Here is a 57039-nt window from a genome sequence, read left to right on the forward strand (position 1 = left end):
TGCGCTGTCGTAATCATAATCGCGTTCCATGCCTGTGCCGGTCCCGGCCAACACCGACACCGAAATATGGCAGCCCGACCCGGCATAGGAATTGGCAAAGCCGTTGGTGGCTGCAAGCGTGATCTGATGGCGGCCCCAACCGGCTTCTGATCCTTCGGAATTGGTGATGCCGTCGACGGAGCGCGCGGCCTCTTCACAGGCGCTGGCCCATTCGATCAGTTTGTCCTGATCAACCTCGCCCGGCTCGCACAGTTCAAGTGCTTCGACATTGAAGGTTTCGGCAAGTTCACTTGGGTCAGCAATACCGCAATAGGGATCTTCGGGGGCATTTTTGGCCATCGCAACCGCACGTTCGACCAATTCGGCAAGGGCGGCGTCACTGGTATCCGATGACGATACAACAGCCTGTTGCTTGCCAATCAGAACCCGCAGGCCAAGATCGGCCCCCTCGGAACGTTCAAGCTTTTCCATCTTGCCCAGACGCTGGGCAACCGAAAGCGATGTGCCTTCGACATAAACGGCATCGGCATCGTCTGCACCGGCCTTTTTTGCCTGTGCGAGAAGGTCATTGATGCGATCAAGTGTCATGTCGGTCTTGGGCATGGAGGCTCCCTTGTATCGGAATGTGTTTCTTACGTTATAGGGGGCACGAACGTTTTCGCATAGACCCGAAACAAAAAGCTGGTTTTGGTCTAAAATTCCTGCCTTGTTTCAGAGGTGGCAGGACGAGGGACGAATGGCAAGGCCCGGTCAATGACAGATTTCAAACGGCTTTCTGTTATAGTCAAACAAACAAGTGCTACTGGCGCCAGATAAACGGGAACGCAATGAACAAGCAGAAAATTCTTTCCGGGCTTAGTGTGGCTTGCCTGATCGGATTGCTCAGCCCTGCATTCGCAGATGACAGCAAGACTGTGATGAAAGGCTGGGATGAAAATGGTGTATGGGAGCTGAATGCGAATGGCGAAACCGATCCGGTTTCAAGCGCACAGTTCTATTCCGAAATGCGCAGGCAGGGCGGACAATATGCCCGAAATTACCGCCATCAGATGCTTGCCGGTGATTTTACCTGTGACGGCGTGCTTGATCGCATCGCCGGATGGGTTGACCTTGATAACCCTGATGGCCCGTTTTTCGCACTGTTGTTTGTGACCAACCATGGTGCCAAAGATCACAGTGAAATCCGTTACATTCCGTTCAAGCAGTCCGAGCAGTTTGCCCTTTGTGTCTTTGATGAAACGGCACCACCAGTGCTGAGCTGGCAGGAAAACAGCACTGAATACATGGCCGAAGTTATGGGGGATGCGGATATGTGCAATTTCGCCATCCGCGTTGATGATTTCATGTGTGATGCGCCGCAGTTTTTCTATTCCGAGAAGCCGGATGAAAATGGCGATCACTGGAAGTTTTTCAGAAATTGAGCTTGGTGTGGTTTCCTGATAAAGTATGCGCATAAATATGCACATGGAGCTTGCGTAAATGACCGCAGATGTCAAAGCCAAGCAGCGCAAGCCGACAAATGTCAGTCTTGATGCTGAATTGTTGCAAGAGGCCAAAAAACTCGGGATCAATATTTCGCGCTCAGCCGAGTCAGGTTTGCGTGATGCGATTTCGATGAAACGGGCTGAACTTTGGAAAGAGCAAAACAAGACAGCCCTTGAAGCCAGCAACAGCTATGTCGCGAAAAACGGCATACCTTTGGCCAAACATCGGAAGTTCTGATGGCCAAGGGGGATATTTGCCGTTTCGAGGATGGCTATATCGTCGATGTGCAGTCGGATCTGCTTTCTGATTTGCAGACACGGGTTGTCGTGCCCCTGAAACCAATTGCCGAATATGCCTTGCCAGCCGAGCGGCTAAATCCTGTAGTTCGGATAAGCGGCGATAACTGGGTTTTGCTGCCGCAGTTTATCGCGACGGTTGGTCTGGCAGAAATTGGTGAGAAAGTTGGTGAGTTCGAAGATAGTTTCGTCCTCACCAACGCACTCGATATGGTCTTTCACGGCTTTTAGCGATCAGTCCCGCCAGATTTTCTTGCCTGTTCCGGGCAGGCCATAGCGTTCCCATTTCTGATCGACACGGTCGATGATGTCATCATCCATATAGATCTTTTCGCCCCATTCACGGTTGGTCTCGCCGGGCAGCTTGTTGGTGGCATCAAGGCCAAGCTTGCCACCAAGGCCCGAAACCGGGGATGCGAAATCAAGGTAGTCAATCGGGGTTTCGGTGACGGTTGTGATGTCACGCACCGGGTCCATCCGCGTCGAGATCGCCCACATGACATCCTTCCAGTCACGGACATCAATGTCGTCATCCACGACAATGACGAATTTGGTGTACATGAACTGCCGCAGGAATGACCAGACGCCCATCATCACGCGCTTGGCGTGACCGGCATAGGCCTTCTTCATCGAGACAACCGCGATGCGATAGCTGCATCCCTCTGGCGGCAACCAGAAATCAACAATTTCCGGGAATTGTTGCTGCAAAAGCGGCACGAACACGTCATTCAGTGCTTCGCCCAGAACCGATGGTTCATCTGGCGGACGGCCGGTGAAGGTCGACAGATAAATCGGCTTTTTGCGCATGGTGATGGCAGTCACGGTAAAGACCGGGAAATCTTCGACCGAGTTATAATAACCGGTGTGGTCGCCATACGGTCCCTCGGGCGCATATTCATCAAGCGATACATAGCCTTCCAGCACGATCTCGGCCGTGGCCGGAACCTTGAGCGGGACGGTTTTACAATCGACCAGTTCGACCTTTTCACCGCGCAGAAGGCCAGCAAACTGATATTCAGACAGGGTATCAGGCACCGGGGTGACAGCGGCAAGGATCGTGCCCGGATCAGCGCCAAGAACGATGGCGGCAGGCAGCGGTTCACGCTTTTCCTGTTTCCAGCGCGCATGATGCTGCGCGCCGCCGCGATGTTTAAGCCAGCGCATGATGGTTTTGTTTTTGCCCAACACCTGCATGCGATAGATGCCAAGGTTAAACACATCGCGCTTGTCACCACCCTTGGTGCCCGCACTTGGCCCCTGGGTCACGACCAGCGGCCAGGTGATCAGCGGGCCGGGCTCGCCGGGCCAGCAGGATTGCACCGGAATTTTCGAAAGATCGATGTCATCACCCTGAAGGACCACTTCCTGACACGGGGCCTTCGAAACCGTTTTGGGTTTCATCGCCATTACGGTTTTGGCCAGGGGCCACATGGAGAAAGCTTCGCGGATGCTGGCTGGTGGCTCGGGCTGTTTGAGGAATGCCAGCGTTTCGCCGACTTCGCGCAGTTCTTCGGGTTTACGGTTCATGCCCGCCGCAACACGATCAACCGTGCCAAAGAGGTTGACCAGAACCGGCATGTCATATTTTTTGCCGTCATCACCGACAACATTTTCAAACAGAACAGCAGGACCACCTTCGGCGAGAAGGCGCGTCTGAATTTCTGTCATTTCAAGGTTAGGGGAAACCGGTTCTGTCACGCGGACAAGACGACCGGTTTTTTCCAGCGCATCCATGAAATCGCGAAGGGAGTTGTAAGGCATGGCCACCGCAATCTGTCAAAAAGGTTGCCTCACGGATTAATACGGAGCTTGCCCGATGTCCAGCATCCACTGCCATCTGCCTTGTCAAATGGCTGTGGATGCTGGTCCGGGAAGGTGCCTAGCTTTGGGTGTAATATGCAACAACGCCATCGTTATCTACGGTGGCAAGCTGGCCCGACTTGGTCAGTACCCTAGTGCAATCGTCATCAACGTTGTCATTTTTGTTCCAAAGGCACAGATACTGGCCTTCTTCGATGGTCCACAGTTTCTCTGTCATACCGCGTTCAGCATCCTCATCCACCCATGTGATCGAGGCGACACCATTGTCAAAATAGGTCACGCTGACATTGGTTTCTTCTTCGTGATCACGATAAGAAAAGGTCTGCCCGCTAAGTGCCTGGATTAATGATGTTCCCGCAAGTGGTACATATCCCTCGGCGACCACAGAAGTCGCTGCTTCAGCCATTTCTTCGCTTTCAATGTCGATATTCGAGGCGGTGCCATTTGTTCCGCATGCCGAAAGCGACAGGGCTGCAACCATTGATGCCATGGTTACCAAAGCAATACGGCCAGGCTGTTTGAAGTTCTTCATTTCGCGTTCCTTTTCCTGAGTTCTCCTTGAAATTACTATCGCCACTCACGACCTGACGACAGAAGAGCGAAAGACAAGCATGAAAGGGGAAAAGGCCTGTCCCTGACGCTTATGCGGCAACCAAAAGGCAAGTTTGACAAAATTGAAGCTGTCAGAACGTGTCATGTTTCGCTATACAATTGCCGCAGACAGGAGTCGTTCAGAACCACCCTGAACGATAGATCGCACAACCTATCACAAGCATGAAGGACGCACAGATGGCCAAGTACTGGGTTATCGGGGGCACCTATCAGGATACCGGTTTTGATGCGCCAATTGGCGAAGAAACCAAAGTTGGTCCGTTTGGCAGCTTCGAAGACGCCGAAAAGGAATGGTCGAAAATGGCCTGGCAGTCGGTTGATGACGCGAATTCGCGGTATCGGATCGAACGCCTTGAAGAATACTGGGTTGTCGGTGGCGAATATGAAAGCACCGACTTTGAAACCCCGGTTGGCGGTGAAGAAGAACGTCATGGCCCGTTTGCCACGTTTGGCGATGCAGAAAAGGCATGGTCGAAACTGGCATGGCAGCATGTTGACGACTGCAATTATCGCTATCGTGTCGTCGAAGGCTAAGCCGGACGACCAATATGTTTTCGATATCTGATGCGCATATGATCACGGATCCCGTGTTGCGCGACCAGATCGAACAGCATCCACGCGCGCAGGACCTCCTGCCCTATTCTGCGCCGGACCACGACTTTCTGTTTCGTGGTCGTGACGTGGTTGCGATCGAGCCATCAGACGTCGCGACTGCGACAAGGGGCAGGACACCGGTTCTGGCCGTCGGGTCCAATCGTGCGCCGGTTCAACTGACCCGAAAATTCACCCATCAGAACCTGTCAGATGAAATTCCGGTGACCCATGGCTGGTTGGCACATCATGATATTGTCTATTCAACGCACATAACCGGATACGGCGCGGTTCCGGCAACGCTGGCACCATCACCGGGTACGCGCGTGCGTGTTTCGATCACCTGGCTGACGCCGACACAACTTGCCCATATGCATGTCACGGAATCCGTTCCGGCGCACTACACCTATCAGCAACTGCATGGCGGTGATCTTGATCTCGATTGCGGGGTCACACCCGATCACATCGGCATGTATCAATCCGCGCGTGGGCATGTTTTTGATCAGGGCGCGGTGTTTGCCTTGTCTGCGATTGAGGCCAGAGATCGCCGGTTCACATCCCTTGATCAATGGGAAATGATGGCACTTTTCGCCAAGCGTGCCGGGCAAGTCTTTAGCCCCGCATTTGTCCTGCGTGTCATTGACGATCCGGCTTTTCGCCGTCTTGTTGTCGAACAGGATTAATCACGGTCCGGCAAAAGCTGCCAGATGCGGGTGAACTTGGTGTCGGTGTCCTCGACCGCGACATCGACCGGCACGTCATAGGTTTCAAGTTCGTCGATGTTATGTGTCGGCGCATAGGTCCGGCCGGGGTCGGCCAGGATGACCTTGGTGCCAAGGCGGGCCTCAGTCATCAGCCACTGCAAAACGGCATTTGCCATGTCCTGCTGATAACAGACGTCGCCGGCAAAAATCACATCCCAACGCTTTTGCGGGGCCGACGTGCCAACCAGATTTTCGGTCGTCGTCGGGATTTCAACACCATTATGTTTGGCGTTCAGCCTTGTGGCGGTAATCGCCACCGGGTCGATGTCGTTGGCAAGGATTTCTGCGGCATCAGAACGGACGCAGGCAATGGCCTGCATGCCGCCACCACAGGCGAAATCAAGCACCCGCTTGCCGCGCACCAGTTCCGGGTGGTCAAGGATATAGCGCGTGATTGCCTGCCCACCGGGCCAGGCAAAGGCCCAATAGGGTGGCGGGATATCAAGCACACCCAGAATATCCTCGGTCGCCTGCCAAAGCGGGGTGATGTGGGTTGCCAGATACATCTCGATTTCCGGTGCCAAAGGCACGCGGGCCGGTACGGTGAATGTTTCGATCAGATCGGCAAATTGCGGATCGTCGACATCGGGCACCAGTGCATCGGCGAAGACATTTACGCTCATTGGCGGTTTACCTTGAAAAGGGGGTATCGGGTTATGCGTTCGCAATCAGATGCGAAAGCACGATGGCAGCAAGTACCAGTAATCCGTAATCGCGGTTGGATCTAAACCGCTTCAGACAATTGGCCGCGTCGTCAAGCTTGACGGTGGCAACCTGCCAGCCAAGGTGAATGCCCGCCAACCCCAGCAAGACAAAATAGGACCAGTGCAAACCGGCCAGCATCCCCGAAACGCCCAGCAAAAGCGTGGTCATGGTATAGAACCCCTTGGCCCATTTCGGCGTCGCATCGCCCAAACGCAGTGCCAGGGATTTCAGGCCGATCTTGGCATCATCATCCTTGTCCTGATGGGCATAGATGGTGTCATAGCCAAGCGTCCAGAAAAATCCCGCCGCATACATGGCAATGGCGGCTGGCTCCACCGTGCCGGTCACAGCCGCCCACCCGACCAGCGCGCCCCAGTTAAAGGCAAGGCCAAGGCAGGCCTGCGGCCAATAGGTGATCCGCTTCATGAACGGATAGGTGATGATGATCGGGATCGAACAGATGCCGACAATGATCGCCTCGATCCGGAATTGCACCAGAATGCCAAGTCCCAGCAACATCATGAAGCCAAGGAACAGCAAAGCCTGCCACACCTTGACCTGACCACTGGGGAGCGGGCGGGTGGTGGTGCGTTCGACCTGACCATCAAAATTGCGGTCGGCCAGATCGTTGATCACGCAACCGGCACCCCGCATGATCACGGCGCCCACCCCGAACAGCGCCATCATGATGACGATCTGTTTGGTGGTGATGGCATCGGTTAACCCGCCTGCCATGGCGGTGGACCACCAGCAGGGCAAAAGCAAAAGCCAGGTGCCAATCGGGCGATCAAGGCGCAGAAGTTTCAGATAGGGCCGCACAGCTTCGGGCATGAAACGATCGATCCAGCCATCCTTTGGCATATCGTTCTTGCTGGTCTGTATTGGCTGGTTGACCTGTGTCATAATTGGCCTATCTGATAAAAAACCATTTCAAGATGCCGTAAAACGGCTTTGGGGACCTCTATGACTGCTGATGCCACGCGCGCCCGCCAACGCCTTTTCGTTCGGGATCCTATCACGGCTGATAGTGAAATCGAACTTGCTCCCGAACAGTCTCATTACCTCGAACATGTCATGCGCCTCAAGCCCGGAACACCGGTAAAAATTTTTAACGGCCTTGATGGTGAATGGCTTGGCACGATCAGCGAGCTTCGCAAAAAGAAGGGGCGGGTTACGGCCGAGCAGCAATTACGCGAGCAAGGTCAGGAGCTTGGACCGACTCTTGTCTTTGCGCCGATCAAAAAGCAGCGGCTGGATTTCCTGATCGAAAAGGCGGTCGAGCTTGGCGTTGAAAAACTTCAACCCGTCATCACCCAGCATGGCATCACCGATAAGGTGCGCCTTGATCGTTTGCAGGCACAGGTTGTTGAGGCGGCCGAACAGTGTGAACGCCTGACTGTGCCTGAGGTTTGCGAGCCTGTGCGTCTTTTGGATTGGGTCGCAAATCTGCCGGAAAATCACCGTCTGCTATTTTGTGATGAAACAGGATCGGGGTCACCAATTGGTGAAGTGCTAAGTCAGCTATTGGCAAAGGGCGCTGGCTCGTTTATCGACAATACCAATGTTGTTAACCATGCAATCGTGATTGGACCCGAGGGCGGCTTTAGCGCCGACGAACTTGAACGTATCCGCAAACAGCCTTTTGCAACGCCTGTTAGTCTTGGCCCGCGCATCCTGCGTGCGGAGACGGCAGCGATTGCTGCATTGACTGTGTTTCAGGATCGCATCGGCGATTGGTCTGCCCGACCAGTTACGAGAGATTAGGGGAAGCCCTTATGACTGTCAGCGCCTCCACTGGTGACAGCCCGGTAATTGAAAGCCGGCGCCAGCTTGTCGAATGGTTCGAGTCCGGCTGTACGCCAAAAAAAGACTGGGCCATCGGCACCGAACACGAAAAATTCGCCTTCACCCGCGATGATCTTCGCCCCATCCCCTATGAAGGGGAACGCGGGGTCAAAATGCTGCTCAATGCCCTGGCCGAACATTATGACTGGGAACCGATCATTGAGAACGGCAATGTCATTGCACTGACCAAGGACAAATGTTCTGTCTCGCTCGAACCGGGCGGACAGATTGAACTTTCAGGTGCGCCGCTTAAAAACATTCACCAGACCTGTGGTGAAGTGCACACCCACCTGCACGAAGTCCGCGAGATTTGCGACGGGCTTGGCATCGATATGCTGGGTGTCGGCCATAATCCGAAATGGAAACGTGAAGATATCCCGTGGATGCCCAAGGGCCGCTACGAGATCATGAAAAATTACATGCCCAAGGTCGGAAACCTTGGGCTGGACATGATGCTCAGGACCTCGACCATTCAGGTCAATCTGGATTTCAGTTCCGAAGCCGACATGGTCAAGAAATTCAGAACGTCTCTGGCGCTTCAGCCAGTGGCGACCGCCCTGTTTGCGGCGTCCCCGTTTGTTGACGGCAAGCCAAGCGGCTTCTTGTCGGCACGGTCGAACGTCTGGACCGATACCGACCCGGATCGTTGTGGCATGTTGCCATTCGTGTTCGAGGACGGTTTTGGCTTTGAACGCTATGTCGACTACATGCTCGATGTGCCGATGTATTTCGTCTATCGCGACGGCAAGTACATTGATGCAGCAGGCAAGTCGTTCCGTGATTTCATGGATGGCAAACTTGATGTTCTGCCCGGTGAACGCCCGACCATGAATGACTGGTCTGATCACATGACGACGGCGTTTCCGGAAGTGCGGCTTAAGAAGTTTCTTGAAATGCGCGGCGCCGATGGTGGCCCGTGGAAACGCATCTGTGCGTTGCCGGCCCTTTGGGTTGGTTTGCTTTATGATGATGCGGCCCTTGATGCCGCATGGGATCTGGTCAAGGACCTGTCGGTTGCCGAGCGTGAAGCGCTTCGCAACGATGTTCCGCGCACTGCCCTTGCCACCCCGTTCAAAAAAAGCGGCACGGTTCAGGATCTGTCAAAAGACGTTCTGGCGATTTCCCGTCAGGGTCTTAAAAACCGTGGACGCATGGACAGCTACGGCGACGATGAAGGCCATTTCCTTGATAGCCTTGATGATGTCGCACAAAGCGGTCGCACCCTGGCAGAGGAATTCCTTGATAAGTACGAAACCGAATGGAACGGCTCGGTCGATCCGTTGTTCAAGGAATACGCCTACTAAGGCCAACGAATACGCAATAAAAAAGGGCAGTGAATTCACTGCCCTTTTTTGATGTTTGCAGGTTGCTCGTTTTGAAGGTTACTGCGCAGCCCGATCAAGCCGGGTTTGGGCGGCAAACCATTTTTCGATGGCATCGACCTGATCAGGCTGCATCCCGAGGCCAAGTTTGGTCCTGCGCCACAGAACATCTTCTGGGCGACACGCCCATTCATTGGCCATCAGGTAGCGGAGTTCCGCTTCATAAAGGTTCGGCGCGACTTCCGGGCCCAAATCGCCAAGCGATGTTGCTGTACCAATGATTTTGCGGATTGCCGTGCCGTAGCTTCGCACCAGCCGATACAGCAATGCGCTTGGCAACCAGTCATAGGTTGCCTTGGCCTTGGCAAGGAACGCATCAAAATCGCCGTCGGGCATGTCGCCACCGGGAAGGATGGCATTTGCCGTCCAGTCCTTCGCATCGTTGCCCAGAACCGGGGCCAGTTTTTGCATCGCATGTTCGGCAAGCTTGCGATAAGTCGTGATCTTGCCGCCATAGATGGACAGGATCGGTGCCGAACTTCCGGTATCGCCGGTATCAAGATCGAACACGTAGTCGCGGGTTACCGCCGACGCATTGTCGTTCTTGTCATCATAAAGCGGTCGCACCCCGGAATAATCCCAAACCACGTCCTTGCGGTTAAGCGGTTTGGCCAAATAGCCATTCACCAGATCCAGCAGATAGTCGATTTCCTGATCGCTGATTTTGACCTGTGCCGGATCGCCGTTATAGGCAACATCGGTGGTGCCGATCAGGGTATAGTCCTGCTGATAGGGGATGGCAAAGGCAATGCGCCCGTCGCCATTCTGGAAGATATAGCAATGATCATGGTCATGAATGCGCGCAACCACAATGTGGCTGCCCTTGACCAGTCGAAGACCGGCGGCCTTTTTGCCAAGCCCGGCATTTTCGACCATCTCGGTGACCCACGGCCCTGCGGCGTTGACCACGGATTTTGCACTGACCGATTGCGGGGCACCATCGGGCCCGATCAGTTCGGCATTCCAGTGATCGTGATGACGCACCAGTGATGCACATCTGGTGCGGGTTCGGATATCAGCCCCACGTGCCTGTGCGTCCTGTGCATTGAGGACCACAAGTCTGGCATCATCCACCCAGCAATCGGAATAGGAAAAACCGCCGGCGTAATCAGATTTCAACGGTTGGCCTTCCGGCGTGCCGTTAAAGGAAACCGCACGTGATCCGGGCAGGCGTTTGCGCTTTGCCAGATGGTCATAAAGAAACAATCCGGCACGCAGCATCCATTTCGGACGCAAGCCCCGGTGATGGGGCAAAACGAACGTCAAAGGCCAGATGATATGTGGGGCAGCAGCCAACAGAACTTCGCGTTCCTGAAGTGCTTCGCGCACCAGACGGAACTCGTAATGTTCAAGATATCGAAGACCGCCATGGATGAGTTTGGTCGAGGAAGAAGAGGTGGCCGAGGCAAGGTCGCGCTGTTCGACCAAAAGAACAGAAAGCCCGCGACCGGCGGCATCACGGGCAATACCAGCCCCGTTGATGCCGCCGCCAACGACCAGAAGGTCGTAAGTTCCGGTCACGTTAGATCACCTTTTTACGCAGGTAAGCTGAAATGGCTTCGCCAATAATGACCAGACCAATGATTGCCAGAAGGATCGTGGCAACCGTTTGCCATGCAAAAGTATCAATCGCCCCCTGAAGGATGATGCCGATACCGCCAGCACCGACCAGACCCAGAACCGTACTTTCACGCAGGTTGATGTCCCAGCGCAGGATGGATACGGCAAAGAAGGTCGGCATGACTTGCGGAATGACACCATAAACCAGAATCTTGAAGCGCGATGCGCCAACGGATTCCAGTGCCTCGATCGGGGCACGGTCGATTTCCTCGATTGCTTCGCCCAGCAATTTGCCAAGGAAGCCAAGCGACCGGAAAATGATGGCCAGAATACCGGCCAAAACACCCGGTCCGAACACAGCCACAAACAGCAGCGCCCAGATGATGGTGTTGACCGAACGCGATGACACCAGAATGAACCGGCCAAGCCAAAGTGTGAAACGGTTCGGCGTGGTGTTCTGGGCTGCGATCAGTGCAATCGGCAGGGACAGGAACACGGCAAAGAAGGTCGCAATGGTTGCGATATTGACGGTTTCCAAAAGCGTCCAGCCGATTTCCTGCCAGCCTTCAAGTGATGGCGGGAACATGCGGGCAAACAGATCGCCCATCTGTTCCGGCGCATCCCAGAGCCACGGCCAGATGATATTGATCGTCGACAAGGACCAGACAACGGCCAGCGCGACCAGTGCGGTCAGGCCATAACGCCGCCAGCGTTCCTTGGTGGTGTAGCGGGACCATTCGCGGTTGGCGATTGCTTCCGGTCCGGTAGGTTGTGTGGTGGCTACCATAGGTTCCTCCTGATCCGGCCGCTGATGGCCTCGCTGACAAGGATCACACCGATGATGCAAAGGGTAATCGCCAGCGCAAAGTCATAGTCGTAACGCCCAAAGGCATTAAGAAGGGTCGATCCGATACCGCCCGCACCAACGATGCCAACAATGGCAGAGGCGCGCAGGTTGCTATCAAGCTGATAAATCGAAAGACCGATCTGACGGGGCATGATTTGCGGGATCACAGCATAGAGAAGGGTGACGAATGTCGCCCCGCCAGCAGCACGGATCGCCTCGACCTGTCCCCAATCGATTTCCTCGATCCGTTCGGCCAGCATTTTGGCAACGAAACCGATGGAATAGACCGTCAGCGTCAGAATACCTGCCAGCGGGCCAAAGCCGACAGCTTTGACAAACAGGATGGCGACAATGACCGGGTGGAAGGAACGGGCAACGATGATCACGCCACGCCCGATGGTATAAAGCCATTTCGGTGCGATATTTGACGCCGATGCAAAGGCAATCGGAACGCTGAGTGCCAGACCAAGCAGGGTCGAGACAATGGCGATCTTGATGCTTTCCATAAAGCCGTCAAACAGCAACTCGCCACGGATAAAGCTTGGCGGGAAGGCGCCCTTGAAGATGCGGATCGCACGCGGGACACCGTCCTGGATGCGCTCCCAGTCGAATGGCAGGGTTGTGATGGCCCACCAGACATAGGCAACAACAGCAATCAGAAGACCCCAGCGCAACATCGGGTTGGCAATAAAGGGGGGCTTCTTCCATGTGCGGCCCGTTTTTTGAACGGTGCTGCTCATCGTGCGGCGACCTCACGCAGGTGGGTGCTGCTTTCGGCGTCGCCGCGTTCTTCGGCGGGCACACCGGCATAGATATCGTCCATGGCGTCATTGGTCAGGTCGACCGGCTCGCCATCGAAAATAATGCGGCCAAAGCGCATGCCAACGATCCGCTGGGTATATTCCTTGGCTTCGTTGACGTTATGAATGTTGATCAGAACCGGCAGGTGCAGCTCGGATGCGAGCGCGCGCAACAGTTCCATGATCTGACGCGATGTTTTCGGATCAAGCGATGCGGTCGGTTCATCGGCCAGCAGGATTTCAGGTTCCTGCATCAGGGCGCGGACCACACCGACACGCTGGCGTTCACCGCCGGAAAGTTCATCGGCACGTTTGTCGGCATAATGGGCGATCCCGACGCGTTCCATCAAATGAAAGGCGCGATCAATGTCTTCCTGCGGATATTTGCGCGTCACTGCGCGCCATGCCGGAAGATAGCCAAGGCGACCGGATTGGACGTTTTCCATCACCGTCAAACGATCAATCAGGTTGAAGCCCTGAAACACCATGCCGATGCGACGGCGTGCCAGACGCAGTGCCTTGCCTTCAAGCTTGGTCAGTTCCGTGCCATTGAGTTCGATGGAGCCCGAAGACGGTTCGACAAGACGGTTGATACAACGCAGCAGGGTACTTTTGCCCGCACCTGATGCGCCGATGATGGAAACAACACTTTCGCCCGGCACTTCAAGGTTCAGGTTCTTCAACACTGCCTTTTCTTCGCCATAGCGTTTTACAAGTTCTTTGATACGCAGCATTGCGTTACCCCGAATGAAATGGGTGGCACAGGGCCTGCCAAGGCAGGCCCTGCAAAGTTCGGATCGATTGGAAAATCAGGAATTACTTCAGGTTGTCCGGGGTGTATTTCACACCGTTGGCAGCCTGAATTTCGCGGATAACCGCCCAGTCTTCCTGATAGGTGATCGGCAGGAACTTCGACACACCCTTGAATTCTTCACCAAGGGCGGTGCCCTTCATGTCAAAGGTAAAGAAGGCTTCCTTGATCTTTTCGACCAGTTCCGGCTTCAGGTTGTAGGCATAGTTGAACGAAGTGGTCGGGAAAGGCTTGCTTTCATAGATGATTTTGACTTCGTTCGGATCATAGAGATCGCGCTGGGCCATACGTTCGACAACTTCGGACGCGACCGGGGCGGCGTCATAGTCACCGGCGACAACGCCCAGGATCGACTGATCGTGCGAACCGGAATAGACAACTTCGTAATCCTGTTCAGGAACGATGCCCTGACCCGGAAGCAGTGCACGCGGTGCAAGGTTGCCCGAGTTCGAGGTCGGCGAGGTATGGGCAACGCGTTTGCCCTTAAGATCAGCCGGGGTGTTAATACCGCTGTCGACACGGGTGTAGAGCTGAAGCGTGTAACCAAAGCGGCCATCATCCGCACCCATCAGGGCAAACGGAACCGCACCGGCAAGGTTGACGGCAAACGGGGTCGGGCCGGTCGAGAAGCCGGCAACGTGCAGGCGGCCTGAACGCATGGCTTCGACTTCTGCCGAGTTCGACTGAACGGCAAAGAAGTGAACGTCCTTGCCGGTGACTTCTTCAAGATGCTGCAGGAACGGGTCCCAGATGTCGGCATAAACCGCCGGGTCTTCGACCGGGGTATATGCAAAGACAAGGGTGTCCGGATCGACCTGCTGGTCTGCGGGCGGGGCATCGGCAACAAGGTCGCCGTCCATGTCGCAATACATCGGGTCAAGATCGCCGCGTGCGATGCAGTCATCTGCCGCCGCGGCCGGGGTGGATGCCATGCCGACCATGCCGATTGCGGCAAGGAGGGTGGTGAGCTTTAAGCTGTCGGTTTTTTTCGGAATTGAAAACACTGTTTTCGAACCTTTCTTCCCTGTGAATGACGGCTTTCCGCCGTTTTTGAATGTGGTTTTGTTGTTTTTATTGTTGCTTTAATCAACATTATGAATTTGAAAAAGTTGGAAAATCAACACAAAACTGTAACAAAAGGTTTCGCTCAGGATTGCTAAGATGCCTGCTATTGGCACAAAACCGGCCATAATTGAGGGGGATGTGGCTTTGCGTTTGGGAAAAAAAGAGCGGCAGCGTCGTATTCTGCAAGAGTTACAGGTTCACCCTCATGTGAGAGTTGCCACACTTGCAGAGCGATTCGATGTTGCAACCGAAACCATCCGCCGTGATCTTGACGCGCTGAGCCGCGATGGATTGATCAAACGCGAGTTCGGCGGCGCATCGGCCCGACCCATGGGCCATCAGCCCGATCTGGCAGAACGCCAGTTATCGGCGGTGGCCGGGTTTGAACGGATTGGCATGCTGGCGGCCGACATGGTGCGGTCCGGCGATGTGGCAATGATTGATGCCGGATCAACCGTGGCCCAGATTGCGCCGTTTCTGGCAGCCCGCACGACAAAACTGCCACGTACGTTTCTAACCAATTGCTATGCGGTGGTGCATGGCATGGCAGAACTTGCCGATCATGACGACGTTTTAATGTGTCCGGGCCAGTTTGATCGTCGTGAAAACGCGGTCTATGGCAATGATACCGTCGAATATCTGCGCCGTTTCCACGCCAATATTGCCTTTATCGGGGCATCGGGAATTTCGCGGCAGGGCTTTAGTGACGTCAACCGCCGGGCGGTGGCCGTTAAACGCGCAATGATGGAACGATCAGACGAAACTTGGCTGATGGTTGATCATACGAAGTTTGATCAACGCTATCTGGAAAATGTCGCCCCGCTTGAGGCCCTTACCGGCATCATCACGGATCGCCGACCCGAACCGGAATTCGCATCCCAGCTTGAACGGGCGGGAATACGGCTTTTGGCGTGGTGCGATGAAAAACATGGTCTGGCCTGAACCGACTGGCCTGAACCGATAAATAGATCCGTCAAACCGCAATTTGGTCGCGGTTGAGTTTGCGTTCGTCCTGATTCCAAACCATATTTCCCGGCACAGCGCGTTATTGTGTTGAATGCCGGGTTCCCGCCCCGGTCAGTTTGTTTCTGACACGGAGGATTATGATCGTGACCAATCCAGTGACCACCCGTACCGAACAGGACACCATGGGCGAAATTGATGTGCCTTCTGATCGGTATTGGGGGGCGCAAACCCAGCGATCCAGACAGAATTTCCGCATTGGCGGTGAACGCATGCCAGATGCGTTGATCAAGGCGTTCGGGGTCCAAAAACTGGCCGCGGCGCGCGCCAATGCCGCCCTTGATAATCTTGATCCCGAATTGGCCAAGGCGATTGAGGCCGCCGCATCCGAAGTGGCCGAAGGCAAGCTCTTGGATCACTTCCCATTGGTTGTCTGGCAGACCGGATCGGGTACCCAGACCAACATGAACACCAATGAAGTCATCGCCAACCGGGCGTGCGAGATTTTGGGCAAGCCGATGGGCAAGCGCGAACCGGTCCATCCCAATGACCACGTTAATCGCGGCCAGTCATCGAATGACAGCTTCCCGGCTGCCATGCATATCGCCGCCGTGGTCGAGATCGAGGAAAAGCTGAAACCCGCCCTTAAGCACCTGCGCACGACCCTGGATGCCAAGGTCGAAGCATTTGGCGACATTGTCAAAATCGGCCGCACCCATATGCAGGATGCGGTGCCCCTGACCCTGGGGCAGGAATTTTCCGGTTATGCCGCGCAAATCGCACTCGGGCTGGATCGGATCGACGATGCGCTTAAACGCCTGCGCAAGCTGGCGCAGGGCGGCACGGCCCTTGGTACCGGGCTGAATGCGCCGGATGGTTTTGATGTCGAGTTTGCCAAACAGGTGTCAAAGATCACCGGGCTTGAGTTTAAAACGGCGGAAAACAAGTTCGAAGCACTGGCCGCCCATGATGCCTGTGTCGAGATGTCGGGTGTCATGAATGTGCTGGCGACGTCGCTGATGAAAATCGGCAATGATATCCGTCTGCTTGGATCCGGGCCGCGTTGTGGTTTGGGTGAACTTGTCCTGCCCGCCAACGAACCCGGATCCTCGATCATGCCGGGCAAGGTCAATCCGACCCAGGCCGAGGCATTGACCATGGTCTGCGCGCAGGTGATGGGCAATCATGTTGCGGTCACGGTTGGTGGTTCGAACGGTCATCTGGACCTTAACGTGTTCAAGCCGGTTATCATTTATAACCTTCTGCAATCCATCCGCCTGATTGCCGATGCATCGGTCAGCTTTGCCGATAACTGCATTGCCGGGCTTGAGGCCGATCAGGAAAAGATCGCGCATTATGTCGAACAAAGCCTGATGCTGGTGACCGCCTTGGCACCGCATATTGGCTATGACAATGCGGCGGCGGTGGCCAAAAAGGCGCACAAGGAACGCAGTAGCCTGAAGGAAGCCTGCATCGCGCTTGGTTTCCTTGATGGTGATCGTTTTGATGAGCTGGTTCAGGCCCGCGACATGATCTGATGTGATGTTTTAAAGCATCGAAAAACAAGGCCGGGCGCGATGCCCGGCCTTGATGTTTCCGCATCATGAAAAGTGTGAAGACGTCAGGACGAAACAGACCCCCTGCAATGATCAATGTCATTGCAGGTGTGGTTTAAATCGGGCATATCCAACCCATGATCACGTGCAATCGCCATAACCGCCGTTCGGGCGGAATTTCCCTGCGCCGTGTCGTTCAGACATGGCTGGTGGCGTTTGTTGTCCTGTTTGCGGGTGTCACCCAGTCCGGGCTTGTCCCGGCATTGCTCAGCGGGCAGGCCACCGGTATTGCGACCGCATCCGCAGCGGAAATTGCGCCAGGTGGTGATTACGTTCTTATTTGCACCCCGGCGGGCATCAAGCTTGTATCTGCTGATACGCTTGATGGTGTCGTGGCATCAAATGCGTCCGGTCAGGCTGACGAAATGCCGGCCCACGCGTTTTGCCCGCTTTGTGCAAACCATCATGGGGCGATGGCGGCGATTGATTTGCCCTATGTCGCGCCAGTGCCGGTCATTCATGATGTCAGCTATGCCAAGGCGGTTGCCTTTGTCGCGGTCAATGACATCCCGCGCGGTCGCCATTCCCGGGCACCCCCGGTTTCCATCTGATTTCAAAGACTGATCAAAACACGATTACTGAAATCGCTGACCTGCGGATGCAGGCTGCTTATTGGATGGAATATCATGAAAAAGCTTTTTGCAATTGTTGCGACCGTGGCGTCGCTGTTTATCGTCACCAACGCCTTTGCCGCCGATATCGAAGTCAAGGATGCCTGGGCCAAGGCATCCAAGGGCATGGTGCGCAATGGGGCGGCCTTCTTTGATGTTGTGAATACCGGGGCTGCCGACCGCATTGTTAGCGTGCGCAGTGACCTTGCAGAACGCACCGAACTTCACACCCATATTATGGAAAACAATGTCATGAAGATGCGCCAAGTTCAGGGCGGCGTTGACGTGCCGATGCATGGCTCTGTGCAGTTCAAACCGGGCAGCTATCACGTCATGTTCATTGGTCTGAACAAGCCGCTTGAAGAAGGCGAGAAAATCGACATCACGCTGGAATTCGAGAAGGCCGGTGATGTGCCTGTGACCATTGATGTTCTTAACACCATGGCGATGGGGCCGAACGGTGGTGCCGGCATGGGGCATGGTCATGGCAAGATGAAAATGAACAGCAACTAAGGTTGCGCTGCCACTCAATATTCAAAGGGGGAAGGTTTGCGCCGACCCCCTTTTTTCGTCATGATGGGACAACCAAAACGGTCGGTTACAGGGAGCCCATTATGTCTGATGACATCACTATTGACGATCTGATCGCCAAGCTTGGCCTGCAACCCCATCCGGAGGGTGGCTATTACGCCGAGACCTTCAGGGCGTTTGAAACCTGTAATCCCGGTAATCGGTATCTGGGGGTGCGCAGCACGGGAACGGCGATCTATTACCTTCTGACGCCAGATACTTTTTCAGGCATGCACATCCTGACCAGTGACGAGATTTTCCACCACTATATTGGCGATGCCGTCGAACAGCTTCAGCTGTTTGAGGACGGCACCCACAAGCAGGTCGAGATCGGCAAGGATTTGCTGGCCGGGCAGAAACCGCAAATGGTGGTGCCGAAAAATGTCTGGCAGGGGGCGCGGCTTAAGCCCGGTGGCAAGTTTGCGCTTTTGGGCTGTACCGTTGCGCCGGGCTTCGAATTTGCTGATTTCTCCATGGGCAAACGCGCGGCACTGACGACGAAATGGCCCGCCGCGTCCGAGCTGATTGCAGCATTGACGCGCGACTGAATTTCAGGCGAAAGTACGTCGTCACCAACTTGGGGTTGTTTGGTGTGGCCACCAACCCCGGAATACAGGAATAGCCCCATGCAGCTTGACACCTGGCTTCTTTTTGCCGGGGCGGCAATCGCGTTGGCGATGGCCCCCGGTCCCAATAATCTTCTCGCGATGTTCAATGGCGCGCGGTACGGCGTATCGTCTGCTGCCGTGGGCGGGATTGGCCGTATTGTTGCCTTTGCCCTGATGATTGTGGTGACTGCGGCCGGGCTTGGTGTTGTGCTGGCCGCCAGTGAAACGGCCTTCCTTGTGATCAAATGGGGTGGCGCGGTTTATCTGGTCTGGCTTGGTCTTAAAAGCTGGTTTGCCAAGGTCAATGACAGTGATGAAACGACTGGCCCGGTCGAGCTTATGGTCAATCCGGGGCCGTTTAATCTGGCCAAGACCGAGTTCCTGACCGCGATTGGCAATCCCAAGGCGATCCTGATCTTTACGGCCTTCTTCCCGCAATTCCTTGATCCGGCGGTGGCATACGGGCCGCAATTCACCGTCATGGGCGTAACATTCATTGCCATGGAAACGAGCGTCTTGCTGGCCTATGGATTGTTGGGCGGGCAGGTCAAGGGCCTGATCAAGTCAGCCCGACATATGCGGATGCTCAACCGTGTATCGGGCACGCTTCTGGTCGGGGCGGGTGTTTTGCTTGCACTCACCGACCGGTCACGCACGACGGCGTAATTCAGGCAGATATCCTCAGAAATGCGCAGGGGCGCAGCTTTGTTAAAAGCGCGCCCCCTTGCTCCCTTGTCTACCTGGATAGCTGTTAGGCTTTCCGGGCGATCGCCTGTTGTCAGGCGATTTCTTCGACCCGATGACACGCCACTTCGCGGCCCTCGAAATTGCGCAGTTCCGGGCGAACTTTTGCGCATTCCTCGGTCGCAAACGGGCAGCGTTTATGGAACGCACAGCCCGAGGGCGGGTTGATCGGTGATGGCAACTCGCCGGTCAGCGGTTCTGCCTTCACGCGTTGTGTCGGATCGATCTTTGGTGCCGATGCCAGAAGCGCCCGTGTATAGGGGTGCAGCGGCTTGGCAAAGATCTCGTCAGTTGGTCCCTTTTCAGCGACGCGACCGAGATACATCACCATGACGTCATCTGCAATATGTCTGACGACAGAAAGATCATGCGAGATGAAAACATAGGCGACATTCATCTCTTCCTGCAGGTCCATCATCAGGTTCAGAACCTGTGCCTGCACCGATACATCAAGGGCCGATACCGGCTCGTCCGCGACGATGACTTTCGGTTCAAGGATCAGGGCACGGGCAATCGCGATACGCTGACGCTGACCACCGGAAAACATATGCGGATAACGCTGATAGAATTCCGGACGCAGGCCAACCTTTGCCATGGTGGCATGGACGCGTTCTTCACGTTCCTTGCGGCCAAGGTTATCCATGTTCAAAAGAACCGGCTCGGCCAGGATCTGGCCAACCTTTTTGCGCGGGTTCAGCGACCCATACGGGTTCTGGAAGATCATCTGAACGGTGCGGCGGAACTGCTTGGCTTCCTTGTCAGACAGATTGCCAACGGCATTGCCATTCAGTTTCAGCGCGCCCGAGGTCGGCTTTTCGATCAGGGTTAGCTGACGGCCAAGGGTCGATTTGCCGCAACCGGATTCACCGACAACCGCAAGGGTCTTTTGCGATTCAAGCGTAAAGGAAACCCCATCAAGTGCCTTGACCATGGCACTGGGTTTGCCAAAGCCACGATTGACCTCGTAGTGACGGACAAGATCATCGGATTCCAGAAGCGGAACACCGGGTTTGGTATCCAGAAAACTCATTACACAGTCTCCCCGGTGGTCGTATCAGCGGTCAGGCCGGTCGGCTGGCCCTGATCATTTAGCGGATAGAAGCAACGTACATCGCGGCCATTGAAGTCGGTGACCTCCGGGCGCGCTTTCACGCAGTGGTCATTGGCATAACGGCAACGCGGTGCCAGAAGGCATCCCTGCGGGCGGTCATACTGACCGGGAACCACGCCGGGGATGGTGCGAAGACGGTCATGGCCCTCGGATCGTTCCGGTAGCGCTTCGAGCAGTGCCTGCGTATAGGGATGGCGCGGGGCAGCAAAGATGCTGTCAGCCGGGCCGCTTTCAAACAGCTGACCGGCATACATCACCTGAATGCGGTTGGCGGCCTCCGACACCAGTGCCAAATCGTGGGTGATCAGGATCAGGCCCATGTCGCTGTCTTCTTGCAGTTTCAGCAACAGGTCGATGATCTGGGCCTGAATGGTCACATCAAGGGCCGTGGTCGGCTCGTCGGCAATCAGAAGGCGCGGGTTGCAGGCAATCGCCATGGCAATGACGATACGCTGGCTCATGCCGCCCGACAGCTGATGCGGGTAGGCGGTCATGCGCGACTTCGGATCGGGAATGCCAACCTGGTTTAATAGATCAAGCGTGCGTTCACGGCGTTGCTTCTTGTTGCCGCCTTCATGGACCTTAAGGGCCTCCATGATCTGGGCTTCGACCGTGAAGCACGGATTAAGAGCCGACATCGGGTCTTGAAAGATCATGGCGATGTCTTTGCCGGTGATCTCGCGGCGGCGTTTTGCCGGCATGGTAATCAGATCCTGACCATCAAAGGTCAGGGCATCTGCAGAAACGCGACCGGGAAAATCAATCAGACCCATCACGGCAAGCGATGAAACCGATTTACCCGACCCGGATTCCCCGACGATGCCAAGGACTTCGCCGCGATCAACAGAGTAGCTTACGGAATCAACAGCACGAAACGGCTTGTCTTCGGAGCCGAACTCGACTGTCAGGTTTTTTACTTCGAGAAGAGCCATGACTTACCGTTTCATCTTGGGATCAAGGGCATCGCGCAGGCCATCACCCATCAGGTTGAAGGCAAGCACGGTGACAAGGATGCAAAGGCCGGGGAAGGTGATCACCCACCAGGCGGAGCCCACAAATTCACGGGCCTCGGACAGCATGGTGCCCCATTCCGGCAGCGGCGGCTGCGCGCCAAGGCCAAGGAAGCCAAGGGCGGCAGCGTCAAGGATTGCACTTGAAATACCAAGCGTACCCTGCACGATCAGCGGTGCCATGCAGTTCGGCAGGATATTGACGAACATTTGGCGAGTATGACCGGCACCGGCAATCTGCGATGCGATAACATATTCCTTGTTAAGTTCGGATACGACCGAGGCACGGGTCAGGCGCACATAGTGCGGCAACTGGACGATGGCGATCGCCAGCATCGCGTTTTCAAGCCCCGGGCCGAGGATGGCAACAATCGCCAGCGCCATCACCAGGCTGGGCAGAGCCAGCATGATGTCCATCAGGCGCATGACAGCGACTTCAACCCAGCCACGGAAGTAACCGGCCACCATGCCAAGCACGATGCCTGAAACCATTGACAGGATGACAACAAACACGCCGATTGAAACCGACAATTGCGCGCCGTGGATCAGGCGAGACAGGATGTCACGGCCAACCGCATCGGTGCCAAGAATGTAGCGGGGATCGGCACCTTCCATCCAGATTGGCGGTTTCAGAAACGCAGCACGGTCCTGTGCAATCGGATCATAAGGCGCAACCCATTGCGCGGTCAGGGCCAGAAACAGAATGATCGCAATCACGATCAAACCGACATAGGCACCACGGTTCTTTCTGAAATAGTCCCAGGTCTCGCGCAGCGGGCTCGGCGGAGCGCCGACGGGCTCAACGGCTGCTGCGGACGGGGTGGTGTTCTCGCTCATCTCACAGCTCTCCCTAGCGCTTGTAACGGATACGGGGGTTAATAATCCCGTACAGCAGGTCGACGATCAGGTTCACGGCCATCACAAGGAACGCAATCATCAGAATGCCACCCTGAATGGTCGGATAGTCGCGACGGTTCATAGCTTCGATGATCCATTTGCCGATGCCCGGCCAAGAGAAAATCGTCTCGGTCAGGATCGCACCGGCCAGTAGCACGCCGACCTGAAGGCCGATCACCGTGATCACCGGGATCAGGGCATTGCGCAGCGCATGCACCATGATTACCCGCATCGGCGCCAGACCTTTGGCGCGTGCAACGCGGATATATTCTTCGCCCAGGACTTCCAGCATCGAGGAGCGCGTCATACGCGCAATCACCGCCATCGGGATCGTCCCCAAGGCCACAGTTGGCAGGATCAGGTGACTGAATGCGCTGGCAAAAGCGCCTTTCTCACCACTCAGAAGGCTATCGATCAACATGAAACCGGTGACCGGTTCAAAGAAGTACATGACCGAGATACGCCCCGAAATCGGTGTCCAGCCCAAGGTGGTCGAGAAGAACATGATCAGAAGCAGCGCCCACCAGAAAATCGGCATCGAATAGCCTGTGAGGGACAATGACATCGTCAGGTGGTCGATCCACTTGCCGCGATGGATAGCGGCCAGAACCCCGAATGGAATCCCGAATATCACCGCGAACAAAATGCCCATGGTGGCAAGTTCGACCGTTGCCGGGAACAGGGTCAGAAATTCGTCAATGACAGGTTTTTTGGTGACGAAGGATTTGCCCAGATCGCCTTGGAATACGCCTATCAAATAATCGAAATACTGGACAATAACCGGCTGATCAAAACCGTATTGTGCCTTTAGTTCTGCGTATCTGACTGCATCGACGCCACGTTCGCCGGCCATCATCAGAATGGGATCGCCGGGAATAAGACGGATCAGGAAAAATACCAGAAGGGTGACACCGAAGAAGGTCGGGATGATGTCCCCCAAACGGCGAAACAGGAATCCTAGCATGCCATCGGGCCTTTTTATCTCCGGACGGTTTGTCCGTCCGGACGTCTCTCTCATTTACGAAATTGCAAAGAGGCCCGGAAAACCGGGCCTCTCTGATCAGGTTTTGATACGCTTATTCAGCGAGGTCTACACCGTAGAAGATGTGACCACCGAACGGATCGATTTTGTAGTCAACAACTTCGTTACGGATCGGCTCAAACACGATGGAGTGTGCAATGGTTGCCCACGGTGCTTCGCGTTTGAAGACCAGCTGAGCTTCTTCGTACAGACGGGTACGCTCGAGAACGTCCGCAGTGGTTTTCGCCTGCTGAATCAGGTTATCGAACTCTTCGTTGCACCACTGTGCACGGTTCGACCCGCCAACAGCGTCACAACCCAGAAGGACTGCGAGGAAGTTGTCGGGGTCGCCGTTATCACCGGTCCAACCGAGCATGAAGGTACCCTGTTCACCTTTTTTGGTGCGCTCAAGGTATTCACCCCACTCGTAGGATACGATCTCGGCGTTCACACCAATTGCAGCCCAGTCAGCCTGAACGAGTTCAGCCATACGGCGTGCGTTCGGGTTGTAAGGACGCTGAACCGGCATTGCCCAGATGTCAGTGGAGAAGCCGTCCGGATAACCGGCTTCTGCCAGCATGGCTTTGGCTGCTTCCGGATCATACGGGTCATCAACGGTGTCGTTGTTGTAAGACCAGATGGTCGGCGGGATCGGGTTTTTCGCTGCCGAACCAGCACCCTGATAAACACCTTCGATGATGGCATCTTTGTTGATTGCCATGTTCAGTGCTTTACGGACTTTCGGGTCAGTGAACGGCTCTTTCGCGGTGTTGTAACCGAGATAACCGACGTTCAGACCTTCCTGGCTCATCAGGTTGATGTCGGCATCTGCTTCCATCGCTTCGAGATCAGCCGGGTTCGGATACGGCATGACATGGCATTCACCAGCTTTCAGCTTCTGGTAGCGAACGGTGCTGTCCGGGGTAATGGCGAAGATCAGGTTATCGATTGCTGCTTTGCCTTCCCAGTATTCCGGGAATGCTTTGTAACGGATAACCGCATCTTTCTGATAGGCAACGAGCTGGAACGGACCGGTGCCGACCGGGTTCAGGTCAACTGCTTCCGGGGTGCCAGCTTCCATCATCTTGTCAGCATATTCAGCCGACAGAACAGAAGCAAAATCCATGGCCATGTTGGCGATGAACGGAGCTTCCGGGCGGTTCAGAACGAACTTGACGGTGTAATCGTCAACTTTGACGATGTCCTTGACCAGGTCCGGCATGGACATGGCGTTGAAGTACTCATAAGAGCCACCGGAAACGCCATGATACGGATGATCTTTGTCAAACTGACGCATGAAGGTGAAGACCACGTCATCCGCATTGAAATCACGGGTCGGGGTGAAATCTTCGGTGGTGTGGAATTTCACGCCCTTACGCAGGTTGAAGGTGTATTCCAGGCCATCAGCCGAAACGTCCCAGCTGGTCGCAAGACCCGGAACGATGGTGGTGGTACCGCGCTTGAACTGTACGAGGCGGTTGAAGACCTGACGCGAAGATGCATCGAAGGTCGTGCCTGCGGTGTAAAGCGACGGGTTGAAGCCTTCCGGGCTACCTTCCGAGCAATATACCAAGGTTTTTGCCGAAGCGGCAGTCGGAGCAGCAAGTGCGGTGGCTGCAAGCAGGCCTGCACCAAGTGCCACTTTGACGAAATTCGCTTTCATTAAATGCCTCCCTCAAGGCTGGTCCGAGCAAATCAATGCTGTCCGCGTGACATATGATCCGGTCACGTTTGACAGCATATTTTGCAACGGACGAGGTTTACCCGATCCAACAGGTATGAATGTTGGCAATCGACGAGGGAAAGTATCAGGGTTTCTGCGTATCGTCAACGGTTCCTGCGGGATTTTACGTAGTGCGACCGCAGGTTCGAATGATGAATTTAAGTCAAGTATTTGTTATTTTTATGAAATTCACTGTCCGGTTTCATCATTGCAGCAGTGCATTTTTTTCAAGGCTCGGCGGGTGAAATCGGTAAATCACGTGTTTAAAATGTGCTTTTGAACGATTCATATCTTATTGAATCATAATGATTCGTTTGATTTCACCCGGCCTTTTTGCCTCAATTTCTACCCTAGAGTGGTATTAAGTTTGGTGATTTGCACGATATCCGCGTTCCACGCCGCAACAAATCGATAAACATCCGCGCCAAGCGATGGCCAACCGTGGAACATCAGGCCGGCATCACGCAATTTTCCGGCAAGATCCGGGGACATTTTGACAAACAGCTCATTGCCCTCTGCCGCATGCGTAAGTGACGCGCCCTGTTTGATCAGGACGTCGGCAAGGGCCTGCGCTGCTGCGTTGGCGTGGGCGGCATTTTTCAGCCAGACATCATCCTTGATATAGGCCAGAAGCTGGGTCGCCAGATAGCGGTGCTTGGAATGCAGATGACCACTGCGTTTGCGCGCCTGCTCGATCCGGGGTTTCAGGCTGGTGTCAAAAAGAACAATCGCATCAACCGCTATGGCACCATTTTTGGTCGCGCCAAAGCTGAGGGCATCTACGCCGGCCTTCCAGGTGACATCTGCCGGATGGCATTTGAGATGTGCCATCGCGTTGGCAAACCGCGCCCCGTCCATAAACAGGCGCAGATCATGCTTGCGGCAGACCTCGCCAATCGCCTTGACGTCATCAACCGTGTAAACCGCACCAAGTTCGGTCGCCTGTGTGATCGCCACACATTCAGGCGACACCGAATGCACACCGCGATCAACCAGACCGCTGACAAAACCATCAAGGCCATCTGCTTCAAGCTTAGCCGCCGGGCCATCCATCGGCAAAAGCTTCGCGCCGCCCGTGAAGAAGGCAACGCCGGTGCTTTCATCCTCGTTGATGTGGGCTTCGTGGTGGCAAACCACCCCGCCATAAGGCGAAACAAGCGCAGACAAGCTGATGCAGTTTGCAGCAGTACCTGTTGCAACCGGGATGACGGCAACTTCCTTATCAAACAGCTCGGAAAAGGCAGCATCGAGTTGCTGACTGAGCGCGTCGCCGCCATAGGCCGGTGCATTGACAGACGCGTCCTTTGTCAGGGCTTCCAGAATTTCCGGGCAAAAGGGCGATACATTGTCCGAGGCAAAATTCATCTTAAATCTCGTCGTTTTTTTGGTGGCATTGGGGCGGTGATATCACATGCAACTGGGCGGCATGGCAAGGCTGCGCTATTGACCAACGGTTTCCGGCAAGGCTTCGATCATCTTGATCGGACTGTTCCAGGCACAGACAAACCGATAGGCATCCAAACCAAGAGACGGCCAGGGGCGGAATACAATACCCGCTTTGCGGAGCTTTTCTGCCAACGCATTGGTCATGTGAATAAACAACTCATTCCCCTGGGGAACAAAGGCTGGCTTTGCGCCCATGCTTGAAAGGGACTTGGCAAGTGCCTGTGCGGCCGCGTTGGCATGACGGGCATTGCGCAGCCATAGGTCATTTTCAAGATAAGCCAGAAGCTGTGCAGCAAGATAGCGATGCTTGGAAAACAGATGGCCTCCGCGCTTGCGGTTCTGTTCTGTTTTGCGCCGGAGTTCCGGATCAAACAAAATAATAGCATCAACAGCCAACGCACCGTTCTTGGTGGCGCCAAAGCTCAGGACATCAACACCGGCTTTCCATGTGATTTCAGATGGGTGGCAATCAAGGGCGGCAACCGCATTGGCAAAACGCGCCCCATCCATGAAAAGCCGCATATTGTGTTTTTGGCAAACCGACCCAATCGCCTGAATTTCGTCGACGCTGTAAACGGTTCCGAACTCGGTACTTTGCGTGATCGCAACACATTCCGGGTCAACCGAATGCATGCCGTTTGAAACATGGTTGTTCAAATAGGCATCCAGTGCGTCGGCTTCGATCTTTGCCGATAGCCCGTCAATCCCCATCAGCTTTGCCCCGCCGCCGTAAAAGGCAACACCTGTGGATTCCGTGACATTGATATGGGCGTGGTGATGACAGACCACGCCGCCAAATGGCGACACCAGCCCAGAAAGCCCAATGACGTTGGCCGCCGTTCCGGTTGCAACCGGCACGACGGATACATCACGCCCGAACAATTCTGAAAAAGCAGCATCAAGCTTTTGGCTTTTGTCATCCGCGCCATAGGGCAGGGCGCTGGCATCGCTTTCGGCGGCGATAGCCGCAAGGATTTCCGGACAGATCGGGGTGACATTGTCAGATGAAAAGTTCATTGGGGCCTCAAAGGGATGACGTAAAAAGGCGCGCAGTTTGGCAAGGCAATGCTGTTTGGTGGTTGGCCAAGATTGTTTGGATTTTGCGTGCTTGGCAAGTCAGCTATTTGCTGGTGGCGATGAATACGCCATCCCAATCGGCTGGTGGGGGCGTTTCTTTGAACAAAGCGATGCGGCTGGCGTAAAGATCATAAAGGTCGCCAAGCTTCGCAAAATCGCTTGATGTCTGCTGGCATTCTGCGATCAAATTTTCGGCCTCATCCCAGTTTCGGGCGCGATAGGCCGAAAGCATGGCCGCGTGCAAATCGGCGAAGTTTTTGAACTGCGCTGATGCCGCCATGTCCTTATCGCCCAGCAGGGCAAAGACATGCAGTGCTTCGCTTTTGCCCTTAACGGTGATCAAATCGAGTTCGATCAGTGCGAAATCATTACCAATCCGTTTGGCAACATCCTCACCCAGAACGACATCGACGCCATAGTTCTTTGATTGTCCCTCAAGCCGTGACGCCAGATTGACCGCATCGCCCAGCACCGAATAATCAAAGCGCTGATCCGATCCCATATTGCCAACAAGACAATCGCCGCAATTGATCCCGATGCCGACATTGAGCGGCAGGAAGGGCTCATTGGCCTGTTCTGCTTCCTGTTTGCGCTCGTCATTAAGCTTTATAAGCGCATGTCGCATCGCAAGCGCGCTGTCACAGGCATTGTGGGCATGGTTTTCAACATCAAGTGGCGCATTCCAGAACGCCATGATGCAGTCGCCCATATATTTATCGATCGTGCCCTCACGGTTCAGGATGCAGTCGCTCAGCGGTGTCAGAAGCCGGTTGATCAGGCGCGTCAGGCCTTGTGGATTGGATTTGAAACCTTCGGATATTGCGGTAAAACCGCGGACATCACAGAACATCAGGGTCATGTCACGGGTTTCCCCGCCCAGTTTCAGACGCTCGGGATGTTCGGCCAGCTGTGCCACCAATGCCGGTGACAGATAGTTGGCAAAGGCGGCCCGCACCTGCCGGCGTTCGCCCTCGGTCCGCATGAAACCAAGAGAACTGGTTGCAAGATAGACGGCTGCCAAACCGACAATCGGATAGAGCGGATCGATAAGGACGAGTTTATGCGAATAGGCCCACCAGGAAATGCCAATTGCGCTGGTCGCAATCGCCAGACCAATTACCGCTGGCCACACCGCACCAAGTCGTGGGACTGCCAGAATAAAAAACATGCCGACGATCAGAAGGACCAGCATTTCGACTTCCGCCGCCCAATAGGGACGGGTCAGGAAATGCTCAAGCAGCATCTGTTCAAGCATCTCGGCATGGACTTCGACCCCCGGGATCACGCGATCAAGCGGGGTGGAGCGCAAATCAAGCAACCCGGCCGCACTCGTCCCCAGCAGCACCATTTTATTTTGCAGGATGTCGGTTCCGACTGATCCGTTGAGGATATCTGTCGCCGAAAGATATCGGTCTTGCTGATGGCCGGTGAAATGCACCCACATATACCCGGAGCGATCCGTCGGGATGGTCAGGGCACCAACGCGAACGGACGCGATGCCTTCCGAGTTGGTCCAACGCGTACTGCCGCTCGCCCCGGACATCCGCACCAGCATGGTCTTGGGGGCTTTCTGTAAAACGCGCAACATCTCAAGGCTGAGTGTCGGGTAAACTGGCTTGCCAATGCCTGGCTGTTCATGATCGATGGCGGCCATCAAAGGCACACGCCGTACAACCCCGTCCTGACCCGGCGAAACATTCACCAGCGCATTGCCGGTCGCTGCCGCCTCGATAATATCAAGGTTTCTGGCTGCACTTGGCAAGACCGGAACGAAATCCGAAAGCGTGCGACCTGCTTCGCCAGCTGCACTGAAATTCCCGACCTGGCGGGGAAGGGCATCAAACTCACCATTGCGGAGCTGAACCGCAGTGACCACGTTTCCAGTACCCTTGATGAACTGGGCAAATAGCTGATCGTGATCGGGCAGGGCCTTTGCCATTTCCGCAATACGATCACGTTCGGTGCTTTGCGGCCAATCGTCAATCACACGGGATGGGGATGTACGATCAGGCTCGGCAAAAACCATATCAAAGCCAACGACACTTGCCCCATTGGCGCGCAGGCGATAAAGCAACTCCGAGAGTTTCGTACGCGGCCATGGCCATTGGCCTTCAGTTGCCAAGCTGCGCTCATCAATATCGACAATCCGAACCCCGACATCTTCATAAGCGCGCGGTGCAATTTGTTGATAAAGGTCGAAAACCGTTAAACGCAGCTGATCAATCACCGGCACATTTTGCCAGCGCAGCACTATACAAGCCAGAAGGATGGCAAGCGGTAGCAGATAATGCAGCCACAAGGTCAATTGCACACGTGAGAGGCGTCCGGATGTGCTTGGTTGATTGGTCACGTCATGTTTCTGATTAAGGAATGGGAGTTAAAGTTCCAGAGCCGGATTGTCCTTCAGGTCGTGCCGTCGTCGAAACATCGAAATCTACATGGTATGCGTCTTTGAAGGTTGCAGATGCCGAGCACCCTAGTCCAGTGCCGCCACAATTCAGATCATACTGAAAATCCGTCCCGGAAAAGGATACTGAACCATTGCTCGATGAATAGATAAATGGTGAATTGAAAAACGCTCTGCCTTCGTAGGATTGAGAACCATCATCTATATTGTCAAAACTAATATCGATGGTTCTGGCAGCGAAATTCACAGTTGATTTAAAGGTGTAGTCAACATTGACACCATCGATATCAATGGTGACCGAAACCGGATCTCCTGTGACTTGTCTAAGGCCGTCATAAGTAAACCCGCTGGATGAGGCGCTTTCCGTATTGTTATTTAGGATCGACGTGGTTTCAGCAACATTTGCGGCACTGTTGACAGTTCCCATTTGTGCCATGGCAACGTTGATCGCCTGTGCGCTGGTTGCGCCGGTCTGGTTTTCCGCCTGGCCGGTTTGCTGGCTCGTGACAACAGGCTGCTGTGTGGCTGATGAGGTCGAGCTTGCACCTGCCCCGGAATCCGAGCCACCACCAAGTGATGCGGTGCGGACAACATTCGCCGAAAAATCAAACGTCGCGGCACTGGTCGGGAAACGTGTGGGCGTGGTGACATTGTTGTCGGAGACAAAGACGCCAAAGTTTTCGCCGGTCACACTTTGTGAGCCGCCATTCTGGTTAAAGGCGGCAAAGGCGCCGGGGCGCGATGTTGTGTCATTGCGCGACAGACCTGGTCCTTGGTTCACTGCCATGAAAACCAGCTGGTTTGCGGTGTTTGCGTCCGTGGTATCAAAACTGCCCGGTACGATTTCGTTTGCCTGTTCGGCGGTCATGGAGCGGATCAGGCCGATGGTGCCGCGAATACCGATCGAGCCAACCGGCAGGTTCACATCCATGCTCGACGGGTTATTCAGCGGGATTTTACCGGTGACAAAGCGCATCACGCCCTTGGCCATATCGGCGACAATGCGTCCGTCGCCGGTGGCTGGGTCATAGACGAACTCGTCAATCGCGACGTCGCTGTTCGGTCCGATGGTAAAGACCGTTTCGTCAAGCAACAGGACCTGCATGCCGGAGTTGGCCGATGTAACGATCCGATCCCCCAGATAAACGGGCATGCCACTTTCAACCAGAATGCCGACTTCGCCGGTGACTTTGGAAAGTGTGATTTCGCCGGTTACAGCGGCCGAGACGCCCGCCATTTCGGCTTCGAGTTCTGCACTGGCGGGTTTTGGCGCCATAAAGACTGTTGCGGCAAGCAAAGGTGCGCAAAGCAGCTTTGCGCCAGCAAGTCGACGGATTGTCACACTCGATTTCAGGGGCGAATATTTGGCCATTTGCATCACTAGAACTCCCAGCGGCGTGTCAGAAATACCTGTGCACGTGCGTTATGGTATTCGTAGTTGGGAATGTTTGATTTTGTGTTCAGATACTCACCGGTGACCGACCAGTTGATCGGTGCCAGAAAGCCAAGTATCTGATTTGCCGTTTCGCTATCCCCAAACAAGTCGGTCGGCAATATCGTCGATAGCGGTGCACCGTATGTCAGGCGGGTCCGAGTGCTGCGATCCGTGCGATGTTGCGGCGAATTGCCGGTCGTCAAAAAATCCGGATCCCGGTACTGGTCCATGCCATAGCGGATGCTTCCGCTGATGTAACTTCCCCCACCAAACAGATAAGCATGGATCAGCTCGCCGCTCAAGCTATTGTAACTATAATAGTTTCTGGCAGCTTCCTTCATCCCGGCCGCAAAATTCAGCGTCGTACGATGATTTGGTGACCAATTGTAGTTGCCCCCGATCCGTGCGCCATAGCGCTGACCGGAATGCAGGCGAAGCGCACTGGATTCAGATGTGTTCTGGTATCGCTCGTCAGAATAGCTGACATCGCCGTTCAGGTTAAAGAACGGGCGCACGTTCCAGTCCAGCCGCAGACGGCCGGTTCTGGCGGTCAGGTACTTTTCGCGCGAAAGCGACTGCGCGGTCTGGCTAAGTGTCGGGGTCAGCATCCAGTATCCGCCGCGAATACGTGTGCCGATTTCTGCCGAAAAGGATCCAAGGTCCAGCGCGTCAAGCTGAACCTGGTCACTGCCATAACCGGTTAAACTTGCAAAAACCTCGTGACCTTCCTGATAGCCAAGGTCATAGCTGACGTCATAGCGAAGCGCCCCGATATAGGCGATGTCATTATTGGGTTTGTCGCCGCTTGCGGTGATGGTCGTCGGTGTACCGGTCAGAAGCTGGACCTTGTCGTTCGGGGCGGCATTGCGGTTGCTGTCAATCTGGCTTCCCAGTGTCAGAGTCAGGCTTTGTGACAGGCGCTTGCGGCGGCGCTCGATGGCGCTGACATACTGACGGATATTGGCTTCGACATCTGGCGAGATATCCATTTGCAACAGGCGATCAAACTGGCCGCGGGCCTCGTCCAGACTATCAAGGCGATAAAGAACAATCGCATAATACAGGCGTACCGGTGCCAGATCCGGGTCCAGAACAAGAATGCGTTCAAGGGTTGCGGATGCCCCGCGGACGTCGCCACGCGCCAGCTGCGCCTTGGCCCAACGGAAGTTAAGGACGATGTCATCGGGATTTGCAAGGATGTCGGCATAGGTGATGTCACCGCCATCATCAGTGCTCAGCAGAAAGTTCGCCCGTGCGGTAACGTCGGTGAGTCGCTCGAAATCTTCGGAAAACTGGCGTGCTTCGTCTGTGCGCACATCAATGCTTTGTTGTGCGCTTACCCCGGTTGTTCCGATTGCAAGCGACGTTAGACCCGCTGCAATCAGCGCGGTAACGTACTGCCATCTGCCTGTCGTCAAACTGCTTTCCTACCATTGGCAGGTCAAGACCGTCATCGGGTGCACATAATGTCAGCAGAAAGTTTGGCGACGAAACCCGAATGGCGACCATAACCTGTTTGGAAACGATCAAATCAGATTATGGTCTTTGAAAAGACAGGGATAGCCATTCGGCAGGTTGGTGTTGCCATGTGTGGATGGATAGTATTTCGCACCTTGCGTATAGTAAATTTATCGAAAGGTGGTTTTGCTCCTATCCATAGGTCACTCAGGGTTATACTGCGGTCCCGCCGACGGTCAGACCATCAATGCGGAGCGTCGGTTGCCCGACACCAACAGGAACACCTTGCCCGTCCTTGCCACAGGTGCCGATGCCATCATCAAGCGCCATGTCATTGCCGATCATGGACACCTTGGTCAGGCTGTCCGGCCCGTTGCCGATCAGGGTCGCGCCCTTGACCGGTGCGCCAAGTTTACCATCCTCGATCAGATAGGCCTCGGATGCCGAGAACACGAACTTGCCCGATGTAATATCGACCTGACCACCGCCAAAGTTGACGGCATAGATGCCCTTTTTGACCGAGGCCAGAATTTCTTCCGGCTCCTTGTCGCCACCAAGCATATAGGTATTGGTCATGCGTGGCATCGGGGCGTGGGCATAGGACTGACGACGCCCGTTACCGGTGGATTTGACACCGGTCAGGCGCGCGTTCAGGCGATCCTGCATAAAGCCCTTGAGGATGCCATCCTCGATCAGGACAGTTTTCTGGGTTGGCGTGCCTTCATCATCAATCGACAGCGACCCGCGGCGGTCATGGATGGTGCCATCATCAACCACCGTCACACCCGGTGATGCAATCCGCTGGCCCAGCAGGCCGGCAAAGGCAGATGTGCCCTTGCGGTTAAAATCACCTTCAAGGCCGTGACCGATGGCTTCGTGCAGCAAAATGCCTGGCCAACCCGGGCCAAGCACCACGGTCATTTCTCCTGCGGGGGCGGCGACTGAATCAAGGTTCACAACCGCCTGACGGAGCGACTCATCAACCGCCTTTTTCCAGGTTTTTTCGTCAAAGAACCCGTCATAGCCGATACGGCCACCTTCGCCGTGTGATCCGGTTTCCATGCGATCGCCCTGTTTGACAACGACCGAGACGTTAAAACGCACAAGCGGACGAATATCGCCAATACGCTGTCCGCCGGAACGCCAGATTTGCACAGCCTGCCAATTGCCTGAGATTGAGGCCGAAACCTGCACCACACGCGGGTCACGCGACCGGGCATAGGCATCAATCTGGGCCAAAAGATCGACCTTGGCCTCAAATGTGGCCTCACCCAGCGGGTTCACGTCGGAATAAAGCGATACGTTCGTGCCAATTGAACCCAGATCAACCTTGCCCGAGCGGCCCGAGCCAACCGCCTTGACGGTTTCGGCGGCACGCGCAACCGCGTCATTGGACAGTTCATTGGAATGCGAAAAGGCAGTCGCCTCGTCGGCAACAGCACGCAGGCCAAAGCCCTGTGCGGTATCAAAGTTCGCACTGCGCAGGCGGCCATCATCCCAGACAAGGCTTTCGGATTGGCGATATTCAAGGAAGAGTTCCCCGTCTTCGGCAGCGCTGAGTGCATCATTGACCTGTGTTTCAAGCCGGTCGCGATCAAGATCACCCTTGGCGAAAAACAGATTGTCGGTGGTGCGAAGATCGGTCATGGAACCTCCTTGGGGCCGCGATAGCACGGCCAGAGAAAATGTCTTTCCCTGCATGATAATCCAGTTGAGGCAGTATTATCCCTTACTCAATTTAGGGTTTCTGATGCCTTCGACTTTCATCTATACAGGTACTTGTTCGGGCAAAGGACAAAGCCATGGCCCGAGTGGTTTATATAGACTGCAATAACCAATTATGAAAGCCCGTGGCAATGTTTGTCGAACATCCCCAGCGCGTCGCCCTTCATAATGAAATCCATGCCCGACCGTTTGGCGGTGTGACCAGCCCGGCGCGGTGTTCCTGCCTTGCCTTTCAAACGGGTGAAGACCTTGATGACGTAGTGCGCGATCATTTCACGGCCTTTTGCCACCGCTATAGCCTGACGCCACCAGCTGCAGATCAAAAATATTTCGAAGCCGCCTGTGACGGATTTTCCGTCATCTGGGAACGGCATGCGGAATTCACGGTCTATGTCTTCAAACGTACCGAGCCATTCGACAACCCGTTCGAAGACCCGGTGATCAATCTTGTGCCGCGCGACTGGTTTGATGAAACACCGGGACAATTGCTGGTGGGCTTGCACATCGTCGTCGACAAGGCTGAGCGGAGTGAAGATGAGCTTTCCCGGTTATTTGATCATAATGGCCTGACCGGCAGCCGCATATTGGGGGGCACGGCACAGGTCTGGACGGATTTTCGTCTGCATGGTGACGGGTTTGGGCGCATCCTGATCAAGGATTGCGGCCTGGAACATCTTCAGGCCGGGCGTCTGGTGCAGCGGCTTAAGGAAATTGAAGTCTATCGCATGATGGCGCTGCTGGCCTTTCCGTTGGCGCATACGGCGACCCCCAAGGTGTCGGAAATCGATACGCGCCTGTCGGAAATTACCGCCGAAATGGCGAGTAAAACCCAAACCAATGACGAAGAAACACTTGCCAAACTGACCGACCTTGCCGCCCAGACCGAGGAAATGGCAGCCTCGCTGAATTACCGGTTCAGTGCAGCGCGGGCCTATTACCGCATCGTACAGGCGCGCCTTGGCGAACTGCGCGAGGAACGCATCGAAGGCATGCAAACCATTGCGGAATTCCTTGAGCGTCGCTTGGCCCCGGCAATGCGGACCTGTCAGAATATCGGCGATCGGCTGGAAGTTTTGTCAAAGCGTGTCGCACGGGCCAACAACCTGCTGCGCACCCGTGTTGACATCCTGCTTGAGGCGCAAAACCGTGACCTTCTGGCCAGCATGGACCGACGTGTGAAATTGCAACTGCGCCTGCAACAAACCGTCGAAGGTTTGTCGGTGGCCGCCATCACTTATTATGCGGTCGGGCTTCTGGGTTACCTCTTCAAGGCAATCAAGGATACCGGCGTTCCGATCAATGACCGGGTTGCCACCGGCATTTCTGTGCCGCTGGTGCTGGGCGCGATCTGGTTTTCGATGCACCGCATCCGCAAGGCGCTGCATCGTGCCGATGACTGACGTGGTGTTTGCGAACTAGGTCGCATTGCGCAGCTTGTAGGCGGCGTAGGTCGTCGCCCCAACCAGAACAACCGCACCGGCCTGATGGGCAACACCCAGCGGCAGCCACACAACAGTCAGAAGGGTTGTGATGCCAAGCGTGACCTGCAGGCAGACTGCAAGCAGAACCAGATGGGTGGCAAAGCGTTGATTGGGGTTAAGGTCCCATTTGCCAGCACGCCACCAGAACACCAGCACCATCACGAATGTCAGTTTCGCCAGCCAGCGATGATCCCACTGCACCGTCATGTGGTCCTCGAATGGCGCCAGCCAGGCCGGATTAAACACGAACAGGCCATCGGGGATCAACTGCCCGTCCATCAGCGGGAAGGTGTTGTATATGTGCCCGGCATTAAGGCCGGCAACAAAGCCGCCGGACAGGGCGGTAAACACGATCAGACACAGCAACTGCAAGGCGCGCTTTGACGATGCGGTTGTTGTCACACGCGGGCTCAACTGTTGCAGGGCGACCCAAAGAAGGGCGATGAAAATAACCAGTGCCAAGCCAAAGTGGGCGGTCAGGCGATACTGGCTGACATCGGGGCGATCAACCAGACCGCTCATCACCATGTACCAGCCCATCAGGCCCTGCAGACCGCCAAGGATGAACAGCCCCCAGAGCTTCCACTTGGTGGCGCGATCAATCGATTTTTTGGCCAGGAACCAGACGAACGGGATGAAGAACACAATCCCGATCAACCGTCCCCACAGGCGATGGATGAATTCGAGCCAGAAGATCGATTTGAAGTCCTCGACCGACATCCATGCATTGATTTTCTGAAACTCGGGATACTGGCTGTATTTTTCATAAAGCGTTTGCCAGTCGGCTTCGTTCATCGGCGGGATGATGCCGGTGAAGGGCCGCCATTCCACAATCGAAAGCCCGGATTCAGTCAGGCGCGTCAAACCGCCGATCACCACCATGATGAACACCATCGCCGCACAGCCAAACAGCCAGATGGCGACGTTTTTGTTGGCTTGTGGGTGCGCAAGGCTGACTTCGGACAGGGCAGGGGAGGCACTGCTGGACATCTGGACGCTCTCTTGACGGTATCTTCTGGCGGACGGGTTTTGAAATTTGGCCCAATATAGGGCGATTTTGCAAGAATTGCAGGAAAAGCTTTACGGAAAAATCGGGGCCGGTGGATCAGTCAGCTTGCAACTATTAAGTACCAATATTTAGTGTTGTTTATGTATAAAACACATAAAAAATGTATTGAATAATTTGCTATCCACACTCATAGTCATGGGCAATAGAGAGAAACCCGCATTAGAGGATCGACGATGTTTCCCATCAATCTGGACCTGACGCGACTTTCGGTCGCTTTGGTCGGCAACGGTCAGGCCACCCTGAACCGTTTGCGCCAGTTTGACGGTGATGGGGCAAAATACGTTACCGTCTATTCTGAAGACCCGATACCCGAACTGGCCGAACAGGCCGGTGACCGGTTGCAGCGCTATTTGCCGAATTCGGCGGATGTCAACGCGGCCTCCATCATGTTTATCATCGACCTTGATCTTAAAAAGGCAGCCGAGCTGGCCTCCATTGCCAAGGCCGTTGGCACGATTGCCAATGTCGAGGACGTCAAACAATATTGTGATTTTTCGTCGCCCGCGCGCATTCAGCGCGGTGATCTGATGATCACGGTCTCGACCAACGGGCACAGCCCGCGCCTTGCCGGTCGTATTCGCCGCGCGCTTGAAAAATGGCTGGTGCCAAGCTGGGAACAGCGCCTGCACGAACTGTCCAAACAGCGCGAAAAATGGAAGGCCGACGGGGCCGACATGCAGACCCTGTTGCGCAAGACCGATGAATATATCGATCAGCGGAGGTGGCTGCCATGAATGTCATGCGTGAAGAAGACATCGTCACCGGTGGCTCCATGTCTGTTGAGGAGGCCACGGATCGTGCTGCTCGTTTGATGGATCAGTATGGGCACCTTCAGGGTGTGTCACTGATCGAACCGATGGTGCATGAAGAATTCAACGGCCGCATCACCATGACCTCGTCCTTCGGGACAGAGGCCGCTGCCCTTCTGGCCCTTGTGGCCGAGGTCGACCGTGATCTGCCGGTGATCTTCCTTGATACCCGCAAGCTGTTTGGTGAAACGCATACCTATCGCGAAAAGCTGGTTGATCATTTGGGCCTGACCAATATCAAGATCACGCGCCCGGACGAGGAAAAGCTGAAGGCCGAGGACCCCAACGGCATGCTGTTTGCCTCGGACGTGGCGAAATGCTGCTACCTGCGCAAGGTGGAGCCGCTTCAGCGTGCGCTGGAAGGCTATGACGCCTGGCTGACCGGGCGCAAACGCTTTCACGGTGGTGAACGTGATGCTTTGCCGGTGATTGAACCGGCGGGTTCGCGGATCAAGATCAATCCGCTGGCGGGGTACAAGCGCGAAGATATCGAAGACATCTTTGAGCATCGCGCGTTGCCGCGTCATCCGCTTGAGGCTGAAGGCTTCCTGTCCATCGGGTGCATGCCTTGCACCGAACGTGTTGATCCCAACACAACCGATGTCCGTGCCGGACGCTGGGCCGGGCAGGACAAGACCGAGTGCGGCATTCACTACATCATCTAGGCCCAATCAGGCTTTTATGAAAAACCCGGCCATCTGGCCGGGTTTTTTGTTAGATGGTGATGCCCTGAAGCTTCCTGAACAGCGTCACCGCATAACGATCCGTCATGCCGGAAATGTAATCCATCACCCGCATCAGGCGGCTGTAAAGGTCGGGGGCTGCCATCAGCTTGCCCGACAGAAGCTTGTCGATGCGATCCGCCTGTGGTGGCAGGCGTTTGCCGTGATTTTTGTGTTCGTCAATGTCGATGGCGGCACGCACAAAGCTGTCAAGCAGGCCATTGATGACTTCAAACCCGGCCATTTCAATCGGCAGGACATGCGGCGCGTTATAGATCTTTTGCACCGCCAGTTTCTTGCACGCCTTGGCGTAGGGGCCAAGCGGGGTGTTGGCCAAAAGATCACCTTCGATGGTGCCGTCAAGCAATGCGTCTTCATGTTCGATGAAGGCATCAACTGCCGCCTTGACCAGATTGCCAATCGCCTTGCCGCGCAGGAAACCAATCCGGTCATCTTCGGATTTTTCTGCATACCAGCCTTCAGCGCGCAGGTCTTTCCAGCGTTGTTCGGCATCGCCGTCATATTTTTCCGGATGGCGGGCAATCGGGGCAAGGGCACGTTCGACTTCCTCGAAACTGACACAGCACAGTTCCCAGCCATCTTCAAGATCGACCACGGAATAACAAATGTCATCGGCCGCCTCGACCAGATAGACCAGCGGATGACGCCGCCATGCGCCATCAAATCCTTCAAGCGGTGACAGGCCGCAAACCCTGGCAATCGCCTGAGCAATGTCGCGCTCTGCCTGATAATAGCCGGGCTTTTTAAGGCCGGTATATTCCTTGCGGCGGGCGTCAGGGACTGATGTGCTGCGCGGATATTTGATGAAACTGCCCAGCGTGCCGTATGTCAGGTTAAGCCCACCGTCAAAGCGCTTCATTTCAAGCTGGCTGATGATGCGCAACCCTTGGGCATTGCCCTCAAAATGGCGCAGGTCTTCAAGCTCCGGCCCGGAAAGGCGCGATGTCAGCTCATCCTTGGCAAGGCGCGATGTGGTGAACCATTCATTGATGGCGTCTTCGCCGGAATGCCCGAATGGCGGGTTACCGATATCATGGGCCAGGCATGCGGCCTGCACCATGTAACCGATATCGGCCACGGTGGTTTCCGATCCCTTGGGCAGGTTTTTGACGATATGCGCACCGGCCATCAGGCCCAATGACTGCCCGACCGATCCGACCTCGATCGTGTGGGTCAGGCGGGTATGGACATGATCATTTTCGGAAAGGGGGTGAACCTGCGTCTTGTTTTGCAGACGCCGGAACGAGGATGAAAAAATCACCCTATCAACATCGATCTGAAACGGGCTTCGGCCATCAGGTGTCGGATAGGGTGCACCTTCGGGCAGGCGAATTCTGCCATCCTTGAATTCAAGCCGATGAGAAGAAAGAAGATCTTCCCAGCGCATTTTATCGCCGGAACCCTGTACAGACGACGCCACTTTTTACCCCTGTCCAAATCAAATGTTATTATCGGGCAACTTTAACGGGCCGGGGAGTCCGGTGCAATCGGACAAACAGTCTTTGACCCGATTGCACCGCGTTTATGGGCGATCAGCCAAAGAACCAGCTTTGCGGGTTATCAATCGGGCGGCCATTCAAGGCGCGCAGAAGGCCGATCACATTACGCCCGATAAACCAGGCGGTGGTGTAAAGCGCCATCAACCCGACAATAGCCCAGCCCAGAAGCGGGATCCAGCCAATCACGAAGGTGAAGAAACCCAAAATGATGGCATAAAGGATGCTGATCCAGAATGTCCGGATGACAAACGTGTAGTGGCTGTTGGTCCAGTGATTGTCGTCTTCGCGCGCGACATAGGACACAATCAGCGCAATCAAACCGGTGGCAAAGGCCGTAAACAGGGTTGCGATCATCAGCCCGTAACAGACAGCGGCCGTATTCCCGCCGCGCTCGTCAGTATAGCGCGGTGCATTGTCAAAAGACGCATCCTGACCGTGGATATGGTCGTTCATGGATAAAATCCTATCAAGTTGTCGCAATCCCCATCGCGTCTTTGCCATCATATAGCGCGAAAGTTTATAAAAGCTATCCCATAGCGGCATCTTGCGCCTTTGCGGGCGCCTTGGGGCCCTTTCACGCGGATTTTACGCCCGGTTTACCGTGTTTTGCCTCGACTCTTGGCAAATTCGCCCTACATTTGGCGCCATGTTGTCAATTGACCAAAAACAGGAATTTCCGCATGTCGGACTATGATTTTGATTTGTTTGTTGTTGGTGCCGGTTCGGGTGGCGTGCGTGCTGCACGCGTGGCATCGGGATATGGTGCCAAGGTTGCCATCGCCGAGGAAAGCCAGGTCGGCGGTACCTGCGTGATCCGCGGCTGTGTGCCGAAAAAACTGCTGGTCTACGGCGCGCACTTTGCCGAGGATTTCGAAGATGCCTCTGCCTATGGCTGGACCCTTCCGGGCGAACCGAGCTTTAGCTGGAAGACCCTGATCGAAAACAAGGATGCCGAGATCAATCGTCTCAATGGCATCTATAAAAGCCTTCTGAAGGGATCGAATGTCGAGCTGTTTGAAAGCCGCGCGGTCCTGAAAGATGCCCATACCCTTGAGGTCGGCGACAAAACGGTGACCGCCGAACGCATTCTGATTGCGGTGGGCGGCACGCCGGTGATGCCTGACATTCCGGGCATCGAACATGCCATTTCATCCAATCAGGCCTTCCATCTTGAAGACCTGCCCGAACGCATCGCAGTTGTTGGCGGCGGTTACATTGCCGTTGAATTTGCCGGTATCTTTGCCGGTCTTGGCGCAAAGGTGACCCAGTTCTATCGCGGTGATCAGATCCTGCGCGGCTTTGATAACGATATTCGCAATCATCTGGCCGCCGAAATCGTCAAAAAGGGCATCGATCTGCGTCTGGACACCAATGTCACAGCGATTGAAAAGAATGACGACGGCTCGCTCAGCCTGACACTGACCGGTGGTGGGCATCAGGAAGTCGACGCCATCATGTTTGCCACGGGGCGCGAACCCAAAACCCATGGTCTGGGCCTTGAGCAGGCCGGGGTGGAATTGAACGACCGCGGGGCGATCAAAACCAACGCCGGTTTGCAGACAAGCGTTCCAAACATCTATGCCGTTGGTGATGTCCGCGATCATGTGCAACTGACCCCGGTCGCGATCAAGGAAGGCATGTCATTTGCCGACACAGTCTATGGCGGCAAGCCTTGGTCAATGTCCTATCAGGCCATCCCGACCGCTGTTTTCAGCCAGCCACCGGTTGGCACCGTCGGCCTTTCCGAGGAAGAAGCGCGCGACAAGGGCAAAGACATCGAAATTTACAAATCGACCTTCAAGCCGATGCGCCACACCCTGTCGGGCCGTGATGAAAAAACGCTGATGAAACTTGTGGTCGATAAAACCACCGATGTGGTGCTTGGCGCCCATATGGTCGGCCCGGATGCGGCTGAAATCATTCAGGGCATCGGCATTGCGGTTCGTATGGGCGCCACCAAGGCCCAGTTCGATCAGACCGTTGCGGTTCATCCGTCTGCGGCAGAGGAATTTGTCACCATGCGCTCCCCTGTCGCGAACTAGGCAATCTGTTTTAACGAAAAAAGGCGGGACCAGTCAGGTCCCGCCTTTTTTGTTGTTCTTGTTTGGTGTCTTAGCCCCCGGCAAGGCCCGGGAAGATGATCAGAAGTGCGACGGCCAAAATCTGCAGGCAGATAAACGGCAGAAGCGACTTGAAGATATCGCCAAGCGATATGTCGGGTGGCGCGACCGATTTCAGGTAAAAGGCCGCAGGCCCGAATGGCGGCGACAGGAAGCTTACCTGCATGTTCATTGCAAACAGCACGCCAAACCAGACCGGGTCGTAGCCGAGCTCTTTTACGATCGGCACAAAGATCGGCATGGTCAGAAGCGCAATACCCACCCAGTCAAGGAACATGCCCAGCACAAACAGGATCAGCATCATGAACAGGATGATGATGGTCGGATCATCGGAAATACCGGTGATCAGGGTTGAGACAAACTTGATCCCGCCCATCAGGTTGAATACGCCGACAAGGGCAGATGCACCGATGCCGATCCAGACAATCATGCCGCAGGTCGAAAGCGTTTGAAGTGCTGCTGCCTTAAGCATCGGAAGCGAAAATTCACGCCGCAGAACAGTCGAGGCGATCACACCTGCCACACCGACGGCCGATGCCTCGGTCACGGATGCGATGCCACCATAGATCGACCCCAGAACACAGAACACGACCAGAATGGGCAGGAAAAGGCCCTTGAGCAGGCGGATCTTTTCTTCGCGCGGGATTTTTTCGGTCTGCGGCGGCGGGGCGATGTTGTTGCCGGTGTAAGATCGGAACAGCACATAGGCGACATAGAAGCCCGCCAGCATGAAGCCCGGCAAAAAGGCCGAGGTGAACAGATCACCAATTGATACGTTCGCGGTCAGGCCATAAATGATCAAAACAATCGAAGGTGGCACCATGGTGCCCAGCGACCCGCCAGCACAGACAACCCCGATGGCAAGGTTCTTGTCATAGCCTTGACGCAGCATCTGGGGCAGGGCGATCAGGCCCAGCAGAACAATCTCGCCGCCGATGATGCCGCTCATGGCAGCCAGGATCACGGCAACAAAGATCGTCTGAACCGCAACGCCGCCTTTAAGGCGTCCGCCAAACAGGCGCATGGCATCAAACAGGTCGCGCGCAATACCGGATCGGTCAAGGATCGCCGCCATCAGGACGAACATCGGCACCGAGACGAAAACAAAGGATGAAACGAATGAATAGACCCGGCTTGTGATCAGCGGCACCGCCATCGGGCCGAACCAGCCAAGGGTAAAGATCAAGGCAATCAACAGCGTGACAAATGCCAACGGCATGCCGGTCACAAGGAAACCAAGCAGCATGACAAACATGGCAAGTGTGCCGAATTCGATGCCAAGGGACTGTAAATCAAACATTTAAATGTATCCTGTTGCGCTGCTTGGCATGGCCGTGCGGAGACGCATCAATTGATTGGGCACGAGGCGCTGATTATTCGGTCGAAGTGTGGGATGCCGGCATGATTGGTGCCTTGCGGGCATAGTTTAAGGCCTGAACCAGGAACTGAACCATCAATACAATCAGGACCACCAACAAAAACACCTTAAGCACGCCCGGATAAGGCGCATTGAACGCACTGCCGGTTGTTTCAAGGTGGATGTCGCCGGTGGGCGTAAAGACAGCACGTTCGACCATCAGCCAGGCGGCCCAGGCAAAGAAGCCCGATGCGATCATGCAGACCAGCGAAATACAGATATCAAGCGTCTTGCGCATTTTCGGTCCGGCAATGTCATAAAGCAGGACAACGCGAATATGCTTGTCGCGCGCGGCACAATAAAGGCCGCCAAACACAAAGCCGACGGCACAGATAAAGGTCGTGGTTTCATGCGCCCACAAGGTCGGGCTGCCAAAAACGTGACGTGCCACGATCTCATAAATCAACGTCGCCATGGAAAGCAGAAATCCAATGGCGAACACGCTGGAAACCTTCGTAATCATCTGGCCCAGAAGACCGGACACCTCAGTTGCCTGATCGGTGCTTTCTTCAAGTTCGGGAAGTTCGGGCAACGGTGAGTGTTGCGGGGTGTCAGACATTTCTGCGTTCCTTGCATCAACAGGAAATACAATCCGGCAAGGAGGGAGGCCTTCAGTCCCGATACGTCTCGGATCACGGAACCAGCCGGATTGTATCCCAGCAGTTTGCCGGCAGCAACACGGCGCGTTGCTGCCGGCGAAAAAGCTGTTCTGTCTTAGATCATACCCTGTGACTTAAGGTAGTCTACAAGGGTGTCGTATACACGCTGCGCATCTTCCGAACGTGCCGCGACTTTTTCCCACTGGCTGGTGGCAATCTGACGGAATTTCGCACGCTCTTCAGCTGACCAGTTGTGGATGGTGACGCCACCTTCCGAACGGGCCTTGGCAACAGCTTCCATGTCTTTCATCGCCAGACGTGCATCCATGTCATGGGCCAGATCGCGGACCGACATTTCAAGGATCGCCTGGATATCAGCCGGCATGGAATCCCACTTGGTCTTGTTGATCGATACTTCAAGCATCGGCATGGAGTGGAAGCCCGGATAGACCGGATGTTTTGCAACGTCATGCAGACCCATGGCCTGGTTGGTCGAGAACACGGTCGCGTCCGCAGCATCGATCACTTTTTTATCAAGCGAGGTGAATACTTCGGACTGCGGGATGTTCACCGGCGATGCGCCGGCTGCTGCGAAGACCTGCTGAACCATGCCTTCCGGGGCACGCATTTTCAGGCCTTTAAGATCGGCAACGCCATCAAGCGGGACAGAGGAAACAAATGCTTCCAGGCCCGGGGTAACGGCACCGACGAACTGCAAACCACGCGGGTTCAGAAGGCTGTTCATCAGTTCCTTGCCACCGCCATATTCAACAAAGCGCAGCATTTCGGACGGTGCCGACCATGCGCCAACCGGGTTGGCGATCAGGCCGAATGCCGGATCTTTACCGGTGAAATAGCTGGTGTCGGTGATGTGACCGTCAAGAATGCCAGCGGCAATTGCGTCTTGGGTTTCGGCATGTTCGACAATCGAGTTAACCGGCAGCATTTCCACGGAAACGCGGCCACCGGTCATAACGCCGACACGTTCGGCCCATTCCTGTTCCAGCTCAAAGTTAGGCACGCCAGCAGCATCGCTCGACTGCATCTTGAGGGTAAATTCCTGTGCATTGGCGGCAAACGGCGCCGTTGCAATCAGGGTTGCGATAAAGCCTGCACCTGCAAGCGATTTAAGAGTCTTGGTCATTCGTCTTCTCCCTAAAATGCCTTATTTTCCGGCAGTATTCTCTTTGACAAAGGAAAAACTGCCGTCTTCACGCTCCGCCAGTCGGTCAAGGACCGTGGCAACAACAGTTTCAAGCGGGGCATCGATAAAGACAGTCACGCAATTCTCGTCCGGCCCCGGCGGCTCGAGAGCTGTAAACTGGCTGTCTAAAAGTGCGGATGGCATGAAATGACCGACGCGGCGTTCAAGCCGGGTCTGGATCACTTCGCGCGTGCCATCCAGAAAAACAAAGGTGATCGGGTCGAGGTGCCTGCGCAACACATCGCGATAGCGACGTTTAAGCGCAGAACAGGCGATGAAAATGGCCTGACCGGACTTTGCGCTTCCCTCTGAACTGGCAACTGAACCGGCCTGCGTGCGGGCCGCTGTTGCGACCGCATCAAGCCAGGGCCAACGCATATCGTCATTGAGCGGAAGACCACGGCGCATGTGTTCGACATTCGTGCTTGGATGGTGATCGTCGGCGTCCAGATACATGGTATCTGTCATGCTTGCCAGACGACGCGCGACCTCGGTTTTGCCCGATCCGCTCACACCCATGACAACGACATACTGCGTTTGCCGGTTCATTGAATTCGATGCACTCACTGATTTTCAGGGCGGGTTTTACTCTTGGACTGCCCTGTTGTGTTATAATGTTAGCGCTAACATAATGTTAGCGCTAACATTGAGTCAACAGCCGAATTTCCGGTGTTTGCTTTACCGTCACAAGGTGCTTGTCGGTTTGGAAAAGACGTAATAAATGTAAGGTCATGAGGAAGCGCAAAGGGGCCGGACGGCCAACAATATCCGATGTTGCCGAACGGGCTGGCGTCAGCACCATTACGGTCTCACGCGCGTTGCGCGATCCGTCAAAGGTGTCTGATCATCTGCGACGAAAAATCAACGATGCGGTGCGCAAGCTTAATTATGTGCCCCATTCGCATGCCAGCGCGCTGGCCTCGACCCGATCAAATGTCATCGGTGTGATCGTTCCCTCGCTGACCAACAACGTGTTCGCCGATACGCTGCGTGCCATTTATGACGAGCTCTATCAGGGGCCGTTTCAGGTGCAACTCGGCAACTCGCGCTATGTCGCCAAGGATGAGGAACGCCTTGTGCGCACCTTCCTCGGCCAGGGGCCGTCAGCCATGATTGTGGCCGGGGTTGATCAGACCGATGCAACCCGCGAACTTCTTGAAAATGCCGAATGTCCGGTGGTTCAGGTCATGGATATCAGTGATGACCCGATCGATATGATGGTCGGGTTTTCGCATTTTGAAGGCGGGCGGGCCGCCGGTGTGCATCTGGTGCAAAAGGGCTACAAGCGTATCGGGTTTCTCGGCGCGCGCATGGATCCGCGCTCCCACCGCCGTATGGAAGGTTTCAAGGAAGCCTTGCGCTCAGGCGGGCGATATGACCCGGACCTGATGATGACGACGACCGATTCCTCAAGTGTCTCGCTTGGCGGGCATTTGATCGAACAGTTGCGCAAACGTCGTCCGGACCTTGATGCCGTGTTCTGCAACAATGATGACATGGCGCTTGGCGCGCTGTTTGGCTGTCAAAAGGCCGGTATCTCGGTCCCTGATGAAATGGGGATCATCGGCTTTAACGATCTTGAAATGATGGCGGCAAGCTATCCATCGCTGACGTCCATCCGGACCGACCGCTATCAGATCGGCAAACGGGCCGTGCAAATGATCAAAGCGGTTCTGGACGGCGAAACCCCGGAACAAAAAATCATCGATCTTGGTTTCGAACTTCAGTGCCGTGAAAGCACCATGCGCCCGAAGTCAAAGGCGCGCTAATAACTCTTACTCAGGCATTGGAAACTGAACGCTGAGCTCTGCCAGGCGATCACGTGGTCCAGTGATTTTGATACGCGTTCCGTCGGTATCAAACTGACGATCAAGGATGGTGATGCCGTCCTCTGCGCAGGCTTGCTCGAGCGTTCCGGCATCGGAAAATCCGGCAAACAGTTCTGCCTCGCCCTGCGGGATATATTCGATGATCTCGGCAACGTCGCAAACCGCATTGGCCGACCCGCTATAGGCGCGCACCAACCCGCCGGTGCCAAGCTTCGTGCCGCCGAAATAGCGCGTCACAATCACCGCAACATTGATCAGATCCCGTCCCTGAAGGACTTTGAGGCACGGGATGCCTGATGTGCCTGATGGTTCCCCGTCATCCTTGCCATGTTCAATCAGCTGGCCTTCGTCATTAAGATAGCGATAGGCGTTCACATGATGATTGGCCTTGGGATGGAGGGCACGCAATTCATCAATCCGCTTGGCCAGATCATCGTGAAAAACGAGTTCGGCCAGAAAGCGGGACTTCTTTTCTTCGGTTTCGGCAAAGGCAGGGCGGGCGATGGTTTTCATGGCGATGTGCTATCAGAAATGGCCGGGTTGTGCCAGACGACATCTCCGACCCGCATGGGCGTTTGACCGTTAAGACGCAAACAGTTTGCCAACCAGAATGACGCCAAAAATGATCAGCATGATCAAAACAACCTTGCGGAAGGTTTCCGCATCCATCCGGTCACGTACCTGTGTGCCCAGCTTGGTGCCCAAATAAACCGGCACCAGTCCGGCCAGCGATATCCACAGCGTTTCAATCGTCATCAGCCCCAATCGCGCAAGGCCAAGTGCCATGACGATGCTTGAAAGGCTGAACGAGATATTGATCGCCGTCAGGAAGCGTTTGGGCTCAAGCCGCATGGAAAGCAGGAAGGGCAATACCGGCATGACCTGCGATCCGGTGATGCCGTTGATCAGACCCGTGGCAAAACCGGATATCGGGGCCAGTCGCCGTGCAAGCTTGTCAGATAGCGGCTTGCCATGACGAAACAGGGTAATCGCCCCATAATTCATCAACACCAACCCCAAAACCGCCCCGGCCAGAATGCTGTCGACCATTTCAAGCACGGCAAGCCCGATCAGAATGCCTGGAATGGTCGCCAGAAACATCGGCCAGAACCGGCTGATCGTTTCGCGAAAGTGACCCGCCTGCGCCATGATGATGGAATTGCTGACAAGCGATGGAATGATCACAAGCGGCATACCCGCCTTAAGCCCCAGCCCAAGGGCCAGGATCGGCAAGGCCGATGTCGAAAAGCCAAGCCCGGTTGCCCCTTTGACGAAGGCGGCAACGAAATAGGCGCAGGCAATTATCGCAAGTGTTTCAAGGGGCATTAGGGATCCGGCTGATCGGTGACGCTGGTGGTGGTAGGCGCTGGCAGTGTGCCCGCAAATCATGAACTGTGCAATTGGTCTGATGATTGCGCAGTGCCGGATTCGCACTACCTTGTTTGGTATGACGAATTGGCATTCACCGGTGCATCTTGCATGAATTCACGGTTATGGGTGGAATTTTGCGTGGTTTTTGGGTCGGTTGGCAAAAAATTGCGGGATTTTATTGTCCAAACGTCGAGAAGGGGTGGAAATGCGTTGGCAAAACCCGTATCAAGTTTGGCCCGGTTGCATGACCGGATGCCAAGGCGGAAAACCGCCGGACAACTGGATTTGTGTTATAATGGCGGCATGATGATGAACATGCCGGATTGAGAGGAAGCAAATGAGCAAGAGCTGGAGCATTGAAAGCTGGCGTAACCTGCCGATCAAGCAGGTGCCGACTTATCCTGATGCACAGGCCGTAAAGGCCGTAGAGCAAGAGCTCGGCAGCTATCCTCCTTTGGTGTTTGCTGGCGAGGCGCGTGCGCTTAAGGAAAAGCTTGGTGACGTTGCAGAAGGCAATGCCTTCCTGCTGCAGGGCGGCGACTGTGCCGAAAGCTTTAAGGAATTCCACCCCAACAACATTCGCGACACCTTTAAGGTGATGCTGCAGATGGCGGTGGTTCTGACCTATGGCGCGGCATGCCCGGTGGTCAAGGTTGGCCGTATGGCTGGCCAGTTTGCCAAGCCGCGCTCATCTGACACCGAAACCATCAATGGCGTCGAACTGCCAAGCTATCGCGGTGATGTGGTCAACGGGATCGAGTTCACCGAAGAAGCCCGTATTCCCGACCCGCAGCGACAGATCCGCGCCTATAACCAGTCGGCAGCGACGCTGAACCTGCTGCGTGCCTTTGCGCAGGGCGGTTTTGCCGATCTGACCAAGATCCACCGCTGGAACCTGTCATTTGTTGATGGCAGCCCGGCTGGTGAGCGTTACAGCAAGCTGACCACCCAGATCGATGAGGCGGTTGCCTTCATGGAAGCGTGCGGCATCACGGCCGAAAGCGCGCCGCAGCTGCGTGAAACCGATTTCTATACCTCGCACGAGGCACTTTTGCTGGGGTATGAGCAGGCACTGACCCGTCAGGACAGTCTGACCGGTGAATGGTATGATTGTTCGGCCCACATGCTGTGGATCGGGGACCGTACCCGTCAGGCCGATCATGCCCATGTTGAATTCCTGCGCGGAGTGAAAAACCCGATCGGCATGAAATGCGGACCGACCATGGATGAGGATGACCTGATCCGTCTGATCGATATCCTTAACCCGCAAAACGAAGCCGGGCGTCTGACCCTGATCGCACGTATGGGGGCGGACAATGTGTTTGATAACCTGCCGCGTCTGGTCAAACGTGTTAAGGCCGAGGGCCGCAAGGTTGTGTGGTCCTGCGATCCGATGCATGGCAACACGATCAAGGCATCAAGCGGATATAAAACCCGTCCGTTTGATGCGATCCTGTCGGAAGTCAAAAACTTCTTTGACGTTCACAAGGCCGAAGGCACCCATGCCGGTGGCGTTCATTTCGAAATGACCGGTACGGATGTGACCGAATGCATCGGTGGCGCACGCGAAGTCACCGAAGATGCGCTTTCGGATCGTTACCACACCCATTGCGACCCGCGCCTCAATGGCGGACAGGCGCTTGAGCTTGCCTTCCTGATGGCGGAAATGATCAAAAAAGAACGCGACAGTGTGCGCGCAGAACAGATGGCTGCTTCTGCTTGATTTGATCTTTCGCGATATATCTTGATGTCAAAGGTGCCCGGCGATCTGTCGGGCACCTTTTATTTATCCGGTTATTTGCCCGGGATGTTCGCAGAATGCGTTTGCTAAATTAGATTTCAGAAAATTTTGTTGCGCAATCGGCATGAATTCATAAAAAACATCTACCAATGGCCAGTAAATATTCTTAAGTATGGGTAATTGCAGGGTGTTCCTGACAGACGATTAAGGGCGAGGGGTCGCAACGGGTATGATGGACGACGCTGAATTCAGCGCATGGCAAAAGAAGGTGGAGGGAACCAACATTTCCTCGACCACGCTTTTGGCGACCGACTATCTGAACCATTTCAACGAGATCGTCATGCTGCTCGAAATGGTGCCCGACATGCCTGACATGATCGAGGACTGCAAGGAATGGGCGCCGAAAAGCTATCAGGAGCATTTCCGCGACAGTGCCTTTTCCGACAAGGAACTGGCGATTGAGGCCTATGAACACGTCCCGCCAAGGTTCCGTCGACCGTTCGAGGAAACCATCGAGCACCTCAATACGATCGTGGCACACGCGGTTTCGCAGCTTGAAACCATCATCGAGACGGGTGATGAAGACCTGTTGCGCGTGACGGCCAGTGCAGTAACCACCTCGCTTCAGAAATTCATGGATGTCGCCAGTGGCATTATCCACGGTTCGGCCAAAACCATGAGCCAGGACGAGATCGACGCGGCCCTGGCACTTTAATTGTTGCCGACGTTTTCATGTATGCGGACAAAAAAACCGGGACTGCGATCAGCCCCGGTTTTGTTTTGTCTGGTCGACACGTTAATCGCGATCAGTCCGTCATTTTAGCGAGTTCACCATCAAGACGGTCAATTTCGGACTGCAACAGCGGCAAGACATCGGCACGGGCGGATGCGACAATTTCCTGCATGTTTTCAAGGGCATGTTTGGCCATGCCGTTGGCATTTTGCTGCATGAACATGATCGTCATCTGGGCTTCGATATCGGAATAAAATCGACGTACACCGGTGATAATTGCCGGATCGACTTCAAAGGTGCGCTGGGAATAGCGCATGGTTTCCCAAACCATATCGTCAAGCTTGTGGCGTTCGCGCGGGGCGAGGTTTGCCGCATGCCAGGTCATCGGGCCTTCGGGATAGTCGGCAATCCAGGTTTCGACCTTCTCGATATTATCGACAAACTCCGCCTCAAGCGATCGTTCGAGGTTATAGACATCAGACGTGCTTTGATAACGGTCGAAATCGACAGCAATTTCAAAACCGGCAAAGCTTGCCAGATACACACCCAGAACGGTTGATGCCAGAATGATGCACTGGGTAAGCCAGAACTCGGTATTGGGCTGGCCACTTACGCTCAGAAAGCGAAACGGGGCGAAAAGTCCGCGCATGGGCTAGTGTCCTGTATTGGTAAGATTGAATTGGTGGCGGTCTTCAAGCGCGCTTGCCGGGATTTCACCCGTGCGTAAAAGGAAATTCTCAAACGCGATTTGAAGATCAACCGGCTCTCCGATCGGAAGACCCTGTTCGCGTGCCATATCTTCAAGGCGTTCCACCCGATCACGCGGGTGCGGATGGGTTGAAAGATAATCCAGCAAACTGCGGTCGCCTTGAAGCTGTCCCAGCTTTGCAAAGGTGGTGGATGCTTCTGCGACATGGCCGTATTTGGCCATGAGGATGCGCAGGCTCCAGTCATCGGCATCGAGTTCCTGACTTCGGGAATAGTCCCGATCCGCCAGAAGTTTCGGCCAACTTGCCGCCCAGGTGGTCAGAACCGCATCGGTCTGAAACATCATGGCCGAAAGTGCGACACCGACGACCTCGCGGCCAATGCCTTCAAGGTGATCGCGCCCGTTATAATGACCGATTTCATGGCCAAGGATCGACAGCAACTCGTTCTCGGTATCGACCAGTTCAAGCATTCCGGTATGAACGAGCATCAGGCCACCGGGCAGTGCCGCGGCATTGGGGCTGTCATCGGGGATGATCAGAACGTCAAAGTCATAATCCTTTGCCGGGCCAATGGCCTCCTTGGGGATGGAATTGACCAGATCGAGAAGATAGCGTTCCGGCAGGCTGCGTTCATAATCTTCGCGATGTTCTGCGATCAGTCCGGGTTCAAGCTCCGACCAGATGGCAACTTCTTCCTGAACCGAAATGCTGTTTGCCGCCCATTCAACCGCGAGACCGCTTGCCGTATAAATCCCCCAGCAAATCAGAAGGAAAGCGATACTGCCCGACGCAAATTCGGCCAGAAGATTGCGATGGGAAATATTCACCCCGTCATCGGGAAGGGCAGATGGCCGACCACCCGTCGGGCGATGATCGGTATAAAGGGCGGTGCCCGAAACGATCACCTCGATCATGCCGCGTCCGAGTTCGGCAGAATCAAAGCGCAGACCGATAATGTGGCTTGCACCCTTGGCATTGGTGCGAAGCCGCAAGATCGCCTCGCGCTTGGCCCTTGTGACGGTGGCTTCGTGTGCGGCCAGTCGACCGCCGACGAAAATGCGCAGGCGCGCCAGAAGATTGCGAAAACGGTCTTCGGCAATGACGACCTTGCCGGTCACCAGTTTGCTGTCATGCAACGTGATGTCATCGGGAACTGCATCCCCGGAATCAAGATATTGATGGGGCAGCAATGCTTCGTCGCGTCTGAGCGCGCGTTCATGTGCCCCATCGGCCAAGCGGCCGGTTATATAAGCTATTCCGATCAGGATGGTCAGGGCAATTCCCGGAAGAAACAGATCTTCCATGGTATTGTGCCTGCCCTGTTATTTCAGTCGTACGGCTGTGCCGTATGCGAAAATCTCAGCCGCCTTGTAGGCCACCTGTGACGTTGCGAAATGCACATCCACAACTGCGTCGGCATCCAATTTTTGGGCTTGGGCAATCAGGCGGCTGGTGGCTTCCTGCTGGGCGTCTTCCAGAAGCCGGGTGTAGGAACGTACTTCACCCCCGAACAGGTTTTTCAGCATCGCAAAAATATCGAAAAGGAAGTTGCGGCTGCGCACGGAACTGCCAAAGACAATACCAAGGTTTTCAGTGATTTCGCGGCCTGGAATATGGGAAATGGTTACCGCCGCCATTTCGGCGGCCGCATTGGGGCTGTGGGTCATGTTGTTTGCTCGTATTTTAATTTGTGTTTATTGCCGTGTTTTCACGGTCGCGAGCAATAGATCGGGATGAAGCCGATTTTGCAAGTCATTATCAACACGCTAAGTTGTTGATAAGAATAAAATCACGCTCAAAACCAATGTGCTTGCTGGTTTCAAGGCTTTGCATTTCTGCCATGCAAGAATGGTGATCTTGTCTGAAACATGGGATATTGCGCATTACGTAATTGACAGCGCGCAGGGGCGATCCTATTCCAACATCATGACAAAGAAGCTTGCCATTGCGATTGCCCAACTCAACCCGATTGTCGGTGATGTCACCGGGAACCGGGACAAGGTTGTGGCTGCCTGGGAAACTGCGGCCGATCAGGCTGCGGACGTGGTTCTGTATTCTGAACTGGTCCTGTCGGGCTATCCGCCCGAGGACCTTGTGATGAAGCCGGCCTTCATGCGCCATCTTCATGACGCGGTCGAATTCATCTGCGAACACACGGCCAAACGCAAAGATGGTCCGGCCTTGCTGTTGACCACGCCATGGGAAGTCGATGGCACGCGCCATAATGCGGTGTTGCTGATTGATCAGGGCAAGATCGTTGATGTGCGCGCCAAGAATGATTTGCCCAATTATGGCGTGTTTGATGAAAAACGCGTCTTTGCCGCAGGTCCGATGCCGACCCCGATTTCATTCAAGGGCGTCAAGCTGGGTGTGCCGATCTGCGAAGATGTCTGGACGCCGCATGTTGTTGCCCATCTGGCGAACGCGGGGGCAGAAATCTTCCTTGTGCCGAACGGGTCACCGTTTGAAGCCGACAAGGACGATTTGCGCCGCAAGCTGATCGAGGACCGGGTCCGCGAAAGCGGCAAGCCGATGATTTATTGTAACGAAGTCGGCGGTCAGGATGAGCTGGTGTTTGACGGCGGATCATTTGGCCTGAACGGCGATGGATCGCTTGCCGTGGCTTTGCCGGCCTTTGCCGAGGATGTGGTGCTGACCACCTGGCAACAGGATGAAAACGGTAAATGGCGTTGCGCGGATGACGCGCCGAAGGTTGGCTATCCCACCGGGCTTGATGCGATCTATCAGGCGCTGGTTCTGGGCCTGCGTGACTATGTGAATAAAAACGGTTTCCCCGGCGTCGTGATCGGCATGTCGGGCGGGATCGACAGTGCGCTTTCGGCCGCGGTTGCCGTGGATGCGCTGGGCTCGGACCGAGTGCGTCTGGTGATGATGCCATCGCCTTATACCTCGGCCGAGAGCCTTGAGGATGCGGAGCTTTGCGCAGGCATGCTCAAGACCGGGATCGAGAGCATCAATATCGGTCCGGCCATGGCCGCGTTCGAACAGATGCTCGCCCCCGCCTTTGAAGGCCGGGATGCCGACATTACCGAAGAAAACATTCAGGCCCGTTCGCGCGGGATTATCCTGATGGGGCTTTCAAACAAGTTTGGCCACATGGTGCTGACCACCGGCAACAAGTCGGAAATGTCGGTTGGCTATGCGACGCTTTATGGCGATATGTGTGGTGGCTATTCGGTTCTGAAGGACCTTTATAAAACGACCGTGTTTAATCTGTGCCACTGGCGCAATGAACACAAACCGGTTGGGGCAATCGGCCCGGATGGCATGGTGATCCCGGAACGGATTATCACCAAGCCGCCATCGGCCGAGCTTCGCCCGGATCAGAAAGACGAAGATAGTCTGCCGCCTTATGATGTTTTGGATGATATCCTGCATCAGATGATTGAAGGTGAGCGGTCTGTTCGCGATATCGTGGATAGCGGTCACGATGAGGCAACAGTACGCCGGGTCTGGCGATTGCTGGATCGGGCGGAATATAAACGCCGCCAGGCACCCCCGGGGGTCAAGATTACCCCGCGTGCCTTTGGCCGTGACCGTCGCTATCCGATTACCAATGGTTTCACTAACCTTGTTACGTGATTGAAAAGTTTGAAATGACAAAACCTGTTCTGCGATTTGCCCCCAGCCCGACCGGGCTTCTTCACGTCGGTAACGCCCGTGTGGCGCTGATGAACTGGCTTTATGCCCGTAAATCAGGCGGGAAATTCATCCTGCGCTTTGACGATACCGATCCGGTACGCTCCAAAGACGAATATGTCGATGCGATCCGTGAAGATCTGACCTGGCTTGGCATCGACTGGGATCAGGAAGAACGTCAAAGCCTGCGTCAGGATAAATATGATGCGGCGATTGATGACCTGAAAAAGCGTGAACTGCTTTATCCGTGCTACGAGACCGAGGGCGAACTCAACTGGAAACGCAAGGCCGCCCGCCAGCGTCACCAGCCCTTTATCTATGACCGGAAGGCTTTGACGCTATCTGATGAAGAAATTGCCGCCCTTGAGGCCGAAGGCCGCAAGCCGCATTGGCGTTTCCTTCTGACCGACGGCATGGTCGAATGGGATGACCTGACGCGCGGGATTTGCTCGTTTGATACCGAACATGTGTCCGATCCGGTCCTGATCCGTGAAGATGGATCGTTGCTTTATATGTTGGGCTCGGTGGTGGATGACCTTGAAATGGGTGTTACCCATATCATCCGCGGCGAAGACCATGTGACCAATACCGTTTCGCAGATCTTGCTTTATCTCGCCCTTGGCGGGAAGCCAGGCGCGCTTGAATTTGCCCATATGCCGCTTCTGGCCGGGCCGGGTGGTTCGCAGCTTTCAAAACGTCTTGGTAGTCTTTCGCTGCGCGAGTTGCGCAATGACGGGTTTGAGGTCGAGGCGCTTGTTGGTCTTCTGACCGGCCTTGGCGCATCGGACAAGATTGAGCCAGCAGACCTTTCCCAAGTGCTTGAGAAATTCGATCTTGATCATTATGGCCGTTCCACGCCGAAATTCGATCCGGCCGAACTGGCAAGCCTCAATGAAAAAGTCATTCACGAAATGTCGTTTGAGGCCGCCAAACCAAAGCTTGAAGCGGCTGGCATGGCAGATGCCGACGAGATGTTCTGGAATGCGGTGCGCGGTAATTGCTGGCGCGTGGCAGAGGCGCTGGAATGGTGGGATGTGATCCACAAAAA

General features: G+C 55.1%; 56 protein-coding genes (2 of these 56 running past the window's edge). 23 read left to right on the top strand and 33 right to left on the bottom strand.

Annotated features, from left to right (window positions below; translation table 11 throughout):
- Positions 1–603: the 5' portion of a TldD/PmbA family protein gene (locus tag TH2_RS16290; RefSeq protein ID WP_008891536.1), read on the bottom strand. 747 nt of this gene lie to the left of the window's left edge; only the first 603 of its 1350 coding nucleotides appear in the window; its start codon is at positions 601–603; its stop codon lies beyond the left edge, outside the window.
- Between the two features lie 224 nt (positions 604–827).
- On the opposite strand from TH2_RS16290, the gene TH2_RS16295 reads away from it, so the two are divergent.
- From TH2_RS16295 to TH2_RS16305, 3 genes are read left to right on the top strand one after another with little or no spacing between them, the layout of a single operon-like run.
- Positions 828–1421: a hypothetical protein gene (locus TH2_RS16295; protein WP_008891537.1), complete on the top strand. Its 594-nt coding sequence runs from the start codon at positions 828–830 to the stop codon at positions 1419–1421.
- A gap of 58 nt (positions 1422–1479) precedes the next feature.
- Positions 1480–1722: a type II toxin-antitoxin system CcdA family antitoxin gene (locus TH2_RS16300; protein WP_008891538.1), complete on the top strand. Its 243-nt coding sequence runs from the start codon at positions 1480–1482 to the stop codon at positions 1720–1722.
- Entirely contained in the window at positions 1722–2012 is a 291-nt protein-coding gene (locus tag TH2_RS16305) for a CcdB family protein (RefSeq protein WP_008891539.1), read from the top strand. Before TH2_RS16300 ends, TH2_RS16305 begins: the two co-directional genes overlap by 1 nt.
- A gap of 3 nt (positions 2013–2015) precedes the next feature.
- On the opposite strand, the gene TH2_RS16310 is transcribed toward TH2_RS16305, so the two are convergent.
- Positions 2016–3542 (bottom strand): UbiD family decarboxylase, encoded by a 1527-nt coding sequence (locus tag TH2_RS16310; RefSeq protein ID WP_008891540.1) that lies wholly within the window; start codon positions 3540–3542, stop codon positions 2016–2018.
- Between the two features lie 118 nt (positions 3543–3660).
- On the bottom strand, positions 3661–4134 hold the full coding sequence (locus TH2_RS16315; protein ID WP_008891541.1) for a hypothetical protein: 474 nt from the start codon (positions 4132–4134) through the stop codon (positions 3661–3663).
- A 257-nt stretch (positions 4135–4391) separates the two neighbouring features.
- Between TH2_RS16315 and TH2_RS16320 the strand changes: the two genes are divergently transcribed.
- A complete protein-coding gene (locus tag TH2_RS16320; protein WP_008891542.1) occupies positions 4392–4748 on the top strand; it encodes a DUF4170 domain-containing protein in 357 nt (118 codons plus the stop codon).
- A 14-nt stretch (positions 4749–4762) separates the two neighbouring features.
- Complete coding sequence (locus tag TH2_RS16325) at positions 4763–5488, top strand: hypothetical protein (RefSeq protein WP_008891543.1); 726 nt, start codon at positions 4763–4765, stop codon at positions 5486–5488.
- Here the strand turns inward: TH2_RS16325 and TH2_RS16330 are convergent.
- Together TH2_RS16330 and ubiA are read right to left on the bottom strand one after the other, a co-directional pair.
- Positions 5485–6192, bottom strand: a complete 708-nt coding sequence (locus tag TH2_RS16330; RefSeq protein ID WP_008891544.1) for a class I SAM-dependent methyltransferase — start codon at positions 6190–6192, stop codon at positions 5485–5487. The two genes, TH2_RS16325 and TH2_RS16330, sit on opposite strands and share 4 nt — an antisense overlap.
- 31 nt (positions 6193–6223) lie before the next feature.
- Positions 6224–7177 carry a 4-hydroxybenzoate octaprenyltransferase gene (gene ubiA, locus TH2_RS16335; protein ID WP_008891545.1) on the bottom strand — a complete coding sequence of 318 codons (954 nt, stop codon included), beginning with the start codon at positions 7175–7177 and terminating at the stop codon, positions 6224–6226.
- Between the two features lie 60 nt (positions 7178–7237).
- Here ubiA and TH2_RS16340 point away from each other — a divergent pair, with 60 nt between their 5' ends.
- Complete coding sequence (locus TH2_RS16340) at positions 7238–8038, top strand: 16S rRNA (uracil(1498)-N(3))-methyltransferase (protein ID WP_008891546.1); 801 nt, start codon at positions 7238–7240, stop codon at positions 8036–8038.
- An 11-nt stretch (positions 8039–8049) separates the two neighbouring features.
- Positions 8050–9423, top strand: a complete 1374-nt coding sequence (locus TH2_RS16345; protein WP_008891547.1) for a glutamate--cysteine ligase — start codon at positions 8050–8052, stop codon at positions 9421–9423.
- Positions 9424–9501: 78 nt separating this feature from the next.
- Here TH2_RS16345 and glpD read toward each other — a convergent pair whose 3' ends face one another.
- The 5 genes from glpD to phnD all read right to left on the bottom strand — a co-directional run bounded on the left by glpD (position 9502) and on the right by phnD (position 14523).
- Positions 9502–11022, bottom strand: a complete 1521-nt coding sequence (gene glpD, locus TH2_RS16350) for a glycerol-3-phosphate dehydrogenase (protein ID WP_008891548.1) — start codon at positions 11020–11022, stop codon at positions 9502–9504.
- Between the two features lies 1 nt (position 11023).
- Positions 11024–11848, bottom strand: a complete 825-nt coding sequence (gene phnE, locus TH2_RS16355) for a phosphonate ABC transporter, permease protein PhnE (RefSeq protein WP_008891549.1) — start codon at positions 11846–11848, stop codon at positions 11024–11026.
- Positions 11842–12648 (bottom strand): phosphonate ABC transporter, permease protein PhnE, encoded by an 807-nt coding sequence (gene phnE, locus TH2_RS16360; RefSeq protein WP_008891550.1) that lies wholly within the window; start codon positions 12646–12648, stop codon positions 11842–11844. The genes phnE (TH2_RS16355) and phnE (TH2_RS16360) overlap by 7 nt, the downstream gene beginning before the upstream one ends.
- Positions 12645–13442 carry a phosphonate ABC transporter ATP-binding protein gene (gene phnC, locus TH2_RS16365; RefSeq protein ID WP_008891551.1) on the bottom strand — a complete coding sequence of 266 codons (798 nt, stop codon included), beginning with the start codon at positions 13440–13442 and terminating at the stop codon, positions 12645–12647. The genes phnE (TH2_RS16360) and phnC overlap by 4 nt, the downstream gene beginning before the upstream one ends.
- Before the next feature lie 82 nt (positions 13443–13524).
- The gene (phnD, locus tag TH2_RS16370; protein ID WP_008891552.1) at positions 13525–14523 is read right to left on the bottom strand and encodes a phosphate/phosphite/phosphonate ABC transporter substrate-binding protein; all 999 of its coding nucleotides are present in this window, start codon (positions 14521–14523) and stop codon (positions 13525–13527) included.
- A gap of 157 nt (positions 14524–14680) precedes the next feature.
- On the opposite strand from phnD, the gene TH2_RS16375 reads away from it, so the two are divergent.
- The 6 genes from TH2_RS16375 (at position 14681) to TH2_RS16400 (ending at position 19618) form a co-directional block, all read left to right on the top strand.
- The gene (locus tag TH2_RS16375) at positions 14681–15526 is read left to right on the top strand and encodes a DeoR/GlpR family DNA-binding transcription regulator (protein WP_064782141.1); all 846 of its coding nucleotides are present in this window, start codon (positions 14681–14683) and stop codon (positions 15524–15526) included.
- A gap of 161 nt (positions 15527–15687) precedes the next feature.
- Complete coding sequence (gene fumC, locus TH2_RS16380) at positions 15688–17085, top strand: class II fumarate hydratase (RefSeq protein ID WP_008891554.1); 1398 nt, start codon at positions 15688–15690, stop codon at positions 17083–17085.
- Between the two features lie 155 nt (positions 17086–17240).
- Positions 17241–17714, top strand: a complete 474-nt coding sequence (locus tag TH2_RS16385) for a DUF2946 family protein (RefSeq protein WP_008891555.1) — start codon at positions 17241–17243, stop codon at positions 17712–17714.
- A gap of 75 nt (positions 17715–17789) precedes the next feature.
- A complete protein-coding gene (locus TH2_RS16390; RefSeq protein ID WP_008891556.1) occupies positions 17790–18287 on the top strand; it encodes a copper chaperone PCu(A)C in 498 nt (165 codons plus the stop codon).
- A 101-nt stretch (positions 18288–18388) separates the two neighbouring features.
- Entirely contained in the window at positions 18389–18892 is a 504-nt protein-coding gene (locus TH2_RS16395; RefSeq protein ID WP_008891557.1) for a cupin domain-containing protein, read from the top strand.
- A gap of 78 nt (positions 18893–18970) precedes the next feature.
- Positions 18971–19618 (top strand): LysE family translocator, encoded by a 648-nt coding sequence (locus tag TH2_RS16400; RefSeq protein WP_008891558.1) that lies wholly within the window; start codon positions 18971–18973, stop codon positions 19616–19618.
- Positions 19619–19730: 112 nt separating this feature from the next.
- Here TH2_RS16400 and TH2_RS16405 read toward each other — a convergent pair whose 3' ends face one another.
- From TH2_RS16405 to tldD, 11 genes are all read right to left on the bottom strand, one after another.
- Entirely contained in the window at positions 19731–20726 is a 996-nt protein-coding gene (locus TH2_RS16405) for a peptide ABC transporter ATP-binding protein (RefSeq protein ID WP_008891559.1), read from the bottom strand.
- Positions 20726–21739, bottom strand: a complete 1014-nt coding sequence (dppD, locus tag TH2_RS16410) for a dipeptide ABC transporter ATP-binding protein (protein ID WP_008891560.1) — start codon at positions 21737–21739, stop codon at positions 20726–20728. The genes TH2_RS16405 and dppD overlap by 1 nt, the downstream gene beginning before the upstream one ends.
- Before the next feature lie 3 nt (positions 21740–21742).
- On the bottom strand, positions 21743–22654 hold the full coding sequence (locus TH2_RS16415; RefSeq protein WP_008891561.1) for an ABC transporter permease subunit: 912 nt from the start codon (positions 22652–22654) through the stop codon (positions 21743–21745).
- A gap of 13 nt (positions 22655–22667) precedes the next feature.
- Positions 22668–23678, bottom strand: a complete 1011-nt coding sequence (locus TH2_RS16420; RefSeq protein ID WP_008891562.1) for an ABC transporter permease subunit — start codon at positions 23676–23678, stop codon at positions 22668–22670.
- A 112-nt stretch (positions 23679–23790) separates the two neighbouring features.
- Positions 23791–25398, bottom strand: a complete 1608-nt coding sequence (locus TH2_RS16425; RefSeq protein ID WP_008891563.1) for an ABC transporter substrate-binding protein — start codon at positions 25396–25398, stop codon at positions 23791–23793.
- Between the two features lie 405 nt (positions 25399–25803).
- Positions 25804–26823: a threonine aldolase family protein gene (locus TH2_RS16430; RefSeq protein WP_008891564.1), complete on the bottom strand. Its 1020-nt coding sequence runs from the start codon at positions 26821–26823 to the stop codon at positions 25804–25806.
- A 75-nt stretch (positions 26824–26898) separates the two neighbouring features.
- Positions 26899–27921, bottom strand: a complete 1023-nt coding sequence (locus TH2_RS16435; RefSeq protein WP_008891565.1) for a threonine aldolase family protein — start codon at positions 27919–27921, stop codon at positions 26899–26901.
- Positions 27922–28024: 103 nt separating this feature from the next.
- Positions 28025–30331 carry a CHASE2 domain-containing protein gene (locus TH2_RS21900; RefSeq protein ID WP_157194187.1) on the bottom strand — a complete coding sequence of 769 codons (2307 nt, stop codon included), beginning with the start codon at positions 30329–30331 and terminating at the stop codon, positions 28025–28027.
- A gap of 13 nt (positions 30332–30344) precedes the next feature.
- Positions 30345–31766 carry a FecR family protein gene (locus tag TH2_RS16445; protein WP_008891567.1) on the bottom strand — a complete coding sequence of 474 codons (1422 nt, stop codon included), beginning with the start codon at positions 31764–31766 and terminating at the stop codon, positions 30345–30347.
- A gap of 2 nt (positions 31767–31768) precedes the next feature.
- Complete coding sequence (locus TH2_RS16450) at positions 31769–33241, bottom strand: tetratricopeptide repeat protein (RefSeq protein ID WP_008891568.1); 1473 nt, start codon at positions 33239–33241, stop codon at positions 31769–31771.
- Between the two features lie 253 nt (positions 33242–33494).
- A complete protein-coding gene (gene tldD / locus TH2_RS16455; protein ID WP_008891569.1) occupies positions 33495–34928 on the bottom strand; it encodes a metalloprotease TldD in 1434 nt (477 codons plus the stop codon).
- Between the two features lie 209 nt (positions 34929–35137).
- Here tldD and TH2_RS16460 point away from each other — a divergent pair, with 209 nt between their 5' ends.
- Positions 35138–36406, top strand: a complete 1269-nt coding sequence (locus tag TH2_RS16460) for a DUF3422 family protein (RefSeq protein WP_008891570.1) — start codon at positions 35138–35140, stop codon at positions 36404–36406.
- 15 nt (positions 36407–36421) lie between these two features.
- Here the strand turns inward: TH2_RS16460 and TH2_RS16465 are convergent, their stop codons facing one another.
- Complete coding sequence (locus TH2_RS16465; RefSeq protein ID WP_008891571.1) at positions 36422–37477, bottom strand: COX15/CtaA family protein; 1056 nt, start codon at positions 37475–37477, stop codon at positions 36422–36424.
- A 252-nt stretch (positions 37478–37729) separates the two neighbouring features.
- Here TH2_RS16465 and TH2_RS16470 point away from each other — a divergent pair, with 252 nt between their 5' ends.
- Positions 37730–38290 (top strand): precorrin-2 dehydrogenase/sirohydrochlorin ferrochelatase family protein, encoded by a 561-nt coding sequence (locus TH2_RS16470; RefSeq protein ID WP_008891572.1) that lies wholly within the window; start codon positions 37730–37732, stop codon positions 38288–38290.
- Positions 38287–39030, top strand: a complete 744-nt coding sequence (locus tag TH2_RS16475) for a phosphoadenylyl-sulfate reductase (RefSeq protein ID WP_008891573.1) — start codon at positions 38287–38289, stop codon at positions 39028–39030. The genes TH2_RS16470 and TH2_RS16475 overlap by 4 nt, the downstream gene beginning before the upstream one ends.
- 49 nt (positions 39031–39079) lie before the next feature.
- On the opposite strand, the gene TH2_RS16480 is transcribed toward TH2_RS16475, so the two are convergent.
- Both TH2_RS16480 and TH2_RS16485 read right to left on the bottom strand, forming a co-directional pair.
- The gene (locus tag TH2_RS16480; protein WP_238538724.1) at positions 39080–40528 is read right to left on the bottom strand and encodes a deoxyguanosinetriphosphate triphosphohydrolase; all 1449 of its coding nucleotides are present in this window, start codon (positions 40526–40528) and stop codon (positions 39080–39082) included.
- A 112-nt stretch (positions 40529–40640) separates the two neighbouring features.
- On the bottom strand, positions 40641–41060 hold the full coding sequence (locus TH2_RS16485) for a DUF4870 family protein (RefSeq protein WP_008891575.1): 420 nt from the start codon (positions 41058–41060) through the stop codon (positions 40641–40643).
- Positions 41061–41287: 227 nt separating this feature from the next.
- On the opposite strand from TH2_RS16485, the gene gor reads away from it, so the two are divergent.
- Positions 41288–42649: a glutathione-disulfide reductase gene (gene gor, locus TH2_RS16490; protein WP_008891576.1), complete on the top strand. Its 1362-nt coding sequence runs from the start codon at positions 41288–41290 to the stop codon at positions 42647–42649.
- A 70-nt stretch (positions 42650–42719) separates the two neighbouring features.
- Here gor and TH2_RS16495 read toward each other — a convergent pair whose 3' ends face one another.
- From TH2_RS16495 to TH2_RS16510, 4 genes are all read right to left on the bottom strand, one after another.
- The gene (locus TH2_RS16495) at positions 42720–44027 is read right to left on the bottom strand and encodes a TRAP transporter large permease (RefSeq protein WP_008891577.1); all 1308 of its coding nucleotides are present in this window, start codon (positions 44025–44027) and stop codon (positions 42720–42722) included.
- A 73-nt stretch (positions 44028–44100) separates the two neighbouring features.
- Positions 44101–44703: a TRAP transporter small permease subunit gene (locus TH2_RS16500; protein ID WP_008891578.1), complete on the bottom strand. Its 603-nt coding sequence runs from the start codon at positions 44701–44703 to the stop codon at positions 44101–44103.
- A 155-nt stretch (positions 44704–44858) separates the two neighbouring features.
- The gene (locus TH2_RS16505) at positions 44859–45887 is read right to left on the bottom strand and encodes a TRAP transporter substrate-binding protein (protein WP_008891579.1); all 1029 of its coding nucleotides are present in this window, start codon (positions 45885–45887) and stop codon (positions 44859–44861) included.
- Positions 45888–45908: 21 nt separating this feature from the next.
- Positions 45909–46496 (bottom strand): gluconokinase, encoded by a 588-nt coding sequence (locus TH2_RS16510; RefSeq protein ID WP_008891580.1) that lies wholly within the window; start codon positions 46494–46496, stop codon positions 45909–45911.
- Between the two features lie 182 nt (positions 46497–46678).
- Here TH2_RS16510 and gntR point away from each other — a divergent pair, with 182 nt between their 5' ends.
- A complete protein-coding gene (gene gntR, locus TH2_RS16515) occupies positions 46679–47716 on the top strand; it encodes an HTH-type transcriptional regulator GntR (protein ID WP_008891581.1) in 1038 nt (345 codons plus the stop codon).
- Between the two features lie 6 nt (positions 47717–47722).
- On the opposite strand, the gene TH2_RS16520 is transcribed toward gntR, so the two are convergent.
- Both TH2_RS16520 and TH2_RS16525 read right to left on the bottom strand, forming a co-directional pair.
- On the bottom strand, positions 47723–48289 hold the full coding sequence (locus tag TH2_RS16520) for an IMPACT family protein (protein WP_008891582.1): 567 nt from the start codon (positions 48287–48289) through the stop codon (positions 47723–47725).
- A gap of 69 nt (positions 48290–48358) precedes the next feature.
- Positions 48359–49102: a sulfite exporter TauE/SafE family protein gene (locus tag TH2_RS16525; protein ID WP_008891583.1), complete on the bottom strand. Its 744-nt coding sequence runs from the start codon at positions 49100–49102 to the stop codon at positions 48359–48361.
- Positions 49103–49120: 18 nt separating this feature from the next.
- Between TH2_RS16525 and TH2_RS21345 the strand changes: the two genes are divergently transcribed.
- The 3 genes from TH2_RS21345 (at position 49121) to TH2_RS16535 (ending at position 51603) form a co-directional block, all read left to right on the top strand.
- The gene (locus TH2_RS21345) at positions 49121–49474 is read left to right on the top strand and encodes a hypothetical protein (protein ID WP_157194191.1); all 354 of its coding nucleotides are present in this window, start codon (positions 49121–49123) and stop codon (positions 49472–49474) included.
- A gap of 10 nt (positions 49475–49484) precedes the next feature.
- Positions 49485–50870: a class II 3-deoxy-7-phosphoheptulonate synthase gene (locus tag TH2_RS16530; RefSeq protein ID WP_008891584.1), complete on the top strand. Its 1386-nt coding sequence runs from the start codon at positions 49485–49487 to the stop codon at positions 50868–50870.
- Between the two features lie 247 nt (positions 50871–51117).
- Positions 51118–51603 carry a hypothetical protein gene (locus TH2_RS16535; RefSeq protein WP_008891585.1) on the top strand — a complete coding sequence of 162 codons (486 nt, stop codon included), beginning with the start codon at positions 51118–51120 and terminating at the stop codon, positions 51601–51603.
- Positions 51604–51694: 91 nt separating this feature from the next.
- Here the strand turns inward: TH2_RS16535 and TH2_RS16540 are convergent, their stop codons facing one another.
- Genes TH2_RS16540 through TH2_RS16550 form a run of 3 tightly spaced genes read right to left on the bottom strand, consistent with a single transcriptional unit; the run spans position 51695 to position 53998 of the window.
- The gene (locus TH2_RS16540) at positions 51695–52270 is read right to left on the bottom strand and encodes a hypothetical protein (protein WP_008891586.1); all 576 of its coding nucleotides are present in this window, start codon (positions 52268–52270) and stop codon (positions 51695–51697) included.
- Between the two features lie 3 nt (positions 52271–52273).
- The gene (locus TH2_RS16545; RefSeq protein WP_008891587.1) at positions 52274–53635 is read right to left on the bottom strand and encodes a M48 family metallopeptidase; all 1362 of its coding nucleotides are present in this window, start codon (positions 53633–53635) and stop codon (positions 52274–52276) included.
- Positions 53636–53653: 18 nt separating this feature from the next.
- Positions 53654–53998, bottom strand: a complete 345-nt coding sequence (locus TH2_RS16550) for a YbjQ family protein (protein ID WP_008891588.1) — start codon at positions 53996–53998, stop codon at positions 53654–53656.
- Positions 53999–54257: 259 nt separating this feature from the next.
- On the opposite strand from TH2_RS16550, the gene TH2_RS16555 reads away from it, so the two are divergent.
- Positions 54258–55934 (top strand): NAD+ synthase, encoded by a 1677-nt coding sequence (locus TH2_RS16555; RefSeq protein WP_040824417.1) that lies wholly within the window; start codon positions 54258–54260, stop codon positions 55932–55934.
- Positions 55935–55948: 14 nt separating this feature from the next.
- Positions 55949–57039, top strand: the 5' portion of a protein-coding gene (gene gltX / locus TH2_RS16560) for a glutamate--tRNA ligase (RefSeq protein WP_040824419.1). Its footprint extends 262 nt past the window's final position; 1091 of the gene's 1353 nt are visible here — the first part of the coding sequence; its start codon is at positions 55949–55951; the stop codon falls past the right edge of the window.

Source organism: Thalassospira profundimaris WP0211 (assembly GCF_000300275.1).
Lineage (GTDB): Bacteria > Pseudomonadota > Alphaproteobacteria > Rhodospirillales > Thalassospiraceae > Thalassospira > Thalassospira profundimaris.

Bases quoted from the DNA above. Each gene is read 5' to 3' on its own strand.
- TH2_RS16295 (WP_008891537.1), top strand. From the start codon at position 828: ATGAACAAGCAGAAAATTCTTTCCGGGCTTAGTGTGGCTTGCCTGATC.
- TH2_RS16300 (WP_008891538.1), top strand. From the start codon at position 1,480: ATGACCGCAGATGTCAAAGCCAAGCAGCGCAAGCCGACAAATGTCAGT.
- TH2_RS16305 (WP_008891539.1), top strand. From the start codon at position 1,722: ATGGCCAAGGGGGATATTTGCCGTTTCGAGGATGGCTATATCGTCGAT.
- TH2_RS16310 (WP_008891540.1), bottom strand. From the start codon at position 3,542: ATGCCTTACAACTCCCTTCGCGATTTCATGGATGCGCTGGAAAAAACC.
- TH2_RS16315 (WP_008891541.1), bottom strand. From the start codon at position 4,134: ATGAAGAACTTCAAACAGCCTGGCCGTATTGCTTTGGTAACCATGGCA.
- TH2_RS16320 (WP_008891542.1), top strand. From the start codon at position 4,392: ATGGCCAAGTACTGGGTTATCGGGGGCACCTATCAGGATACCGGTTTT.
- TH2_RS16325 (WP_008891543.1), top strand. From the start codon at position 4,763: ATGTTTTCGATATCTGATGCGCATATGATCACGGATCCCGTGTTGCGC.
- TH2_RS16330 (WP_008891544.1), bottom strand. From the start codon at position 6,192: ATGAGCGTAAATGTCTTCGCCGATGCACTGGTGCCCGATGTCGACGAT.
- ubiA (WP_008891545.1), bottom strand. From the start codon at position 7,177: ATGACACAGGTCAACCAGCCAATACAGACCAGCAAGAACGATATGCCA.
- TH2_RS16340 (WP_008891546.1), top strand. From the start codon at position 7,238: ATGACTGCTGATGCCACGCGCGCCCGCCAACGCCTTTTCGTTCGGGAT.
- TH2_RS16345 (WP_008891547.1), top strand. From the start codon at position 8,050: ATGACTGTCAGCGCCTCCACTGGTGACAGCCCGGTAATTGAAAGCCGG.
- phnE (WP_008891549.1), bottom strand. From the start codon at position 11,848: ATGGTAGCCACCACACAACCTACCGGACCGGAAGCAATCGCCAACCGC.
- phnE (WP_008891550.1), bottom strand. From the start codon at position 12,648: ATGAGCAGCACCGTTCAAAAAACGGGCCGCACATGGAAGAAGCCCCCC.
- phnC (WP_008891551.1), bottom strand. From the start codon at position 13,442: ATGCTGCGTATCAAAGAACTTGTAAAACGCTATGGCGAAGAAAAGGCA.
- TH2_RS16375 (WP_064782141.1), top strand. From the start codon at position 14,681: ATGCCTGCTATTGGCACAAAACCGGCCATAATTGAGGGGGATGTGGCT.
- fumC (WP_008891554.1), top strand. From the start codon at position 15,688: ATGATCGTGACCAATCCAGTGACCACCCGTACCGAACAGGACACCATG.
- TH2_RS16385 (WP_008891555.1), top strand. From the start codon at position 17,241: ATGATCACGTGCAATCGCCATAACCGCCGTTCGGGCGGAATTTCCCTG.
- TH2_RS16390 (WP_008891556.1), top strand. From the start codon at position 17,790: ATGAAAAAGCTTTTTGCAATTGTTGCGACCGTGGCGTCGCTGTTTATC.
- TH2_RS16395 (WP_008891557.1), top strand. From the start codon at position 18,389: ATGTCTGATGACATCACTATTGACGATCTGATCGCCAAGCTTGGCCTG.
- TH2_RS16400 (WP_008891558.1), top strand. From the start codon at position 18,971: ATGCAGCTTGACACCTGGCTTCTTTTTGCCGGGGCGGCAATCGCGTTG.
- TH2_RS16405 (WP_008891559.1), bottom strand. From the start codon at position 20,726: ATGAGTTTTCTGGATACCAAACCCGGTGTTCCGCTTCTGGAATCCGAT.
- dppD (WP_008891560.1), bottom strand. From the start codon at position 21,739: ATGGCTCTTCTCGAAGTAAAAAACCTGACAGTCGAGTTCGGCTCCGAA.
- TH2_RS16415 (WP_008891561.1), bottom strand. From the start codon at position 22,654: ATGAGCGAGAACACCACCCCGTCCGCAGCAGCCGTTGAGCCCGTCGGC.
- TH2_RS16420 (WP_008891562.1), bottom strand. From the start codon at position 23,678: ATGCTAGGATTCCTGTTTCGCCGTTTGGGGGACATCATCCCGACCTTC.
- TH2_RS16425 (WP_008891563.1), bottom strand. From the start codon at position 25,398: ATGAAAGCGAATTTCGTCAAAGTGGCACTTGGTGCAGGCCTGCTTGCA.
- TH2_RS16430 (WP_008891564.1), bottom strand. From the start codon at position 26,823: ATGAATTTTGCCTCGGACAATGTATCGCCCTTTTGCCCGGAAATTCTG.
- TH2_RS16435 (WP_008891565.1), bottom strand. From the start codon at position 27,921: ATGAACTTTTCATCTGACAATGTCACCCCGATCTGTCCGGAAATCCTT.
- TH2_RS16445 (WP_008891567.1), bottom strand. From the start codon at position 31,766: ATGCAAATGGCCAAATATTCGCCCCTGAAATCGAGTGTGACAATCCGT.
- tldD (WP_008891569.1), bottom strand. From the start codon at position 34,928: ATGACCGATCTTCGCACCACCGACAATCTGTTTTTCGCCAAGGGTGAT.
- TH2_RS16460 (WP_008891570.1), top strand. From the start codon at position 35,138: ATGTTTGTCGAACATCCCCAGCGCGTCGCCCTTCATAATGAAATCCAT.
- TH2_RS16465 (WP_008891571.1), bottom strand. From the start codon at position 37,477: ATGTCCAGCAGTGCCTCCCCTGCCCTGTCCGAAGTCAGCCTTGCGCAC.
- TH2_RS16470 (WP_008891572.1), top strand. From the start codon at position 37,730: ATGTTTCCCATCAATCTGGACCTGACGCGACTTTCGGTCGCTTTGGTC.
- TH2_RS16475 (WP_008891573.1), top strand. From the start codon at position 38,287: ATGAATGTCATGCGTGAAGAAGACATCGTCACCGGTGGCTCCATGTCT.
- TH2_RS16485 (WP_008891575.1), bottom strand. From the start codon at position 41,060: ATGAACGACCATATCCACGGTCAGGATGCGTCTTTTGACAATGCACCG.
- gor (WP_008891576.1), top strand. From the start codon at position 41,288: ATGTCGGACTATGATTTTGATTTGTTTGTTGTTGGTGCCGGTTCGGGT.
- TH2_RS16495 (WP_008891577.1), bottom strand. From the start codon at position 44,027: ATGTTTGATTTACAGTCCCTTGGCATCGAATTCGGCACACTTGCCATG.
- TH2_RS16500 (WP_008891578.1), bottom strand. From the start codon at position 44,703: ATGTCTGACACCCCGCAACACTCACCGTTGCCCGAACTTCCCGAACTT.
- TH2_RS16505 (WP_008891579.1), bottom strand. From the start codon at position 45,887: ATGACCAAGACTCTTAAATCGCTTGCAGGTGCAGGCTTTATCGCAACC.
- TH2_RS16510 (WP_008891580.1), bottom strand. From the start codon at position 46,496: ATGAACCGGCAAACGCAGTATGTCGTTGTCATGGGTGTGAGCGGATCG.
- gntR (WP_008891581.1), top strand. From the start codon at position 46,679: ATGAGGAAGCGCAAAGGGGCCGGACGGCCAACAATATCCGATGTTGCC.
- TH2_RS16520 (WP_008891582.1), bottom strand. From the start codon at position 48,289: ATGAAAACCATCGCCCGCCCTGCCTTTGCCGAAACCGAAGAAAAGAAG.
- TH2_RS16525 (WP_008891583.1), bottom strand. From the start codon at position 49,102: ATGCCCCTTGAAACACTTGCGATAATTGCCTGCGCCTATTTCGTTGCC.
- TH2_RS16530 (WP_008891584.1), top strand. From the start codon at position 49,485: ATGAGCAAGAGCTGGAGCATTGAAAGCTGGCGTAACCTGCCGATCAAG.
- TH2_RS16535 (WP_008891585.1), top strand. From the start codon at position 51,118: ATGATGGACGACGCTGAATTCAGCGCATGGCAAAAGAAGGTGGAGGGA.
- TH2_RS16540 (WP_008891586.1), bottom strand. From the start codon at position 52,270: ATGCGCGGACTTTTCGCCCCGTTTCGCTTTCTGAGCGTAAGTGGCCAG.
- TH2_RS16545 (WP_008891587.1), bottom strand. From the start codon at position 53,635: ATGGAAGATCTGTTTCTTCCGGGAATTGCCCTGACCATCCTGATCGGA.
- TH2_RS16550 (WP_008891588.1), bottom strand. From the start codon at position 53,998: ATGACCCACAGCCCCAATGCGGCCGCCGAAATGGCGGCGGTAACCATT.
- TH2_RS16555 (WP_040824417.1), top strand. From the start codon at position 54,258: ATGACAAAGAAGCTTGCCATTGCGATTGCCCAACTCAACCCGATTGTC.